Genomic DNA, 57671 nt, shown 5'->3' with positions numbered 1-57671 from the left:
GTATAGATGATGGCCCTGTCGACCGACGAGCCACCGAAGAGATGCGCTGTCTCCCCGACCTCGAAATCCGTGATATAGTCGCGTCCGTCGACGTAGAAGGTATCCCGGCCCGATCCGCCTGTCAGTTTGTCCTGAATCTGCCTTTGGGACGTGACGGCGATGAGGGTGTCATTGCCAGCGCCACCGTCAAGCCAGTTGACGGAGTCGTCGGGCGAGACGAAGAAGAACCGCGCATCGCCGGCATAGAGGGTATCGTCCCCGCCCGCTCCCGACAGACGGTCCTCGCCGAAGCCGCCATAGATCATCTCCCCCAGATCCCCTCCGGTGATGGTGTCGTTGCCGATGCCACCGTCGAAGGCCGCGTAGGCGTATCCGATCTCGATCGCCTTGGCGCGCGAGGGAAGAACGACCGTGTCATCCCCCGTAAAGGCATGGTCGCCGAGCCCGAGGGCGGCGTCGGCCGTCGTGAACGTGTTGAAATCGACGGTGTCGGAGGCGGAGGTGAACAGAGGGGCGACGAACTTGTTGAGGTACTCATAGGTGTGAAAGCGGGCCCTTCCCTCTCTGCCTACGAAATCGTCAAGTACCGAGATTTCCTCGTATTGCTGCGCCCTGCTTTCGAGATCGAAAGGGGAGGCTGCATCAAGCGTCACGATCTCGAGGCGTCCATGCCGAACGGGCACACGCAGGCCCTGAGTGGTGAACCCGTAGACTTGGCTTTCCGCATCAACAAGCTCCCAGATACCGATATCGGCACTTGAATCCACCAAATTGACGGTTGTGAGCCTCTCTGAGACGAAAGACCGAATTTGGTTCAGGACGTCGTCACCCAACCCCGTCGCGTTGAGAGTGTCGATGAGGCGTGTCGTGGGTTCCTCGAAGATATAGGTGCCGCCAACAAGGGGAACTTCGGCGATCGTATACGAGAACCGGATGCCGACATAATGCACGTTCCTCGCCATTCCGCGTTCCCTCTTGATTGCCGCGCACACCTTCCAGAAGGCGTCATGGACAGGTGCATTGACCGGCGATCATACAGCGGCATGCAGGAGCGGCATCCTCCAAACGGGTTACGAGCGCCGGCGAAACCCGCGCCGATCCTCTTCCTCGATTGTGGACATCCGCCCTTTACCTTGCGGGAGCCTCCTCTAGTTTGCCTCAGGGAACGCCGTCATGCGCTCAGGCCGGCGCGCGGATCGTGACACGAGGGGCAAGATCATGGGGCAGGACGTGCCGGCGCGGGCGTGCTACGGCGAGGCGCTTTTCGTCTTCAACACGCATTCCATATGTTGATCCTGCCCATGAAACCCTCCCTCGACGCGCGGATCGCCCCCTGGCTCTACGCCCTCCTCGCCGCGCTCACCGCCGGCGCGTTTTCCGCCGACTTGATGCTGCCGCTCGGGACCGCGGTCTGGCTCGCCTATATTCTCGCCATCTCGCTCTCCTTCTTCACGAGCCGCCCGCTGCTGCCGCCGGCGCTTGCCGCGCTGTCGACCGTGCTGATCGTTGTCGGCTACCTCGCGGCGCCCGAAAGCGCGATCGCCGGCCTCGCGCAGCTCAACCGTACGCTTTGCATCCTGATCGCCTGGATCCTGGCCGGCTGCGGCTATGTCTTCATCGTCGTGCGCGAGCGGATGAAGGCCGAGGAATGGCTGAAGGCGGCCGAGCTTGGCCTCGGCGCGGCGATGGCCGGGGAACAGACGCCCTCCGAGCTCGCCGCCCGCATCCTCGACAGGATGCGCGAGGCGCTTCAGGCCGAGAGTGCGGCGCTTTTCGTCCGCGACGAGAGCGTGTTCCGCCGCCAGGCCGCCTACGGCATTCCCGCCGATGCGCCGGTGCCGGCGACGGTGACGGCGGGCGACGGGCTCCTCGGCCAGGCGGCCCGCGACGGCAGCGTCATCGAGCTCTCCGACGTGCCGGAGAACTACATCTATGTCGGCTCGGCGCTCGGCCGGGCGATCCCGCGCCACCTGACCATCGCCGCCGCCTCGGCCGATGGCGTCGTCGAGGCGGTGATGGAGCTCGGCTTCCTGAAGAGCCCGCCAGCGCGCCGGCGCGCCGCGCTCGCCCGCTTCGCGCCGATGATCGCGGTGGCGCTGCGCTCGGCCCAGTACCGCGCCACGCTCGCCCGCCTGCTCGAGGAGACGCGCCAGCAGGCCGACGAACTCTCCGCCCAGGGCGACGAGCTGCGCGCCGCCAATGACGAGCTCGAGGCACAGGCGCGCGCGCTGCAGGATTCGCAGGCGCGGCTCGAACACCAGCAGGCCGAGCTCGAGCAGAACAATGCCGAGCTCGAGGCCCAGACGCAGGAGCTCGCCGCCCAGCGCGACGAACTCGCCCGCGCCCAGACGACGCTTCTCGACCAGACGCGCGAGCTGGAGCAGTCGAGCCGCTACAAGTCCGAATTCCTCTCCAACATGTCGCACGAGCTGCGCACGCCGCTGAACTCGCTGCTGATCCTCGCCCAGCTGCTCGCCGAGAACCGCAGCGGCAACCTGACCGAGGAGCAGGTGAAGTTCGCCCGCACCATCGGCTCGTCGGGCAATGACCTGCTGACGCTGATCAACGACATCCTCGACATCTCGAAGATCGAGGCGGGCCAGGTCGAGATCGCGGTGCGGCCGGTCGCCCTTGCCGAGATCGCGGCGAAGATGCAGGCGACCTTCGAGCCGACCGCGGCGAACCGCGGGCTGACCCTTGCCGTCGAGCGCGCGCCCGACCTGCCGGACACGATCGTCACCGATCCGCTGCGGCTCGAACAGGTGCTGAAGAATTTCCTGTCGAACGCGCTGAAATTCACCCACAAGGGCGGCGTGACGCTGTCGCTCGCCCGCGACGGCGCCGACATCGCCTTCGTCGTCACCGATACCGGCATCGGCATTCCCCAGGAGCAGCAGAAGGCGATCTTCGAACCCTTCCGCCAGGCGGACGGCACGATCAGCCGCAGATATGGCGGAACGGGCCTCGGCCTGTCGATCTCGCGCGAGCTTGCCGCCCTTCTCGGCGGCCGCATCGCGGTCAGCAGCCGGGAAGGCGAGGGCAGCGCCTTCTCCGTCATCCTGCCGCAGCGCTACGAGGCGGAGAACGCGCCCGGCCGGGCGGTGGCCTCGGGAAGGACCGTGACGGTGACGCGCGCCGAGGAACCGGTCCGCCCGCCGGCGCCGGCCGTTCCCGCGCTCCCGCCCGTCGCGGCCTCGGGACCAATCGAGGACGACCGCGCGGCGATCGTGGCCGGCGAGCGGGTGATGCTCGCCGTCGAGGACGACGCGGCCTTCGCCGGCATCCTCTACGACCTTGCCCGCGAGCTCGGCTTCCGCTGCGTCGTCGCCGGCACGGCGGACGAGGGCGTGACGCTCGCGCACCGGTTCCTGCCCCAGGCGATCATCCTCGACATCGGCCTGCCGGACCATACCGGCCTCTTCGTGCTCGACCGGCTGAAGCACGACCTGCGCACCCGCCATATCCCGGTCCATGTCGTCTCCGGCGCCGATTACATGCTGAAGGCCCGCGCGCTCGGCGCCGCCGGCTACACGCTGAAGCCGGTGAAGCGGGAGGAGCTCGTCGAGGCGCTGAGGGGCGTCGAGGGCAACCTCGTCGAGCCGCTGCGCCGCGTGCTCGTCGTCGAGGACGACCAGACCCAGCTCGAAAGCGTGCAGCGGCTGATCGGCTCGCTGAACGTCGAGACGGTCGGCGCCAAGACGGCGGCCGAATGCGTCGAGCGGCTCGCCGAGCAGGCCTTCGACTGCGTCGTGCTCGACCTGACGCTGCCGGACGCGACCGGCCTCGACGTCGTCGACCGGCTGCGGCAGAACCCTTCGGTGACGCTGCCGCCGGTGATCGTCTATACCGGCCGCGATCTCTCCGCCGACGACGAGATGCGGTTGAGGCGCAGCGCCCAGTCGATCATCATCAAGGGGGCGAAATCGCCCGAGCGCCTGCTCGACGAGGTGACGCTGTTCCTCCACCAGGTGGTCTCCGCCCTGCCGAATCGGCAGCAGGAGATGCTGGCGAAATCGCTCAACCGCGACGAGGCGGTTGAGGGCCGCGACATCCTCGTCGTCGAGGACGACGTGCGCAACGTCTATGCGCTGACTAGCATCTTCGAGGCGCATGGCGCCCGCGTCACCATCGCCCGCAACGGGCGCGAGGCGCTCGCCGCCATCGACGCGCGGATGGAGGCGGGCGCGGGCGTGCCCTTCGACCTCGTGCTGATGGACGTGATGATGCCGGAGATGGACGGTCTGACGGCGACGCGCGAGATCCGCGCGCGCAAGCGGCTGAACGCCCTGCCGGTGATCATGCTGACGGCGAAGGCGATGCCGCAGGACCAGGCGCTCTGCCTGGAGGCCGGCGCCAACGACTACCTCGCCAAGCCGCTCGACGTCGACAAGCTCCTGTCGCTGGTGCGCGTGTGGATGCCGCGATGAGCCTGCCGGTGCTTCCCGTACGGCCCGTCGGCGAGATCGAGCTCGACCTCCTGCTCGAGGCGATCTACCGGATGAGCCATTACGACTTCCGCGGCTATGCCCGCGCCTCGCTCGCCCGGCGGCTGGAGCAGGCGCGCCAGCATTTTTCCTGCGACAGCCTGTCGATGCTGCAGCACCGCGTGCTGCACGATCCGGCGGTCTTCCACGGCCTCCTCAACTTCCTCACCGTGCAGGTGAGCGAGCTCTTCCGCGATCCCGTCTACTACCTCGCGATCCGCCGCGAGGTGATCCCGCATCTGCGCACCTATCCCTCGCTGAAGGTCTGGGTCGCGGGCTGCAGCGACGGCGAGGAGCTCTATTCGCTCGCCATCCTGTTTCGCGAGGAGGGGCTGTTCGACCGGACCGTCTTCTATGCCACCGACATCAATCCCGAGGCGCTGGCCAAGGCCCAGGCCGGCATCTACGCCATCGACCGCCTGCCGCTCTTCATCGAGAACCACCGCGCCTCGGGCGCCGCGACACCGCTCTCCGACCACTACACCGCCGCCTATGGCGCGGCCGCCTTCGACCGGACGCTGCGGGCCCGGACGGTTTTTTCCGAGCACAGCCTCGTCTCCGATGCGGTTTTCGCCGAGGTGCATCTTGTCTCCTGCCGGAATGTTCTGATCTACTTCGACAGGGCGCTGCAGGACCGCGTCTTCGGGCTTTTCGCCGAATCCCTGGTGCGCGGCGGCTTCCTCGGCCTCGGCCTGCAGGAGACCCTCGGCTTCTCGCCGGTGAACCGGCAGTTCGACGCCTTCAGCGTCCGGGAGAAGATCTATCGCAAGAAACCCGTCCAGCCGGGCGAGGGGGGAGAGCGCCATGGCGCCGTTTGAGCCGGCCACGTCGACGATGCCCGTGAAGTTTCTCCTGGTCGACGACCTCGAGGAGAACCTCGTGGCGATGGAGGCGCTGCTCGCGCGCGACGGGCTGGAGCTGATCCGCGCCCGCTCGGGCGCCGAGGCGCTGGAGCTTCTCCTGAAGCACGAGGTCGGTCTGGCGCTGCTCGACGTGCAGATGCCGGAGATGGACGGCTTCGAGCTGGCCGAGCTGATGCGCGGCACGGAGCGCACGCGCCACATCCCGATCATCTTCGTCACGGCGCTTCCCGCCGACGAGCGGCGCCGCTTCCGCGGCTACGAGATGGGCGCGGTCGACTACCTGCAGAAGCCGATCGATCCGCAGGTGATCGCCAGCAAGACCCATGTGTTCTTCGAGCTCGCCCGCCAGCGCCGCGAGCTCGCCGCCAAGGCCGAGGCGCTGACCGCGGCGCTCGGCGAACTCGAGGCCCATACCGACAATTCGCCGCTCGCCTTCGTCCGCTTCTCCGCCGACCTTGCGATCGCCGGCTGGTCGGAAGGCGCGATCCGCCTGTTCGGCTGGAGCGCCCGCGAGGCGATCGGGCGCCGGCCCGAAGATCTCGGCTGGCTCGACGCGGAGGCGGCCGCGCTGTTTGCCGCCGCCGCGTCGGGCCTCGTCGCCGGCCAGGCGGCGGCACGGCGGACGGTGCTGTCGCTCGACGCCCGCGACAAGGCCGGCGGCAGGGTCGCCGGCGAATGGTATCTCTCCGTCCTGCCCGGACGGGACGGGCGCGCGCCCTTCTCCGCGCAGATCCTCGACGTGACCGAGCGCCACCGCGCCGAGGAGACGCAGCGCCTGCTGATCGGCGAGCTCAACCACCGCGTCAAGAACACGCTGGCGACGGTGCAGGCGATCGCCACCCAGACCTTCCGCCACACACGCGGTCCCGAAACCTTCAACCGCACCTTCACCGGGCGGCTGCAGGCGCTGTCGAAGGCGCATTCGCTGCTGTCGGCCCGCACCTGGGAGGGCGCGTGCCTTGCCGAGCTGGTGCGCGAGCAGCTCTCGCTCGGCGCGCTCGACCCCGCCCGTGTCGCCGTCGCCGGCCCCGAGGTCAAGCTCAAGCCGCAGCAGGCGCTGCAATGGGCGATGATCCTGCACGAGCTTGCGACCAACGCGGTGAAATACGGCGCCCATTCCGTCCCCTCCGGCCGGCTTTCGGTCACCTGGCGGGTGGCGGACGGGCTGCTGTCGATCGAATGGCGCGAGCGCGGCGGGCCGCCGCCCGAGGCGGGCGGACGGCGCGGCTTCGGCACGACGCTGATCGAGACGAGCGCGCGCACGGAAGGCGGCGAGGCGGTGCTGGAAACGATGGCGGACGGGCTTGTCTGGCGGATCTCGATGGCGGTTCCGGACGATGCGCTCGTCGCCTTCGACCGCGCCGTGGAGGCGGAGACGGCAGCCGTCGCGCCGCAGGCGGAGCCCGCGCCGCCAGCGCGCAAGCGCATCCTGATCATCGAGGACGAGCCGCTGGTGGCGCTCGACCTTGAGGCGACGCTGGCCGAGCGCGGCTACGAAATCAGCGCCACGGCGACGAGCGTCAAGGAGGCGCTGGAGGCGATGCAGGACGCGGCGATCGATCTGGCGCTTCTCGACGGCAACCTGCGCGGCGATCCGGTCGACGGCGTCGCCGGCGCGCTTGCCGACCGCGCCATTCCCTTCGTTTTCGTCAGCGGCTACGGGCGGGAGAACCTGCCGGTCGATTTCGACGACATCCCGATCATCGAGAAGCCGTTCAATCCGGACGAATTGCTGCGCCGCGTCGACAGCATGATCGGCCGCGCCGTCTGAGGCTTGCGGGTCAGGCCTTGGCGGCCTTCTTGCGCGCCGCGCGGGAAGGCGGAGCGGCAATGGAGGGCGCTTCGGCCTCGCGCGCCTCGCGCAGCTTGCGCAGGCTTTCCGTCTTGCGCACGCGCTCGGCGGCTTCCGCCAGCACGATCTGCCGCGCCGCCGTGTCGGTCGACGAGGCTTTCTGCTCGGCCGACGATTTGGCGGGCTTGAAGATGTTGTCCTTGGTAACGGCCATCATGGCCTCCTTTCGGGAGGGGCAACTCGGGAGGAGCGACCGGGGGAACGCGCGGCGCGCCTTGCGCGGGGTGCAGGCGCGGCAGGCCGGGACCCGGAGGAGCACGCCGGAGGGCGCGCCCGAAACGACAAAAGGCCGGGCAATCGCCCGACCTCTCACGGTCATCCGCGCCGCGCTGCCAGTACATCCGTGGTCAGCGGGGCGAACGAAAACTTAGGCCGCGCGCAGATTGTCGGCGGAATTCTTGCCGGACTTGCGGTCCCGCACGATCTCGTAGCCGATCTTCTGGCCATCGGCGAGCGAGCGCATGCCGGCGCGTTCGACGGCGGAGATGTGGACGAACACGTCCGTGCCGCCATCGTCAGGCTGGATGAAGCCGAAGCCCTTGGTGGCGTTGAACCATTTGACGGTACCCGTATTCATGGCATTGTCCTTTCAAAACAAAGGTAGGGGTTCCCGCGATACCCTGCGGGATTTGGATCGAGTATTTGAGAGGAAATCCGACGGGAGCGCGATGCTCTGGACCGATGTCACAAGCAATGGTCGATGACCTATATTTAGGCGCATCGTGGCATAATAGCAACCGCAATCCGGATTTTAATCGGATTTTCCGGGAAAATACGCGCCATGCCGATGAAATCGCTTGGAAATTCATACGGTCCCCGCGGATGCCGTCTTTTTCGCCCCCGTCGCCGCGCCTTCTGGCAAAGCGCCACATTCGTCCGCCAGAGATCGGGCCGGTACGGGTGGGCAGGAGGGGACGAGAATTGAAACGGCATGTCATCGGGGCGCTGGCCTCGGCCGCGCTCGCGGCGATCGCGACACCCGGCGGCGCGGCGGCGGAGCCCTGCGCCCGCGAGGCCTTCGAGGGCGGGCGCCATGTCGTCTGCACGCTCGGCGCCCATGACCTCGCGCGGCTCGGGCTCTACTGGCGCGATGCGGACGGAAAGCCGTTTCGCGGCTTCTCGCGCCTCGACAGGGCCGTGCGGGAAAAGGGCGGCTCGCTCGTCTTTGCCGTCAATGCCGGCATGTATCTCTCCGATTACACGCCGATGGGCCTCTATGTCGCCGAGGGAAGCGAGGAGCGGCCGGTGAACACCGAGGCTGCGGCGCCCGGCATCCGTCCCGTGCCGAACTTCTTCAAGGAGCCGAACGGCGTCTTCTTCGTCGGGGCGGCCGGGGCGGGCGTGGCGACGACGCGGGACTTCGTCGCGCGCCGCCCGCAGGTGCGGCTTGCCACCCAGTCCGGGCCGATGCTGGTCATGAAGGGCAGGCTGAACCCGATCTTCATCGTCGGCTCTAAGGACCGGACGCGGCGCAGCGGCGTCGGCGTCTGCGAGGGCGGCGCGGTCAAGATCGCCGTCAGCGAGGGCGACGTCAATTTCCACGATTTCGCCCGCCTCTTCCGCGACCGTCTCGGCTGCCCCGACGCGCTCTTCCTCGACGGCGGCAACGGCGTCGGCCTCTTCAGCCCAGCCTTGCGCGTCAACGACTGGTCCTGGCACGGCGGCTTCGGGCCGATGCTCGGCTTCGTCGGAGAGGCAAGGTAGCGGATCGCAGGCCGCAAAGCGCCCCCCTCCTGTCTCGGACGCCGCGGCAGAAGGGCGGCGCATCTGCGCGGAAGCAGCGTTTGTCCGACCGGCTGAAAGGCTGTTTCGCGGGCCTGTGGTCGCGGTTTTGCACAGAAGACATGCGTAGACGACGGGCTTAAGCGCATGAGCGGGTGTGGAAGGTCGCGACACGCCTTGCGAGAGTTTCCGGTGATCACGCGATCGCCCGGACATGGTTCAAGTCCCCGGCTGTGCCGCAGTGTCCCCTGCGGGCGCGACCCCGATCCGGCCGGACATGCGCCCTCTCGCTGTTTCGACGCAGTGTCCGACGCCAGGGCGATCCCGCTTCGGCTGAACATGCTTTGAACGTGTCTCGCAAAGGTGTGCAGCAGCTTTGCGAAAAGACACGCGTAAAAACAAAGACCTAAAGTGTAGGAGCGAATCTGAAAGATCGCGATACGCTTTAGCGGCCGAGCAGTGCCTTCGCGGTGCGCTCGTCGGTGATGAGGCCGGTCAGGCGGTTGGCGTGCAGAACGGCGCGGATCGCCTCGGTCTTCTTCGGGCCGCCGGCGATCGCCACGACGCGGTCGCCGCCGGTCTCGAGGAAGGGGGCGGCGAGCGTGCGGGCGGTGACCGGCGTCGAGAGCACCCGGCCCTTGATGTCGAAGAAATGGCCGAGCATCTCGCCGACGCCGCCGAGCGCGGCGATCTCGCCGATCTCGCGGTCCTCCAGCATGCCGGAGGTGAGAAGATGGGCGTCGCGGTCGACCGTGCCGATGCCGACGAGCTTCAGGTCGGCATGGGCCGCGAGATGGAAGACCTCGCTCACCCCCTTCTGCGCCAGCAGCACCTCGCGGTCCTCCTCGGTGTTGGCGAAGAAGGGCACGGGCATGACATAGGCGCGCACGCCGGCCTTCTCGGCGAGCACATGGATGACGTCGAAGGGGTTGGCGGTGTAGTTGCGCGTCAGCCCGCCGAGCAGCGAGACGAAGGTGACGTCGCCGGCGGCGACCTTCGGCAGGTTGCGGACGGCGGCGAAGAGCGTGCGGCCGTGGCCGACGCCGATGACGCGCGCCTCGCCGCGCTCGATCTCGCGGCGCAGATAGTCCGCCCCCGCGGCGCCGAGCGTCGACAGCGCCAGCCCCTCCTCACCGATGTCGGGCGCCACCTCGCAGGTGGAAAGCCCGTAGACGCGGCAGAGCTCGACCTCGAGCGCGGCGCATTCGGCAATCGTGCCGTCGATCGAGACCTTGACCACGCCGTCGGCGACGGCGCGGGCGATCAGCCGGTGCGCCTTGACCGAGGGAATGCCGAGCCTGCGGGCGACATCGGCCTGGGTGAAGCCGCCGATATAGTGCAGCCATGCGGCGCGGATCGCGAGCGACTGGTCCTGATCCGACATGATGGCTTCCTGCTATCCTATGCAAGCGGCGTGGCGGCAATGCGAATTAGCTCTACTGCAGATTTTCATGTGTGAACATGGGTTTGAAAGCAGTAGGGACTTGTATTTCGCATGCCGATAATTGAAGTGAAGAACTCAATCGAGCGGCCTTGATCTGCGCCTGTGTTAATTTTATATAATAAAGCGCCGACAAAAATTACTTATGTATTTCAATGCATTTTGAATGAGGAGGAATTTTTATTGTGAAAAAAAAGAAGTATGGAAAATTATTTAAAGCGGTAACAGCTTTATCTATCGTTCTTTTGTTTATGTTGTTTACAATGTCAGTATGGTCACTGGCGACAGATAACGCTTTAAAATCAGCTTATAACGATATTATTTCACGTGAAAATTTAGCAATCGATACAAGAAAAATAGATGAAGAGTGCTCTAAACGAAAAATTATCGATATTGTAACATGTGTGAACGAGAAAATACTCTCCTCGATAGATTATAAAAATAGTGAACGCGACCTGCGAGCCCAAGAAGGCATGGAATTCTGGGCGAAGGGGATGTTTCTTTTATCAGTAGCCAGCTTAATTTTAACCGGCGCTGGTTTGTATTATATCAAAAAAACGTTCAACGCAACTCGGGAAGCCGCCAGAAGTAGCGAAGCTCATGCGAATGATGCAATACGTACTTCTAAGCAAGCCGAGCGCGCTTTTGTTTCCTACTCAAATCATCAGACAATTGCAAATAATAACCTTAACGACGATGCAGAAACCCTTTTGTTTGTGACCGTCAAAAATACAGGAAGAAGCGTTGCTAGCGGGTTGCACGTTACTTTGTGCTGCAGAGTGATTGAAGTGGCTAAATATCCTCAATCCCTTGTGCTTTTTAATCATGACTGGAGTCATTCCACAATACTTTGCCCTAATGCCGAGTGTGAGTCTCCGGTTTATCCATTTAAGAATTCTACTATAAAGAGCATAATGAGCGGAGAACATTACGGAGTTGCCGCTATAAAAATAAAATATAAAGATAATTTTAGTGGCGAAACGCATCTTATTGAGCAAAAATTTCGAATTTCGTTTTTAAAAACGTCGATTAATAAAAATAACATTTATGATAAGACTTACTTTCAGCCGCTAGGAGAAAGCAAAATAGATATATACAACGAAGAAGAGCGCTACAGAGAATTGGCGGGAGAATATTAATTTATTTGATTGAGTTATTAACTTGAATTTTCCTTCACATGTTTTTCAGGCATCTTAATTTCTTAAATCTCACAAATACGGCGTGCGGGAACAACCTCAACCGATGTTGAGGTCGCCAACACCCGTGTCGATATGCGGCGCCCAGAAGGCGATGCTTTCGGCGATCTGGGGGATGACCTGGCGGTCGTTCGGCTCGCGTTCCTTGAAGGAAAGCTCAAGACAGATCTCGTTGTCGGCGGCCCCGCCCTCGGCGAAGGCGGCAAGAAGCGGCTCGGGCTGGATCCGGCCTTTCGCGTTGAACTCGGCGGTGAACGGCCGGTGGCCGCCCTTGTCCATCAGGCTCTGCTTAATGTGGATGATCGGCGACACTTTCGGCACGGCGCGGGCCCAGGCATAGGGGTCGAAATCGTCCGGGTTCGCGGACGTCACGTCGCCATGGTCGATGTCGGCCATCATCCACATCGGCACGGCCATGCCTGCGGCCGTCAGCCGCTGCTGCAGCGTCATGCATTCCGCGATGGTCTCGCCGAATTCGCGGCCGATCGACATCGGCTCCCAGAAGAGATAGGAGAGCCCCGCCGCCTTCGCGTGCTCCGCGACCTCGGCCCAGCAGTCGATGGCGATCTTCACCAGGTCCTCGCGCCGGGCCGGATCGTCATAATCCCTGTAGGTGAAGATGGCGAACTGGGTGCCGACCGAGGTGCCGCCGAGATCGGCGGTGATGTCGGCGAAGATGCGGAACCAGTCGACATAATAGCGGCGCACCTCGGCGTCGGGATGGCCGAAATGGTTGAGGCGGCCATAGGGGCCGGTCATGCCGGAGGTGACGCGCACGCCGGTGCGGGAAAGCGCCGCCTGCATCTGCCGCGTCAGCCGGCGGATGGTCGCCGACGACCAGCCCGGATTGATGAATTCGTGGGTCAGCTGCAGGTCGCGGATTTTGAGGTCCCGCGCCACCGTGTCGATCAGGTCGTCGGGATCGGCGAAGCGGTTGACCAGCGGATTGGTGTTCAGCGAGAGCGTCAGCGTCATGATGGCATCCGTTTGTCTCAGATTGCCTGTCCGGCGGTGGCCGGGCAGGCGTCATTCCCGTGATCGATTAGCCTCAGGCGGCGAGCCGCTCGCCGGCGAACCAGTCGGCAAACGCTTCGCGTTCGGCGTCGGTCAGGTGCAGGTAGTGTTTCGTCCGGCGGTAGAGGATGTCGTTGGCTTCGAGCGCCCATTCGCGGGCGACGAGGTAGCGCACTTCCGCCTCGTAGAGGTTGCCGCCAAAGTGCCGGCCGAGATCGGCGAGGCTTTTCGCAGCCCCGATCACGTCCTTCGTCCGCGCGCCGTAGAGGCGGCCGTAATGGTGGACGAGCTTGCGCGATGCCCAAGGGTAAGCGTCGCGCAGCGTGTTGGCGAAGCTCTCGTAATCGGCATTGGGGATCTCGCCGCCGGGCAGCGTCGCGTGTTCCGTCCAGTTGCCGCCCATGTTGGGGAAGACGTGGGCGAGGCGCTGCATGCCGCGCTCGGCGAGTTCCCGGAAGGTGGTGATCTTGCCGCCGAAGACGTTGAGGAGCGGCGCGCCGCCGGTCTCGTCGAGGTCGAAGACGTAGTCGCGGGTCACCGCCGAGGGGTTGCCCTTGCCGTCGTCGAACAGCGGGCGCACGCCGGAAAACGAGGTGATGACGTCGGACCGGCGCAGTTTTTCCTTAAAGTAGCGGTTGACGGCGGCGAGCAGGTAATCGATTTCCTTCTCTTCCGCCGCCACGTCCTCGGCCCGGCCTTCCCACGGAATGTCGGTGGTGCCGATCAGCGCCTTGTCGCCCTCGTAGGGGTTGATGAAGATGACGCGCTTGTCGGTGTTCTGCACGAGGTAGGCGTTCGAACCCGCCCAGAATTTCGGCACGATGATGTGGCTGCCCTTGACGAGGCGGACATTGCGCGACGAGTTCGAGCCGGCGACGCGGTTGATGATGTCGGACACCCAGGGACCGGCGCAGTTGGCGATGCATTTCGCCCGGAAGCTGCGGGTCTCGCCGGTGATGCTGTTGCGCGTCGTGATCGTCCAGAGGCCATTCTCGCGCCGCGCGGAGACGGCGGGCGAGCGGGTCAGCACGGTGGCGCCCTTCTCGGCGGCGCCGACGGCATTCAGCGCCACGAGGCGGGCATCGTCGACCCAACAGTCGGAATATTCGAAGCCGCGCGTATACTGGTCGAGGATCGGCGTGCCCTCGGGGTCGCGCAGCAGATTGAGCGTGCGCGTGCCGGGAAGCTTCCTGCGGCCGCCGAGATGGTCGTAGAGGAAGAGGCCGAGGCGCACCAGCCAGGCCGGCCGGTCGCTCGGCGAATGGGGCAGGACGAAGCGCATCGGCCAGATGATGTGAGGTGCGGATTTCAACAGCACCTCGCGCTCGATCAGCGCCTCGCGCACCAGGCGGAATTCGTAATATTCGAGGTAGCGCAAGCCGCCATGGACGAGCTTGCCCGAGCGCGACGAGGTGCCCTCGGCAAGGTCGCCCTTCTCGCAGAGCACCACCTTCAGGCCGCGCCCTGCGGCGTCGCGGGCGATGCCGGCGCCGTTGATGCCGCCGCCGATGACGAAAAGATCGCAGGTCTCAGTCTCGCTCATGATGTCCTCCTTGGTCTCCGCTTCGAGAGGGTTGCGCCGGCCCTGCCGCGCCCCTCCGACGGTTGTCTTCATCTACGCATCAGCGCGCCGAGAGGATGTCCCATGTCGGCGCCACCGCGCGGCGAATGTCGCGATAGGCGGTGTAGAGCGCCAGGAGGCGCTCGGCCGCGGCCGCGTCCGGGGCTTCCGGCCGGCCGAGATGGGGCGTGACCCAGTCGGCGATGCAGGCGTCCATCGTGGCATAGGCGCCGATGCCGACCGCCGCCATCATCGAGGCGCCGGCCGCCCCCGCCTCCTCGCGCGAGGAGACGGAGACCGGGGCGCCGACGGCGGCCGCGATCGTGCCGCGCAGCGCCGCCGAACGCGCCGCGCCGCCGGAGACGCGCAGCGACGCCGGCATCTCGCCCATCGCGGCGTAGCAGTCGCGGGTCGCCATGCCGAGGCCCTCGACGACGGCGCGCACCAGGTCGGGAAAGCGGTGGCGGCTCGACAGCCCGCTGAAGCCCGCCCGGGCGCGGGCGTCGACGAAGGGGCCGCGCTCGCCGGCCTCGGAAATATAGGGATGATAGACGATCGCGCCCGGCCGGCTCGCCGCGAACCAGCCGTCGACGCGGGCGATCAGCGCGGGCAGGGCGACGTCGAGGCCGAAATCCGTCATCAGGTCGCGGGCGACGTCGAGCAGCCAGTCGAGATTGATCGTCGCGCCCATGTTGGTCTGCACCTGGGCGACGATGCCGGGGATCGGCAGCGTGATGACATAGCCGGTGCGCTCGGCATTGAGCACCACGTCGTCGACCGGCTTGGCGCGCAGATGCACGCCGGTGGAGCCGATCGCCGAGCAGGCGGCATTCTCGCGCCCCGACCGGATGCCGGCGCCGAGCGCGGTCATCACCATGTCGACATAGCCGAGGCAGACGGGCGTGCCGGCGAGAAGGCCGGTCGCCGCCGCGGCCTCGGGCGACAGCGGATGCTGCACCTGCGTGCCGTCGATCACCTCGGGCAGGAGCCGGCGACGATGGGTGAGGCCGAGCGCGTCGAGCACGTCGTCGTCATAGGCGCGGCTGCGGAAATTGCCGAAGGTGAAGCTCACCTCGGACGGGTCGGTCGCGCGCACGCCGGTGAGCTTCAGGTAGAGCCAGTCCTTGCAGTGCAGGGCGACCTCGGCGCGGTCGAGGAGGTCGGGCGCGTGCGCCTCCATATGCGCCATCTGCGTGCCCTGCTGGCAGGTGTTGAGGCCGGTGCCGGTCGCCTCGAAGCGGGCGCGGTCGGTCGGAAGCGCTGCGAGCCGTTCGACCGTCGGCGCGGCGCGGGCGTCGAGCCAGAGCCAGGCATCGGCGACGGGCGCGTCGTTGCGGCCGACGAGCCAGGTGCCGTCGCCCTGCGCCGTGACCGCGATCGCGGCGACGCGGGGGCCGAGGCCCTCGACGCGCTCGCCGAGGCCCTTCAGCGCCGCGACGCAGTCGGAAAAGGTGCGGGAAAGCGACTGGGTGACGGCGCCGCCCTCGCCGGTGGCATAGGTGTTGCGCACCGAGGCGCTGGCGATCTGCGTGCCCGAAAGCGTGAAGGCGATCGCCTTCATCACCGAGGTGCCGGCGTCGATGCCGATGATCAGGTCGCGCGTCTCAGCCACGGAGCGTCCTCGCAGCGCCCGGGCCGGCGGCCGGGCGCCGGCAAAAGCGGATGATCCTCATGCCATTCCTCCCCGCCTGCCGGGGCAGGCCTGTCCTCGTCCCGTCTGGAAAGACACCGGGCCGGGCCTCGCGGCCCTCCCGTCATGGCGGGACGCCGTCGTCTCCGAAGGCGCGACCATGCCGCGCCGCCTTTCACAGAGAGATCTCACAAAGCCGAAAGGAAAATAACATAAAAATATCACTTGGCGAGAAATATCTTTCCAATTCTGTATTTTTTTTCAGCATCGAAACAGTGTCTCGGCTGTTCACGAAGCGGAGGGCACGCGTCCGCTGCTGCGACCATGGGCGGAAATGGGGAGTGGATCCCCTGTCTTTTCAGGATGGAAAGGCCCATATTCATGCCCTTTCGGCCTGATTTCCCGAGGCGTTCGTGCGGTTCCTCTCATCGGCCGCCGAAGGCCCGCCCTCCTGCGCCGTCCGTTGCCTGTGCGGATATCGTACGCCGCTCACGGGACCGTGAGGCCGGGAAAGGCGGTTTGCCCATTTTCCTTGCAGCAAGCCTGTTGACAGGCCGCGATAAAATATCATAGAAAATGCGACATATAACATATCGCTATCGCGCTTCACGGCGGCTTCGGCCCGTAGGCGCGCCCACGGGCAGGGGAGGAGCTTTGCCCGTTTTAGAGGGGGAGGACACCGTCATGACCGTTTCCAGCGCCCGCGCGGCTCCCCGCTCAGCCTCCGGCTAGGGCCGGGTCCGGCCCTAGTGTCCGGCGGCCCGCGCCGCCCTCGCGCCCGGCCTTTTTCCGCCCGCCCTCCGCAGACCCCCGTCATTATCCTCAAGGTCCACCCCCATGACTGACATCCGCACCCGAACCGCATCGAAACCGTCGCGATCCTGGCAGTGGGCGGGGATCGCCGGCGCCGTCCTGCTCGTCGGCGCGATGGCGCTCGACACGACGGTGGTGACGATCGGCTCGGACAGGGACGTGCGCGAGGCGAAGTTCTCGCCGGAGACGTTCGGTGCGGAAACCTTCCCGCGCGTCAGGGAAAGCGTCGAGAGCCGCGCGGTCGACGCGGTCGAACTCGCCAGCGCGATTGCCGCCGACAAGGCGGCGGCCGGCGCGAAATACGGCATTCCCGCCGCCGTCGGCCCGGTCGTCCCGGTGAAATTCACCGGCGTCGTCGGCGAGAGGAAGTCGAACTACAACATCGTCGCGGTGACGGGCGTGCCGGCGGAACTGACCATCCGCGTCCAGACCGGGCCGGCGCTGAACGGCACGGACCTGCGCGATTCCACCGGCGACATCGAATTCGGCCAGTTCACCAATCAGATCGAATACCAGGATGCCGGCTCCGCGATCAACAACGAGGTGAAGAAGACCGTGCTCGACGGCCTCGACCCGGCGGCGCTCACCGGCAAGACCGTCAGCGTCACCGGCGTCTTCAAGCTGGTCAACCCGAAGAGCTGGATCGTCACCCCGGTCCGGATCGACGTCCAGTGAGCGGCGCCATGTCCAGGGATGTCCTCTCCAACGGCGGTCCGGCCCCGGCCGCCCGGTTCTCGGGCGCGCAGGGCGAGGTCGTGCTCGCCGCCCGCAACGTCGCGAAGGCCTATGGCAGCGTCCATGCGCTGAAGGGCGTCAATTTCGAAATCCGCCGTGGCGAGGTCACCACCCTCTTCGGCGAGAACGGCGCCGGCAAGTCGACGCTGATGAAGATCCTTTCCGGCGTCATCGAGCCGACGTCCGGCGAAATCCTCCTGGATGGAAAGCCCGTTACCTTCGCGTCGTCCTCCCAAGCACGCGACCTGGGCATCTCGATCATCCACCAGGAGCTCAGTCTCGCGCCCAACATGAATGTTCGCGACAACATCTTCATGGGGCGCGAGATCCTCACCCCGACGGGCGTCGACTTCGCCGAGGAGGAGCGCCAGGCGCGCGCCCTGATGCTGGAGCTGGAGGAGGACATCGATCCCCTCACGCCCGTCGAGGAGCTTCGCCTCGGCCAGCAGCAGATCGTCGAGATCGCGCGGGCCCTTTCCGTCAACTCGCGCATCCTGATCATGGACGAGCCGACCTCGGCGCTCTCGGCCTCGGAGGTCGAGGTGCTGTTCAAGGTGATCCGGGACCTGACGGCACGCGGCGTCGCCATCGTCTACATCTCCCATCACCTGGAAGAGGCGCTGGTCATCACGAACCATGCCGTGGTGCTGCGCGACGGGGCGATGACGGCCTATGCCGAGCGCAAGGACATCGATCTCGAATGGATCGTGCGCCATATGGTCGGCGAGAATTTCGACCTCGGCGCGCCGCCGACCGGCTACGATTTCGGCGAGACGGCGCTTTCCGTCGACGGGCTCGTCGTGCCCGATCCCGCCGGCAGCGGCTACAACGTCGTCGACGGCATGTCGCTCGAGGTGCGCGCCGGCGAGATCGTCTGCATCTACGGCCTGATGGGCGCCGGCCGGACGGAGCTCCTCGAGACGGTCGCCGGCCGCTTCCGCCCGGCCTCGGGCACGGTCCGGCTGCACGGGCGCGACATCACCGGCCAGTCGATCGCCGAGTGCATCCGCGACGGGCTCGTGCTCGTGCCGGAGGACCGGCAGCGCGACGGCCTGGTGCAGACGATGACGGTCGGGCGCAACCTGTCGCTCGCCAATATCCGCGCCTTCACGAAGGGCCTCTTCACCTCGTTCACCCGCGAGATGCAGCTCGTCAGCGACGCGATCGCGAAGGTCCACATCAAGACGGACGGCGGCGGCGCGATGATCGGCTCGCTGTCGGGCGGCAACCAGCAGAAGGTCGTCATCGGCAAGATGCTGGCGACCGACCCCCAGGTCATCCTGCTCGACGAGCCGAGCCGCGGCATCGACATCGGCGCCAAGGCCGAGGTGTTCAAGCTGCTCGCCGAGAAGGCGCGCCAGGGGCTCGCCGTCGTCTACACCACGTCGGAGGTCGGCGAGTGCCTGTCGATCGCCCACCGTATCATCGTCATGCGGCGCGGCAGGATCTCGGCCGAGTTCGGCTCCGACGTCTCCAAGGAACACATCATGGCTGCCTCGGGCGAGTCGCTGGTCGCGCACTGAAGCCGGGAAGGAAGGATCACATGTCAGTCACGACCGCCATCGACACCGCCGGGAAACCGGCCGCCGGCCGCCGGAAGAAGAGCATCGTCGAGCTTCTGTTCGAGGGCCGCGCCTTCTTCGCGCTGATCGCCATCATCGTCGTCTTCTCGTCGCTGTCGCCGAACTATTTCACCGTCAGCAATTTCCTGATCATGGCGTCCCATGTCGCCATCTTCGGCCTGCTCGCCATCGGCATGCTGCTCGTCATCCTCAATGGCGGCATCGACCTGTCGGTCGGCTCGACGCTGGGGCTTGCCGGCTGCATCGCCGGCTTCCTGATGAAGGGCGTGCATCTCGAGGCGCTCGGCGTCATCCTCTATCCGGCCGTCTGGGTCGTGGTGGTGCTGACGCTCGCCGTCGGCGCCGCCGTCGGCGCGGTCAACGGGCTCTTGATCGCCTATCTGCGCGTGCCGGCCTTCGTCGCCTCGCTCGGCGTGCTCTATGTCGCGCGCGGCATCGCGCTGCTGATGACCAATGGTCTTACGTACAACAATCTCGGCGGCCGTCCCGAGCTCGGCAATACCGGCTTCGACTGGCTCGGCTTCAACCGGCTGTTCGGCGTGCCGATCGGCGTCATCGTGCTCGCCGTCGTGGCGCTCGTCTGCGCCGTGCTGCTGACGCGCACCGCCTTCGGCCGCTGGCTCTATGCCTCCGGCGGCAACGAGCGCGCGGCGGAGCTTTCCGGCGTGCCGGTCAAGCGGGTCAAGGTGCTGGTCTACGTCATTTCCGGCGTCTGCGCGGCGCTTGCCGGCCTCGTCCTCTCCTCGCAGCTCACCTCCGCCGGCCCGACCGCGGGCACGACCTACGAGCTGACGGCGATCGCCGCCGTCGTCATCGGCGGCGCGGCGCTGACCGGCGGGCGCGGCACGGTGATCGGCACCATGCTCGGCGCCTTCGTCATCGGCTTCCTGTCGGACGGCCTCGTCATCATCGGCGTCTCGGCCTACTGGCAGACCGTCTTCACCGGCGCGGTCATCGTCCTCGCCGTCCTGCTGAACAGCATCAAGTACGGCCGCCGGTAGATCCGGCGTCCCGACGATCTTCTCCGGGTCCGGCCGTTCCAACGAAGAACCGGCGGCCGGTCCCGGGCAAGCGATACCGGCATCCGGCCGTCGTCCGGAACCGGGCAACCTCAACTCATGAAAGGGAGTGAGATCATGTTCAAGAGAGGCATTCGCGTATTCCTCGCCGCCGCCGCCATCGCGCCGCTGCTCGCCAGCGCCGCCTGGGCCGAAGGCCTGATCACGGTCATCGTCAACGATCCGTCGAACCCCTACTGGTACACGGAAGGCGAGGTCGCCAAGGCGACGGCCGAAAAGCTCGGCTACACCGCGACCGTCAGCGCCCACAAGGGCGACACCAACACGGAAAGCAACCTGATCGACACCGCGATCACCAACAAGGCGGTCGCGATCATCCTCGATCCGGCCAATGCCGACGGCTCGATCGGCGCGGTGAAGAAGGCGGTCGCCGCCAACATCCCGGTCATCCTCGTCAATGCCGAGATCAACCAGGAAGGCCTCGCCAAGGCGCAGCTCGTCTCGAACAACGCGCAAGGCGCCGCCCTCGGCGCGCAGCAGTGGGTCGAGGCGATCGGCGAGACCGGCAATTATGTCGAGCTCTTCGGCAACCCGGCCGACAACAACGCCGCCACCCGCTCGAACGGCTACGAGACCGTGCTGACCCAGTATCCGGACCTCGTCAAGGCCGGCCGCGAAGTCGCCAACTGGGACCGCACCCAGGGCCATGCCAAGATGCAGTCGCTGCTCCAGGCCAACCCGGACATCATCGGCGTCATCTCCGGCAATGACGAGATGGCCCTCGGCGCCGTCGCCGCGCTGAAGGAAGCCGGCAAGCTGTCACAGGTCAAGGTCGGCGGTTTCGACGGCTCGCCGGACGCAGTCGCCGCCATCAAGGCGGGCGAGCTGCAGTACACCGTGCTCCAGCCGGTCGCCGTCTTCTCGGAAGAAGCCGTCAAGCAGGCCGACAACGTCATCAAGACCGGCTCGACGGGTGCCGCCACCGAGAAGCAGCTCTTCGATTGCCTGCTGATCACCAAGGACAATGTCGACAAGTACAGCGCTCCGTTCGTCCTGTCGGAGTAAGGCCTGCGGCGGCGGCGGGGCCTCGCTCCGCCGCCGTTTTCCGTTTCGCCCGTTTGTCTTGCCCGGCGAACCGGTATACGGGATGAAGCCGGGGAAAAGCACGGAGGATGCATTGAACCGGAAAGTCGACGTACGGGAGATGCTGTCGGAGGAGGTGCCGAGCGACAGCCGGCAGGCGCGCCAGATCGTCCGGCGCCAGCTGATCGCCGAGACCGTGATCGCCGAGGGCCAGATCCGCATCGAGGACCTGACCGAACGCTTCGGCATCAGCCTGATGACCGCCCACCGCGATGTCGACGAACTGGTCAGCCGCGGCATCTTCACCAAGACGCGCGGCATCGTCTCCGCCGCCCCCACCAATCTCATCGAATCGAGCGACGTCTACCGCGCCACCCGCCAGGCGAAGGAGAAGCGCGCCATCGCCGCGACGGCGATGCGCTATGTCGAGCCGGGCCAGGCGATCTTCCTCGACGATTCCACCACCGTCCAGCAGATGGTGCCGCTCATCCCCTCCAAGGTGCCGCTGACGGCGATCACCAATTCGCTGGTGCTGATGAACGAGCTGAAGGGCATCCGCGACCTGACGGTGCTCGGCCTCGGCGGCCGGCTCCACAACTGGTGCAACGCCTTCATGGGTCCGACGACGACGGCCGAGATCCGCCAGCTCCGGGCCGACACCGCCTTCATCTCCATGTCGGCGATCACCGACGACATCGTCTTCCACCAGTCGCCCGAGATGGTCGAGACCAAGCGGGCGATGGTCGAGAGCGCCGCCCGGCGCATCCTGCTGATGGACCACACCAAGTTCGGCCGCCGCGCGCTGCACCGCTTCGCCGCCCTTTCCGAATTCGACGTCGTCATCGTCGACGAGGACACCGACATCGCCGACCTGTCGCGCCTGCGCGCCGCCGGCGTCACGGTGGTCGTAGCCGACGGCCGGCCCGACTAGCGCTTTTCCAGCCGAGGCCGGATCGCTCAAGCGCCGGTGAATGCGGCAAAGACACGAAGGAGAGAGCAGGTTCGGTGAACCGGGGTTCACCAGACATGCTTCGGCGCCGGATCGCGCTGAAAAGACACTGCAGAGAGGGAGAGAGACCTTGCCCAGCCTCATCGGCATCGACAGCGGCCTGACCGTCACCAAGGCCGTCGTCTTCGACACGGACGGAACCGTGCTCGCCGTCGCGCGCCGCCGCGTGCCCCAGCTGATCCCGGCGCCGCGCCGGATCGAGCGCGACATGGACGGGCTCTGGAGCGCGACGGCGCAGGCGATCCGCGAGGCGCTCGACGCGTCCGGCCGGGCACCCTCCGACGTGCTGGCGATCGCCGCCACGGCCCATGGCGACGGCATCTACCTGACCGATGCCGACCGCCGGCCCCTCGGAAACGCCATCGTCTCGCTCGACACCCGCGCGACCGATCTCGTCGAGGCGTGGAACGCCGGCGCGGTCGGCGCGCGGGCGCTCGCGCTCACCGGCCAGCGCCCGCATGCCTCCGCGCCCTCGGCGGTGCTTGCCTGGATCCGCGACAACGAGCCGGAGCGCTATCGGCGGATCGGCCATTTCCTCGCCGCCAAGGACTGGCTGACCTATTGCCTCTCCGGCGTCATCGGCACGGACCGGACCGAGGCGAGCACCTCGTTCACCGATGTCGCGACGCAGGATTATGCCGACGCGGCCTTTGCCGTCTTCGGCCTTGAGGCCATCGCGGCGAAGCGCCCGCCGATGGCGCCGTCGACCGAAATCGTCGGCCGCGTCACGGCCGATGCGGCCCGCGCCACCGGACTTGCCGAGGGCACGCCGGTCGTTGCCGGCCTGCACGACGTCACGGCCTCTGCGCTCGGCATCGGCGGCTATCGCGACGGCATCGTCGCCGTCGTCGCCGGCACCTATTCGATCAACGAGACCCTGTCGCGGGCGCCGAAGGTCGACGAGCGCTGGTTCTGCCGCAACGGCATCCTGCCCGGCGAATGGAACAGCATGTCGATCTCGCCGGCCTCCACCGCCAATTACGACTGGTTCATCGACCAGCTCTGCGCCACCGATGCCAAAAACGCCGAGGCCGACGGCGGCAGCATCCACACGGCGCTCGCCGCCGAATTCGACGCTGCGCGGGAACGGCCGTCTGGCGTGTTTTTCCACCCCTACCTCTTCGGCTCGCCCTATGGCGGTGCCTCGAGTGCCGGCTTTTTCGGCCTCAACGCCTGGCACACCCGCGCCGACATGGTGCGCGCCGTGCTGGAGGGCATCGCCTTCAACCACCGCATCCATGTCGAGGCGCTGGTCGACGGCTTTGCCGCGAAAACCGCGCGGCTGACCGGCGGCATCTCGCGCAACCCGGCGATCGCGGGCCTCTTCGCCGACATCCTCGACATGCCCGTCGCCGCCACCCGCACGGAGGAGGCGGCCGCCTGGGGGGCGGCGCTCTGCGCCGGCGTCGGCGCCGGCGTGTTCCGCGACCCGACCGACGACCCGCGCGACCTCTCCGCCATCGAGACGGTCTACACGCCCGACCCGGCCCGCGCGGCGGCCTACGAGGAGACGTACCGGGTGTTCCTGGCGCTCGCCGAGGCGATGAAGCCGGTCTGGCCGCGGCTTTCGGCGCTCGGCAAGGCGGCGGAGTGAATTTTTAAGGCGGCACGGGCCAGCGAGGCTTGCGCTCGCGCCGCGAAGAGAGTTGAACAAAAGAAATTTGCACAGAATAAATGTGCAGAGTTCGATGGAGAGAGATGCGATGACGGATGCGGTGGCGGATTACGACGTGGTGATCCTCGGCGCGGGCGTGAACGGGGCGGGGCTGTTCCGCGAACTGACCCTGCAGGGGCTCGCCTGCCTGATCGTCGACAAGGGCGATTACGGTTCGGGCACCAGCGCGGCACCCTCGCGCCTCATCCATGGCGGCATCAAATATCTGGAGACGGGCGAGTTCCGCCTGGTGGCGCAGTCGACGCTGGAGCGCAACCTGCTGCTGCGCAACGCGCCGCATTGCGTCGAGCCGCTGGCGACCTTCATCCCCTCCTTTTCGCTGATGAAGGGGGTGACGGCCTCGCTGCGCACGCTGTTCGGCTCGACGACGGCGCCGAGGAGTCGCGGCGCCATCCTGATCAAGATCGGCCTCGCGCTCTATGATTTCTACGGGTCGCGCCAGCGCGTGATGCCGAAGCACCGCTTCTTCTTCCGCCGGCAGGCAATGAAGGAGATCCCGGTGATCACGCCGAAGATCGTCGCCGGCGGCATCTATTACGACGCGAAGATCTGCCGGCCGGAGCGCCTCGTCTACGAACTCGTCGCCGACGGAATTGCCGCCGAGCCGCGTTCGAAGGCGCTGAACAACGCGACGCTGGAGCACCGCGACGGCGGGGTGCTGACCTTCCGCGCGGCGGATGGCGGCCTGCACCGCGCCCGGCCGACGGTCGTCGTCAACGGCGCCGGTCCGTGGATCGACCAGGCCAATGCCGCGCTCGGCGTCGAGACCCGGCTGATCGGCGGCACCAAGGGCTCGCACATCGTCATCGACCATCCCGAACTGATCAAGGCGCTCGATGGGCGGATGATCTATTTCGAGGCCGACGACGGCCGCATCTGCCTCGTCTACGACCATCTCGGCCTGGCACTGGTCGGCTCGACCGACATCAAGGCGGCCAATCCCGACAGCGTCAGGATCGAGGACGACGAGATCGACTATTTCATCGGCGCGCTGGCGGCGCTTCTGCCCGGCCTCTCCTTCAGCCGCGACAGCATCGTCTATGCCTATTCCGGTATCCGGCCGCTGCCAGCCTCTGATGCGGCCAATCCCGGCCTGATCAGCCGCGACCATTCCGCCCCGGTGATCGAGCCCTCGGGCGACCGGCCCTTCCCGATCCTGTCGCTGGTCGGCGGCAAATGGACGACGTTCCGGGGCTTCGCAGAGGAGGTCTGCGACACGCTGCTTACCCGGCTCGGCAGGGCGCGGCGCCTCTCGACGCGCGACCTCGCCATCGGCGGCGGCCGCGCCTACCCGGCGGAGGGGGAGGCGAAGCGCCGCTGGATCGCGGAGCGGGCAAGGGCGAGCGGGCTCGCCGAGGCGAAGGTCGCCGATCTCCTCTTCCGCTTCGGCACGACGGCCGACCGGGTGATCGCCCACATCGCCGCGACCGGCGGCGACCGGCCGCTGGCGCATGTGAGGGGCGTCTCGGCCGGCGAGATCGACTACATCGCCCGCAACGAGCAGGTGGTGCACCTCGCCGACATCGTGCTGCGCCGCACGACGCTGGCGATCGAAGGCCTTTTGACCACCGAGGGCCTCGCCGAACTCGCCGACATCGCCGCCGGCGCGCTGAACTGGAGTGCCGAGCGCCGCGCCGAGGAACTCGCCGCGGTCACGGCGCGGTTGACGACGGTCAACCGGATGCGGCTCTAGGACCAAGCTGCGACGCTGTCCATTCTTGAGCGCCTGATCTACAACGCATGATTGTCGCGCTGTCATATTGCGGCGTTCGAAAATTCATGTACGGTGCGCTACGGCGACGGCCTTACCCGACATGTCCCTCCTCCAGAAATTGTATCCATTTTGTATCGTCGGCATTAGCGACCCAGATATTTATAAGGGGCCATCCATGTCTTCCATTCCCGGCAACACCTCCACGACTGCCGTCATCCAAACAGGCGAAACAATCCGAAACAGTCTGACATTCGGCGGCGACACCGACTGGTACAGGGTTGAGCTGGTGTCCGGGTTGGACTATCGGTTCCAGCTTTCCGGCGACGGGAGCAGCACGGGGCTCGTCGGTCCAGAGCTGCGGCTTTATAATGATCTTGGAATCGAGATAGAACGCGTTGAGGACGGGAACATTACGACGATCATTGAGCTGAATTTCTCGGCCATATCGTCCGGTACGTTTTACGTTGAAGCTGCGGCGGACCGTTACTCTACCGGAAACTACGTTCTGAACTGGAGCAGCGATGACACGATCATACGCAATATCACGACAGGCGCGACCCTGGCCGCCGGTCAGTCCATTCGCAGCAAGATGGATGCCTCCTATGATTCTGATTGGTTCAAGATCGAACTCAAGGCAGGTTTAACCTATGGCTTCACGATGTCGGGCGACGGAAGCGCGGACACGATAGTTGCCCCGTCCCTGGCGATCCGTGACAAGGTAGGCACTGTCCTTCGACAGGAGTCTGCGTACAATACGGAAACGTCAATATCCGTCACGTTTACAGCCGTCGAAACGGGCACATATTTTCTCGATGCGACTGCCGAAAAGTACAGAGGCAACTACATCGTCAAGTCGATCGCAACGGACACGGTGTTGAATAACACGAGCACCAAGGTCTCCTTGAAGGACGGCGGTTCCATCGTCGGAAAAATCGATGTCGAGCAAGATAGTGACTGGTATGTCCTTTCCGTCAAGAAGGGCATTACTTACCAGATCTCGACATCCGCGATCAAAGGCGTTGATTTCCTCGACAATTTCGATGCTCACCTGCGCGACAACAATGGCAATATCAAATCGAGCGCAGACGCTGGACAGCCCACCATCGAATGGACAGCGGATTTCACGGGCAGGGCCTATTTCAGTATCGAAGCGGGTTACCATTTCGGCTACGACACCGGGAGATACGAGATCTCGGTGATCTCCACCGCTCCGCTTCTGAAGGGAACGGCCAAGAATGACACGATCCGGGGTGGGGATACCGCAACGACGCTCTACGGATATGCCGGAAAGGATGTGCTCTACGGCAATGGCGGCAACGACAAGCTGATCGGTGGCCTCGGCGCCGACAAGCTCTACGGCGGCGACGGCAGGGACCTCTTTGTCTTCAAGACGATCCGGGATTCCACGGTTGCGGCCTCGGGGCGTGACAAGATCTTCGATTTCAGCGTCGACGACCGTGACCGGATCGATCTGAGGACGATCGACGCCGATACCACGGCGCGCGGCAACAACAAATTCACCTTCATCGGCAGTGACATGTTTTCAAAGGAGGCGGGCGAGCTTCGGGCGGCGAAGGTCGGAGGGAACACGCTCGTCTCCGGTGACGTCGACGGCGACGGCAAGAGCGACTTTTCCATCTTTCTCGTTGGAAACGTCGTGCTGGACAATGGATCCTTCCTGCTGTGAGGCCGCCGCAACGGCGGGCTGTACCGGCGCGCCCGGGCATCCGAGAGCCATTGTCTGAACCTTGCGAGGGCCGTCGCGGTCATTTCCTCGCATCCCTGCAACTGCTCCCGGCTAGAGCGCGGAACGCCGCATCCGGTTGACGGTCAACCGGATGCGGCTCTGAGGCGATCGCGCGCGGCGGACAGCAAACCGACAGCTTGCGGCCCCTATTCCTTGCCCGTCGCCCGAACAAAGGGCATCCGCGCAAAGGAAGTAAAGCCATGCATCCGAAACTGATCGCCGTCCTCGCCATGACCATCGCGCTGCCCGGGCTTGCCCATGCCAGCCCCGACTGCACCAAGGAGCCGAAGTCGAAGTGGATGTCGGAAAGCGCCATGAAGGCGAAGATCGACGCGCTCGGCTACAAGGTGAAGACCTTCGAGGTCACCGGAAGCTGCTACGAGATCTACGGCAAGGACAAGAAGGGCGAGCGCGCCGAGGTCTATTTCAACCCCGTCTCCGGCGACATCGTCCAGGAAGGCGACTGAGCCATGGCGGCGCTCCGCGCAGGCGAGGACGCCGCTCCGGTCACCGGCCCCGGCTCCGTCCGGGTCTGGGACCCGGTCGTCCGGCTGTTCCACTGGACCGTGGTGACGGGCTGCCTCCTCAACCTCTTCATCCTCGAGGAGGGGCGGTCCCTTCACCGCTTCACCGGCTATGTCGTCGCCGGCGCGCTCGCCGTCAGGATCGTCTGGGGCTTCGTCGGCACGCGCCACGCCCGCTTCTCCGATTTCCTGCCGACGCCCGCCCGCGTGGCGGGCCAGGTCCGGGCCATTCTCTCCGGCACCGAGCCGCGCAGCCTCGGCCACACGCCGCTTGCCGCCGTCATGATGCTGACCCTGATGGCGCTGCTTGCCGCCACCGCGCTCACCGGCTGGATGACAGGGCTCGACGCCTTCTGGGGGGAGAAATGGCTGGAGGAGTTGCACGGCCTTCTCGCCAACGGCATCATGGTGCTCGCCCTCGTCCATGCGGCGGCGGCGCTCATTGAAAGCGTCCGGCATCGGGAAAACCTGGTCTGGTCCATGGTCACGGGTCGCAAACGGCTATGAGGATCCTTCTCGTCGAGGACAGCGTGCGGCTGAGGGAGCTGCTGCTCGAGGCGGTGCGCGACGCCGGCTACCGCATCGATGCCTTCGGCACCGCGGGGGAGGCGCGCGCCGCCCTTCAGGAGATCGACTACGATCTCCTGCTGCTCGATCTCGGCCTGCCGGACGAGGACGGCCTCACCGTGCTGAAGGCGCTCCGGCGCGAGAAGCGGTCGATCCCGGTGCTGGTGCTGACCGCGCGCGGCGCGGTCGACGAGCGCATCGCCGGGCTCGATGCCGGCGCCGACGACTATCTGGCGAAACCCTTCAACAATGGCGAGCTGATCGCCCGCATCCGCGCGCTGATGCGCCGCGCGCCGGTCGCGGTGATGCCCGTGCTCGACTATGCCGGCCTCAGCCTCGACGTCGCCACGCGCCGGCTCACCTCGGACGGCGCGGAGATCGCGCTGGCGCCGTCGGAAAAATCCCTGCTCGAACTCCTGATGCGCCACGGCGGCACGGTGGTGGCCAAGCGCAAGCTGGAACATGCCTTTTCCGAATTCGGCGACGAGCGCAGCAGCAATGCCGTCGAGCTCGCCGTTTCGCGGCTGCGCCGCAAGCTGGAGACGGGGGCGCCGCGGGCCGCGATCGAGACCGTGCGCGGCGTCGGCTACATGCTGCGCGAGGCGCGCCGATGAGCGTGCCCCGGCCGGGGTTGATGGCGATCCTGACGCGGCGCATCGCCTTCTTCGCGCTGCTCGCCATGCTGGTGCAGCTCGCCGTCGTCTTTTCCGACTATTACGGCAATGCGGGCGAGCTCGCCCGGCTCTATGTCGAAGAGGAGACGGAACGGCTGGCGGAGGGCGTCGGCCCGCCGGGCACGGCCTATGCGCTGCCGGCCTCCCTCGACGCCCGCTACGGCGCAGCGCCCGCGACCGGCTATGTCGCGCGCGTGCGCGACGACGCGGGCAAGACGCTGTTCCAGTCCTGCGATACGGCCTGCGAGGCGCATTTCCTGCCGGCGGCGGTCAATCCGCCGGATTTCTGGCTGCGCAGCCTCAGCCCCGGCCTGCCGCTGACGCTGGTCGGCGGGCGGGCGCTGGAGGCGGGCGGTCGGCGCGTCACCGTCGACGTCGCGGTGATCGGCGACCCGGACGACCTCGTCTCGGGCGTGCTGTGGAACGAGGTGCTCGACCACATGATCGTGCCGATGGGCATCCTGCTCGTCCTCGTCCTCGGCGCGACGCTGCTCTCGGTGCGCCGGGCGGTGCGGCCGGTCGAGGCGGCGGCGGAGGCCGCCGACCGGCTCGACCCGATGGATTCGCGCTCCGAGCTGCCGACGGCCGGCATGCCGCGCGAGATCGCCCATCTGACGGAGGCGGTCAACCGCGCCTTCGTGCGCGTCGGCGCGCTGATGGCCTCGCAGCGCCTGCTCACCTCCGGCATCGCCCACGAGATCCGCACGCCGCTCGCCGCGCTGAAGCTTGAGCTCGGCCGCATCGACCATCCGCGCGCCCGCAAGGCCGAGGCCGACCTCGACGCGCTGGTGCGCTTCGTCGGCGACATGACGGCGCTGGCGCGGCTCGACGGCTTCGACCACGCCATGTTCGTCCCGGTCGACCTGGTGGCGCTCGGTCGCGACGTCGTCGAGGATCTCGCGCCCTTCGTCTACGACCACGACCACACGCTTGAATTCTCCGCGACGGCGGCGCAGGCGCCGCTGCTGGCGATCCCGGCGCTGCTGAAGGACGCGGCGCGCAACCTCGTCGAGAACGCCGTGCGCCATACGCGGCCCGGCACGCGCATCATCGTCGAGGTCGGCGCCGGCGGGATCGCCGTCGAGGACATCGCGTCCGAGGGCGGGGCCGTCGCGCCGGCGCCCACGGGCGACGGGCTCGGCATCGGCCTGAAGATCGTCGGCCGCATCGCCGAGCTGCATGGCGGCACGCTCGGCGCGACCGTCTCCGCCACGGGCCGCCGCTTCGCGCTCGACCTCCCCGCCCGCGTCAGACCGCCGGCCTCTTGACCTTCGCCGCCGGAAAGGCCATGTCTTTCCCTGCGCGGGACGACCCGCGCCCCCGGACACCGGGGCCGAAAGACCCGGGACGGCCCGGCCCCTTGTCAAGGAGGCCCGCCATGGCCTGGATCGCCCTCTTCATCGCCGGACTGCTCGAAATCGCCTGGGCCTATGCGATGAAGCGCTCGGACGGCTTCACCCTTCCCGTGCCCACCCTTCTCACCCTCGTGCTGATGATCGCGAGCTTCGGCCTGCTGTCGCTCGCCATGCGCACGCTGCCGCTCGGAACGGCCTATACGGTCTGGACCGGCATCGGCGCCGTCGGCGCCTTCGTCGTCGGCATTCTCGTGCTCGGAGAGGCGGCGACGCCGATGCGGCTCGCCGCCGGCGCGCTGATCGTCGCCGGCATCGTCATGATGAAGCTGTCGAGCGCGTCCTGAGCGGTTGCCGCAGGCGCCTCGGGCGGAGGTCGAAGAGCCGGACCGGACCTCTCTCGATCTAAAGCGTGCCGCGATCTGCCGGATCGCTCCTGCGCGTCATGTCTCCGCTTTTACGCATGCCTATTCGTCAAACCGCTGCACGCTGTCGCGAGACGGGCTCTGAAGCGTGTCTCGCAAAGATGTGCAGCGGTTTTGCGAAAAGACACGCGTAAAAACAAAGATCTAAAGCGTACGAGCGATCCGACAGATCGCGACACGTTTCAGGGTGCCGCGTTGAAGACCGCCTCGACAGCCTGTCCCTCCGGGTCGTTTACGAAAGCGGCGTAACAGTTGGGTCCGCCATCGTCCCGGCCGCCGTGGTCGAGCGCGGCCCGATGGACGCGGGCGACGGCCGCGCGATCCGGAGCGGCAAAGGCGAGGTGAAAGCCTGGCCCGGGCGGGCGCGGTCGGTCCTCAGCGCGATGGCAAGCTTGTCGCCGCCGCCCGGCGGGCCGTCGCCGATCGCCTGGTCCGCCGCGCCGGGCCGGAGATCCTCCCGGACCCGGCCTATCCGGGGGCTCCCGGAGCCGCGTCGTGGAATGCGGCGGCGCGCGCGATGTCGGAAACGCCGAGCGAAGCATGATGCGGCATGGGTTTTCCCGTTTGTGAATGCCGCCGGCTCCGCTTCGGCCGGTTCAGTCTTCCCCGGCCGGCCTCTCCTCGTCGAGATCCCTGACGGCATAGTAGAGATTGCCCTGCCGGCGCGAAAGGGCCGCCCAGGCCTCCGCCGTCGCGGGGTCGGGCAGGACTTCCTCGGCAAGCCGCGACATGGCGTCGGCGGCGTCGCGGAAACCCGGATACCAGCCGGCGCCGACGGCGGCCGACATGCCGGCACCGAGCGCGGAGGCCTCGTTCGACAGGCTGCGGATGACGGGAAGGCCGCTCGCATCCGCCACCATCTGCCGCCAGAGCGGGCTGCCGGCGCCGCCGCCGATGACGAAGATGCGCTCGGCCGCCACGCCCATGCGGCGCATCTCGGCAAGAGACCGGACGAATTCCAGCGTGATCGCTTCCAGCCCGGCGCGGTACATGTGGCCCATGCCGGTCTCGGGCCCCAGCCCGACGAAGCCGGCGCGGGCATGCTCGTCCCAGTGCGGGTCCATGTTGCCCATGAGGTAGGAGAGCGCGGTGACGCCGCCGGCGCCGACGCCAAGCCCCGTCGCCTCCGCCTCCAGCCGCTCGAAGATCTTCGGGTCGGCGCGGCCGCCGGCAAAGGTGTCGATCAGCCAGTTGACGAAATAGGCGCCGCCACGCTGGCAGCTTTCGAGCAGATAGCCTTCGCCGCTCGGCGAGACCAGCGTGCGCCAATACCGGCTGAGTTCCGGCGTCGCCGACCAGCAGCCGCCGACGACGGCGGTGCCGAGATTGAGGTAGACGGTGCCGGGGCGGATGGCGTTGACGCCGAGGCCGGCGCAGTTGCCGTCGCCGCCGCCGGCAAAGACGGGGGTGCCCGCCAGAAGCCCGGTGAGCGCCGCCGCGTCCGCCGAGATCTTGCCGATGCGGGTGCCGGGACGGTTGAGCGGCGGCAGCTTCGACAGGGGAATGCCGAGATGGTCGAGGATTTCGCGCGACCAGACCTTCGCCTCGATGTCGAGGATGCCGAAGGGATCGCCGCTGGTCCAAGACGCCTGCGCCGTGCCGGTCAGCTTCAGCGTGAGGAAATCATGGACGCTGAGGATCTGCGCCGCGCGGTCGAGCAGTTCCGGCTGGTGCTCGCGGTAATATTTCAGCCGGTAGACGCAGGGGATGACGTCGACGGGCTTGCCGGAGATCGCGTGCAGCCGCGCGCGGCCGAGCTCTTCCGCGAGCAGCGGAACGACGTCCTGGGCGCGGCGGTCGAGCCAGAGGGTGGCAGGCGCCAGCGGCGTCCCGTCCCCGTCGAGCAGCACCATCGTCTCGCGCTGGTTGGAAATGGCGATGCCGTCGACGGCGGCCGGGTCGATCTGCGTCAGCAGCGCGGAGAGTGCCGCGCAGGCGGCGGTCCACCAGTCCTCGGCATTCTGCTCGGCATGCAGCGGATGGGGCGTGGCGATCACATGCGGCGCGCGGCCCTCGGCGCGCGGGGTGCCGTCGGCCGTCCAGGCCACCGCCTTGACCGATTGCGTCGATGAATCCATGCCGATGACGTAGCGCTCAGTCATGCCGTCTTTCCTCCTCGGCCGGTCTCCCGGCCCTCGCATCCCTGCCGGCGGACGCGCATCCGATCGCGCGCCCTCGAAAAATCCTAAAGGTCGAGCAGCGCCTCTCCCGTGGCGATGTCGGTGACGAAATGGGTGGCGTAGCCGGCCTGGAGCGTCGCGACGATCGCGCCGATCTTCAGCGGGCCGCCGGCGACGCAGATGCGGCTCGGCACCTGGCGCAGCTCGTCGAGCGTGATGCCGACCATGCGGTCGTCATGGTCGCCGCCGACCGCCCCGCCCCTCGCATCGATGAAGCGGCCGATGATGACGGCGACGGCGCCGCGCGCGACGTAGTCGTCGATCTCGGCCTGGCTGGCGATACCGGAGACGCGCACGGTGCTGCGGTGGCCGAGATCGCCGACGCCGAAGAGGATGCGGTTCGTCGAATGCACCAGCGCCATCTGCTTCCGCAGCACCGGCTCGGCAAGCAGCGCCGCCTTCAGCTCCCGCGTCGACAGAACGGCGGGGGCGAGCAGGTTGACGCAGCGCGCATGGATCCGGTTCGACAGCAGCGAGGTGCAGAGCTCGGGCGAGAATTCCGGCTCGCCGGTGGAACTGCCCGAGACCTGCACGACGGTGAGATTGGCGACGGGACGGGGGAGGGCGATCTGGTCGGCGGCGGCGAGCACGGTGCGGCCCCAGGCGACGCCGATGACGTCGCCATCCTCGATCTGGTCGGCAAGCACCCGGGCGCCGGCATCGCCCAGGCGCTCGGACAGGGTCTCGTCGGCGCCGTTCGGGATGACGAAGACGCCGGCAAGCGCGAACTTCTCCATCAGCGCCCGGGCGACGCTGGTGCGCCCGCCGGCCTTGGGGTTGATCACGACCGAGACGATGCCGCGCTCGCGGGCTTCCTGGAGATAGTTGACGATGGTGGCGCGCGAGACGTTCAGCCGCTTGGCGATCTCGCTCTGGGTCATCTGGTCGGCGTAATAGAGCCAGGCGGCCCAGATGACGGCGTCGTCGAACTCCGTGGGCACGGATGCCCCCGTCTCCTCGCCGTTCCGCCCCGATGCCTTCTCCCGCGCCATGCTTTTTCGTCCTCTTGCCGCCTATCTGGCAGAGGGCGATGGCATTTGTCAATCTTTGCTGTCATGTGTCTTGACAAATGACAGGAAGTGTTGTCAATTGTTCGCAACCGCACAAAAGCGGGGCCGCCCGAGGATCGACAGGACGCGGCCGCACAAGGATTGAGGGAGGACTGAGATGGCCGGCACTGCGCCCGAGGGCGGCTGGACTGCGCTGATCGACGACATCGTCGCCGGTAACTGGACCAACCCGGAAACGGGCAAGCGCGCCACCGTTCCCTACGAGACCATCGTCATCGAGGAGAGCCTCGAAGGCCGCGAGGCCGAGCTGATCGCCGGGCTGAAACTCGGCGAGCGCTACACCGTCGTCGCCGACCAGGGCACGTGGGACGCGATGGGCGCGCGCGTCGAGAAGGCGCTCGCGACGCTCGGTCCCGTCGACACCGTCATCCTCGACCATCCCCATGCCGACATGGCCGCCGTCGCCGATCTGACGGAAAAGCTCAAGGACGCCGAGGCCGTCGTCGCCGTCGGTTCCGGCACGATCAACGACCTCTGCAAGTTCGTCACCGGCCGCACCAACCGGCGCTACGCCGTGTTCGGCACGGCCGCCTCGATGAACGGCTACACCTCGACCACCGCCTCGATCACGCTGGAAAACGGCCTGAAAGTGTCGCTGCCGTCCCATGCGCCGTCCGGCTTCTTCATCGATCTCGGCGTGACGGCGCGCGCGCCGACCTATCTCTCGGCCGCGGGCTTTGCCGACTGCCTGGTGCGTTCGGTCGCCCAGGTCGACTGGTGGATGTCGCACCGGCTGATCGGCAGCCTCTATTCGACCGTGCCCTACATCATCCAGGACGCCGACGAGCGCGAACTGAACGCCCGCGCCAAGGGTATTTCCGAGGGCGACATCGCCGCCAACGGCTACCTGCACCGCGTGCTGACGCTCTGCGGCCTCGGCGTGTCGTTCACCGGCATGTCGAACCACGGCTCGATGGGCGAGCATCAGGTGTCGCACTACATCGACTGCTTCGCCGGCGACAGGCATCCGGGCACCTTGCACGGCCAGCAGGTCGGCGTCGCGACCCTGTCGATGGCCCGGCTGCAGCGCCTCTTCCTCGACAGCGACACGCCGCCCGTCATCAAGCCGACGAAGATCGACCCGGCCGACATGGCGAAGCGCATGGGCGCTGACATCGCGGCGCAGTGCTGGAGCGAAATCCAGCCGAAGGTCTTCGACGAGCGCGGCGCTGCCGAGATGAACGAAAAATTCGCCGAGCTGTGGCCGACGCTGCGCGCCGAGCTCAACGCCTTCGCCCTGCCGGTCGCCGAGATGGAGCAGCTGCTCGCCGACACCGGCGGTCCGATGACGGCGGCCGATCTCGGCCTGCCGGTGGAGATCTATCGTGAGGCGCTGATCCACAGCCGCGAGATGCGCAACCGCTACGCCTTCCTCGACATCGCGGCGGACGCCGGCATCCTGGAAGACTTCGCCGCCGGGGAGAAATAAGCCATGCGCCCCGTTGCCGAGATGCCGATCGACGTCGCGGGCGCCGTCCGCGTCCTCTTCGCCGATATCGACGACACGCTGACCAACGAGGGCCGGCTGCCGGCCGTGGCCTATGACGCGCTGGAACGCCTGAGCGCCGCCGGCATCGCAGTGGCGCCGATCACCGGCCGTCCCGCCGGCTGGTGCGACATGATCGCCCGCATGTGGCCGGTCGCCGGCGTCGTCGGCGAGAACGGCGCCTTCTATTTCTCCTATGACGAGGAAGCGCGGCGCATGCGCCGGTCCTTCGCCATCGACGACGCCACGCGCGCCGCCGACCGGGAGAGGCTGAAAGCCGTGCGGGCGCGCATCCTCGCCGAAGTGCCGGGCGCGGCGATCTCCGCCGACCAGCTCTACCGCGAGGCCGACCTCGCCATCGATTTCTGCGAGGACGTGGCCCCGCTGCCGGACAGCGAGGTCGACCGGATCAAGCATATTTTCGAGGAGGAGGGCGCGGTCGCGAAAGTCTCGTCCATCCATGTCAATGGCTGGTACGGTGCCTATGACAAGCTGACGATGAGCCGGCGCTTTGCATCGGACATCCTCGGCGTCGACCTCGACGCGGAGAAGGACCGGATCGTCTTCGTCGGCGACAGCCCGAACGACGCGCCGATGTTCGGCTTCTTCCCGAATGCCTGCGGCGTGGCCAACGTCCTCGATTTCGTCGGCCGCATCGATGCGGAACCCGCCTATGTCGCGTCCAAAAAGGGCGGCCACGGCTTCGTCGAGGTGGCGAACCGCATCCTGGAGGCCCGGTCGGCATGAGCGGCGCGGTCTACGATATCGCCATCATCGGCGGCGGCATCAACGGCGCGGGGATTGCCCGTGACGCGACCGGCCGCGGGCTGAAGGTGCTCATCGCCGAGCAGAACGACCTCGGCTCCGGCACCTCCTCGGCCTCGACCAAGCTGATCCATGGCGGTCTTCGCTATCTCGAACATTATGAGTTCAAGCTGGTGCGCCATGCGCTGGAGGAACGCGAACGGCTCTGGGCGATCGCGCCGCACATCATCTGGCCGCTGCGCTTCGTGCTGCCGCACCGCAAGGGGCTGCGACCGGCCTGGCTCTTGCGCCTCGGCCTCTTCCTCTACGACCATCTCGGCGGCCGCAAGCGCCTGCCCGCGACGAAGACGCTGCTGCTAAAGCGCGACCCGGTCGGGGCGCCGCTTCGCGATGTCTCGTCGATCGGCTTCGAATATTCCGACTGCTGGGTGCAGGACAACCGCCTCGTCGTGCTCAATGTCCGCGACGCCGCCGACCACGGCGCCGATGTGCGCGTGCGCACCCGCTGCGTCTCCGCGCGGCGCGAGGGCGATCTCTGGCGCGTGACGCTCGAGGATGTCGAGACCGGCGCGCGCAGCGAGGTGCGGGCGAAGGCGCTGGTCAATGCCGCCGGCCCCTGGGTCGGCAACGTGATTTCCGGCGTCGCCGGGCTTAATTCCGCCGATCGCGCCCGCCTCGTGCAGGGCAGCCACATCGTCGTGAAGAAGCTCTACGACCACGACCGCTGCTATATCTTCCAGAACCCGGACGGGCGCATCTTCTTCGCCATTCCCTACGAGGAGGATTTCACCCTCATCGGCACGACGGACCGCGACTACACGGCCGCGCCCGAGGCGGTGAAGGCCTCGCCGGAGGAGATCGACTACCTGACGAAGGCCGCCTCCTCCTATTTCAAGACGCGGCTGACGCCGGACGACGTCGTCTGGAGCTATTCCGGCGTGCGCGCGCTCTACGACAACGGCGCGGCGAACGCACAGGAGACGACGCGCGACTACGTGCTGCAACTGGACAGCAGCGCCGGTTCCGCGCCGATTCTCTCGGTCTTCGGCGGCAAGATCACCACCTATCGCTGCCTCGCCGAGGACGCCATGGAGAAGCTTGCGACCGTCTTCCCCGCCTGGGGCCGGGACAAGGGCTGGACGGCGAAGCGGCCGCTTCCGGGCGGGGGCTTCCCGGTCGGCACGGCGGGCGCGCTCGCCGAGGCGATCCGCCGCGAGCACCCCTATCTTTCCGAGCGCGAGGCGCGCCGGCTGGTGCGCCATTACGGGCTGGACGCGCGCGCCATCCTCGGCAAGGCGCGCAACCGCGCCGATCTGGGGCGCGATTTCGGCGGCTTCGTCACCGGCGCGGAAGTGGCGCATCTGATGGCGCGCGAATATGCCCGCACCGCCGCCGACGTCGTCTGGCGCCGGACGAAATCCGGCCTCAGGATGACGCAGGCCGAAATCGAGGCGCTCGACCGCTACATGGCGGAACGGCGCGCGGCGGACGGGGCGACCCGCGCGGCCGGCTGAGACACGACGTCCTGCCCAAGGAGAGGGCGGGGCGCTGAGGAATGGAGGCGGGGCCTGCCGGCCCGGCGCCTTCGAGGGAAGAGAGGAGGACGGGGTGCGACCGGCGCGAGATGACGCGCGCGTGCCGCCGTTTTCGGGAGGAGCGAGACCATGTCCGTCGCACAGGTGAAACGCATCGCGATCTCGGATTCGCCGTGGCCGTGGCTCTTGCCGCTGATCGCGCTGCTCGTGGTCTTCACCATCTATCCGCTGATCTACAACATCTGGCTGAGTTTCCACGAATTCGTGCCGAAGAGCCGCGGGCTGAAATTCGTCGGCTTCGCCAACTGGGTGCAGCTCTGGAACGACACGCGCTTCTGGAGCGCGCTCGGCGTCACCTTCGCCTATTTCGCCATCGCGCTGACGATCGAGATCGCGCTCGGAATGGCGATCGCGCTGCTGCTCGACGCGGAACTGCCCGGCTTCGGGGCGCTGCGCGCCATCCTGTCGATGACGCTGGTCATCCCGCCGGCGATCGCCGGCATGATGTTCCTGCTGATGCAGGACCCGCAATTCGGCGTGCTGCCCTATATCCTCGACCAGCTCGGCATCCTCTCCAAGGGAACGCCGATCCTCGCCACCTCGTCGCTGGCGCTGATCGGCGTACTCGTCGCCGAGATCTGGCAGTGGACGCCCTTTATGGTGCTGATCTTCATGGCGGGGCTGCGCGCGCTGCCGGTCGAGCCCTACGAGGCCGCCAGCATCGACGGCGCCTCCGCCTTCCAGATGTTCCGCCGGCTGACGCTGCCGATGATGTCGAAGGTGATCGCGGTCGCGGTGCTCCTGCGCGGCATCGACCTCTTCCGCGTCTTCGACTACGTCTTCGTCATGACCTCGGGCGGACCCGGAACGGCGACCTATACGGTCAGCCTCTATGCCTGGCAGCAGACCTTCTCGTTCCTGAAATGGGGATACGGCGCGACGCTGAGCCTGACGAGCCTCGTCATCATCATGGTCATGGCCAACCTCTTCATCCGCGTCGCCAAGGTAAGGTGGTAACATGCAACAGAGCAGATCCGCCCGCACGCTGCGCACCATCGCCGGATGGGTCGTCGTCGCGATCTTCTTCTTCCCGATCTATTTCTGGACCTCGGTCGCCTTCCGCGACGCCAAGGACATCTTCAACTGGCCGCCGATCTTCTTCGACTTCCCGCCGACGGTGAAGAATTTCGAGCAGGTCTTCGGCATCTCGCTCGGCTTCTCCTTCGGCCAGCAGGAGACGGTGACGCCCGGCGGCGGCAATTTCTACATGGGGCCGCGGCTCTGGGATTCGATCGTCGTCGCCTCGATGTCGACGGTGCTCGCCATCACCGTCGCGACGCTCGCCGCCTACTGCCTGTCGCGCATGCAGTTTCGCGGACGGCACGAATTCGTCAACTGGGTGCTGTCGACCCGCATGATGCCGCCGGTCGCCGTCGCGATCCCGATGTTCTTCATCTTCAAGCAGTTCAGCCTGCTCGACACCTATCTCGGCGTCATCCTGATCCACGGGCTGATGAACCTGCCGCTCGCCGTGCTGCTGCTCAAAAGCTTCTTTGACGACATCCCGGCCGAGATCGACGAGAGCGCGCTGCTCGACGGCGCCTCGCGCTGGACGATCTTCCGCCGCATCGTGCTGCCGATGGCGAAGGGCGGGATCGCGGCGAGCGCCGTGCTCTGCTTCATCTTCTCGTGGACGGAGTTCCTGTTCGTGCTGACGCTGACGCAGACGAGCCTCAAGACCGTGCCGGTCGTCTCGTCGACCTTCGTCACCTCGATCGGCACCGCCTGGGGCAACATGGCGGCGCTGGGGGCCGCCGCGATCGTGCCCGCCTTCATCGTCATCCTGCTCGTCCAGCGCCATCTCGTGCGCGGCCTGACCATGGGATCGCTGAAGCAGTAGCCTGGCGGGCCGTCATGCCGGCCCGTCCGTGAAGTTCAAGGAGATATCCCGGCGCCAAGCCCGGTTCCGGATATGTAGGAGGAGAAGACATGAACGAACGTGACAGAAAATCCTATCTCGCCTCGGTGACGGACCGCTTCGTCCGGGGCGGCATGGACCGCCGCGATTTCCTGCGCACGGCGGCCAAGCTCGGCCTCGGCGCCACCGCGCTCGGCATGGGCTTCGGCAACCGGCCCTTCATGCTGAACCGGGCCGTCGCCCAGGACGCGATGCAGCCCTCGCCGGAGGTCATGGCCTGGCTCAAGGACGTCGCCAAGCCGTTCGCCGGCACGACGCTGAAGCTCGCGACGGAATCGACCCCGCCGTCGAACGCGATCAACTCGCAGCTGAAGAAGTATTTCGAGGAAGCGACCGGCATCAAGGTCGAGATCGAGGTTCTGCCGCTCGAGCAGGTGCTGCAGAAGCTCACCCTCGACGTCGCCTCCTCGCTCGGCACCTACGACCTCTACTACATCGACCAGAGCTGGGCCGCGTCCTTCAGCCAGGACGTCTTCGATCCGCGCGAGCAGATCTCGGAGAAGCCCGACCTCGCCATGCCGAACTACAACATCGACGACTTCCTGCCCGCGCTCGTCGACGGCATCGCCAAGTACGAGGACCGCTGGGTCGGCGTTCCCTACGACATCCCGATCTTCATCATGATCTACCGCAAGGACATCTACGAGAAGCTCGGCCTCAAGGCGCCCACCACCTTCGACGAGCTCTACACCAACTCCGCCGCCATCACCAAGGAGATGGGTCCGAACACCTTCGGCTATGCCGGCCAGATGAAGTCCGGCCACTATGCGCTCGAATGCGAATGGACCTCGATGCTGTGGGGCCATGGCGGCTCGATCTTCAATGCCGACAAGAAGTTCGTCGGCAATGACGAGCAGGGCATCGCCGCGCTCGACTACTACACCAAGCTGAAGGCGATCATGCCCCCGGGCGTCGACCAGTGGACCTGGGACGGCCAGGGCCAGGCGGTCGCGCAAGGGGTCGCCGCCTCGATGCTCTCCTGGGGCGAGTTCTTCCCCTATTTCGACGATGCCAGCCAGACCAAGGTCTCCGGGCTTTGCGAGGCGGTCATCCCGCCGCAGCCGATCGCGCTGCGCAAGCCCTCGGAATGCGGCTTCGGCGAAATCCCCGGCGTCGGCCACCAGGGCGGCTCCTCGCTCGCCGTGTCGAAATATTCGAAGAGCCCCGACGCTGCCTGGATCTTCATGCAGTGGGCGACCTGCGCCGACACGCAGGCCCTCATCACCGTGCTTGGCGGCGGCACCGGCCCGACGCGCACCTCGGTCTATGACGATCCGCGCGTCAAGGCCAATGCCCGCGTCGGCGCCGGCACGACCCGCCACCTGCCGGTCGTGCGCGAGACGATCGACAAGTTCATGGGCTCGGAGCCGGACCTGCCGGAATGGGCGCAGCTCTCCTCCGACACGATCCCCGTCGGCCTCGGCAAGTATTTCGCCGGCAGCTACGGCTCGTCGAAGGAAGCGATGGACGACATCGCCTCGCAGGTCGAGGCCGTGCTGAAGGGCTGATCTGCAACCAAGGCAAGGGGCGCCGTCCGGCGCCCCTTGCCGGAATGAGGGACAAAGGGAGGAGACAAGATGGCAGACAGAAAACCGCTGGTGGCGATCACCGGCGCCAGTTCCGGCATCGGCGAGGCCGTCGCCCGCGCCTTCTCGGCCGCCGGCCATCCGCTGCTGCTGATGGCGCGCCGGCTCGACCGGCTGGAGGCGCTCGGCCTTCCGGACGCGGTGCTGAAGAAGGTCGACGTGCGCGACCGCGATGCGCTCGCCGCCGCCGTCAGGGAGGCGGAGGACGCCTACGGTCCCGTCGACATGATGTTCGCCAATGCCGGCGTCGCCCGCCTCGGCGACATCGCCGCCCAGCCGCCGGAGGACTGGGACGAGATGATCGACATCAACACCAAGGGCGTGATGAACAGCGTCCACGCGGTGATGAACGGCATGATCGCGCGCAAGCACGGCACGCTCGTCATGATGAGCTCGATCGCCGGCCGCAAGGTCTATCCCGACCACACGGTCTATTGCGGCACGAAATTCTTCGTCCACGCGGTGTCGGAGAGCCTGCGCGAATATCTGGCGCCGCACGACGTGCGCGTCATCGTCGTCTCGCCCGGCATCATCGACACCGAGGTGCTCGACGGGGTGAAGGATGAGACGACGCTCGCCAACTACCGGGCGAACAAGGCGGCGATCGGCGGCGGGATTTCGGCCGACATCGTCGCCGAGCTGATCATCGATGCCTATGACAAGCCGCAGCGGGCGATCGTCCAGGAAATCGTCATCACGCCGACACGGCAGAAATACTAACCGTTGCAGCGGCCTTCGCCCGTCGAAGGCCGGCTCTCCCCAAGACATGGAGCAAAGCCTATGGCGACCGTGGACTATCAGCGCATCGGCAAATCCTTCGGCGCCGTCACGATCATGCGCGACATCTCGTTCAGGATCGAGGACCATGAATTCGTCGTCCTGCTCGGGCCGTCGGGCTGCGGCAAGACCACGCTCCTGCGCATGACCGCGGGCCTGGAGACCGTCAGCGAGGGCGACCTCAAGATCGGCGGCAAGCGCGTCAACGACGTGCATCCGCGCGACCGCTCGATCGCGATGGTGTTCCAGAACTACGCGCTCTACCCGACGATGAAGGTCTACGACAACATCGCCTTCTCGCTGGAAGTGGCCAAGGTGCCGCCGGCCGAGATCAGGAAGAAGGTCGAATGGGCGGCGGCGACGCTGAACCTCACCGACTATCTCGGCCGCTACCCGAAGGAGCTTTCCGGCGGCCAGCGCCAGCGCGTCGCCATGGGCCGCGCCATGGTGCGCGAGGCGGAGGTCTTCCTCTTCGACGAGCCGCTGTCGAACCTCGACGCCAAGCTGCGCGCCCATATGCGCACCGAGATCCGGCAATTGCACAACCGGCTGAAGACGACGACGATCTACGTCACCCACGACCAGATCGAGGCGATGACCATGGCGGACAAGATCGTCGTCATGCGCGCCGGCAAGATCGAGCAGATCGGCACGCCCGACGACGTCTACGACCGGCCGGCGAGCAAGTATGTCGCCGACTTCATCGGCTCCTCGGCGATCAATTTCCTCCCCGGGACGGTGGTCTCGGCCGATGGCGCGCCTGCCGTCGACACGGCGACCGGCCGGGTGCCGATCGAGGCCGCGACGACGGCCAAGCCGGGGCAGAAGGTCATCGTCGGCCTGCGTCCGACCGACGTCGTCGTCGAGGCCGGCGGCCCGCTTGCGGCGAAATCCGTGCTGCTCGAACGGCTCGGCCACGACGCGCAGCTCTTCTGCGACGGGCCGGACGGCCGTTTCGTCGCCGTCGTCGACAAGGCGGCGCGCTTCCCGGAAGGCGCCGAGGTGCGCTTCACGGTGCCCACCTCCAAGGTCCACGTCTTCGACGCGACAACCGAAGTCCGCATCTGAGCGTGCGGGCCTGATCCAACCATTTGACACGCTGTGCCGGGCCGCAGATGCCGGGTGCCCAGGAAAGGAATGTTCATGAAATCGCGCTGGTCGGACTCCGAGTTCAACACCGTCGTCGACGCCTATGTCGCCAAGGGCATCAACCGCGACCTCGCCATCCGCACCTACACGACCCGCATCCTCGGCGTCGACCCCGAACTGGTGCTGCATGGCGGCGGCAACACCTCGGTGAAGACCGTGTTCACCGAGATGGACGGTTCCGAAGTCGAGGTGCTCTGCGTCAAGGGCAGCGGCTGGGACATGGGCACGATCGAGCCGCAGGGGCTTCCCGCCGTGCGCCTCGAACCGCTGAAGGCCATGGTCAATTTCGAGACGCTGTCGGATGATGACATGGTCATGCTGCAGCGCCGGCTGCTGATCGATCCGTCCGCGCCGAACCCGTCGGTCGAGGCGATCCTGCACGCGCTGCTGCCGTTCAAGCATATCGACCACACCCATGCCAACGCCATCGTGTCGCTGACCAACCAGCCGAACGGCGAGGCGATCGTGCGCGAACTCTTCCCCGACGCGATCATCGTCCCCTACGTCATGCCCGGCTTCGATCTCGCCAAGGCCTGCGACGCCGCCTTCAAGGCGAACCCCAAGGGCGACGGCATGATCCTGCTGAAGCACGGCATCTTCACCTGGTCGGAGGATCCGCGCACGTCCTATGAGGACATGATCGAGAAGATCGACCGCGCCGAAAAGCGCATCGCCAGGGGCAATCCGAAACCGTTCAAGAGCATCGCCGTTCCGGGCGGCCTCGCATCCGCCGCCGAGATCGCGCCGATCCTGCGCGGCGCGCTCGCCATCGATTCGGGCACCGAGGGCGCGCCGAAGCGCTTCGTCCTTGAACACCGCAGCAGCGACCGGATCCTCGACTTCTGCAACGCGGAAACCGTCGGCAGCCTCGTGCGTCGCGGCAATGCGACGCCCGAGCATGTCATCCACATCAAGCGCTACGGCGTGGCGCTCCCCGCCCCGGAAGCCGGCAAGCTCGATGAATGGAAGGCGATCGTCGCCAAGGCCGTCGCCGACTACGAGGCCGACTACAAGGCCTATTTCGAGCGCAACAATGCCCGCGCCGGCGGCATCAAGCGCATGCTCGACCCGAAGCCCCGCGTCTTCTACGTCGCCGGCGTCGGCCTGTTTGCCGCCGGTGCCGCCCGCAAGAACGCGATCGTCGGCGCCGACGTCGCGGAAGCGACCATCGAGGTGATCAGCAACGCGGAAGGCATCGACGCCTTCGAGGCGCTGTCGGAGGAGGATCTCTTCGACATCGAATACTGGTCGCTCGAACAGGTGAAGCTGACCAAGGTGCAGGAAAAGCCGCTGACCCGGCAGGTGGCGATCGTCACCGGTGCGGCGAGCGGCCTCGGCCTCGCGGTCGCCGAAGCGCTGAAGGCGGAAGGCGCGGAACTGGCGCTCTTCGACATCTCCGAAGAGCCGCTGAAGGCGGCGGCGAAGAAGCTCGGCGGCCTGCCCGTCGTCTGCGACGTCACCGATCCGGCCGCCGTCGACGCGGCGGTGGCGAAGGTCGCGCAGCATTTCGGCGGCGTCGACATCCTGATCTCCAATGCCGGTGCCGCCTTCCAGGGCAGCCTCCTGAAGGTGGACGAGGCGACGTTCCGGAAAGCCTTCGACCTCAACTTCTGGAGCCATCACTATGTCGCCCGCGCCGTCGTGCGCGTGATGGAGACGCAGAAGACCGGCGGCGCGCTCGTCTTCAACGTCTCGAAGCAGGCGGTCAATCCGGGCGCCGATTTCGGCCCCTACGGCACGTCGAAGGCGGCGCTGATGGCGCTGATGCGGCAATATGCGGTGGAGCACGGCGCCTCGGGCATCACCTCCAACGCCGTCAATGCCGACCGCATCCGCACCGGGCTGATGACCGACCAGATGGTCGCCGACCGCTCCAAGGCGCGCGGGCTGACGCCTGAGGACTACATGCGCGGCAACATGCTGAAGCGCGAGGTGACCGGCGCCGACGTCGCCGCCGCCTTCGTCCATCTCGCCAAGGCCCGCACCTCGACCGGCGCCGTCATCACCGTCGACGGCGGCAATGTCGCGGCGATGATGCGCTAGGCGATTGTCCCGCCGAAGCGATCACGCTTCGGCGTCGGACGAGGCGGCAAAGGCAAGGACATGCTCCGGCGGCAGGGCGCGCAGGCGTCCGCCACGGGTCTGCGAAAGGGCAGGCGGGACACCTAAGGCCTCGAGCCGCGGATCCGCCCGATCGCGACAGGTATGCGCGGCACCTTCGGCCGGAGCGGGATCGCTCCGGCGGGAGATGTTTCGAAAACAACGGGAGCATGTCTGCCGATCCCCGTGTCCCGGAACGGGCCTTGCGAAGGAAGGGGGCGTCACCCCCTCCCGTACCCCCGAAACGCGCCGCCGGCATCCCGTCTTGGCCGGCGGCGGCGAACCCTGTAGAAGACGCGGGCGCATGGCCGGGCGGGACGGGAACCGCCGCCATGCGGCGCGTAAAAAAATCTGGCGAAGGACATATCCCCGATGGCAACGATCCTCATCCTCGGCGCGGGCGTCATGGGCTCGGCGCTCGCGGTTCCCGCGAGCGACAATGGTCACACGGTGTTTCTTGCCGGCACGCCGGTCGACGCCCCGGTGATCGCGCGGCTGAAGGAAAAGGGCGGCATCCACCCGAAGCTCGACCGGCCGCTTGCCGACAGCGTCACCATCCTTGCCGACGACGAGGTGACGGCCGACCATGCGGCACGGGCCGACCTGATCATCGTCGGCGTCTCCAGCCCCGGCATCCCCTGGGCGGTGGAGCGGCTCAACGCGCTGCTCACCGTGAAGAAGCCGGTCGCCTTCGTCACCAAGGGGCTCGACCGCGACGGCGACCGCATCGTCACCTATGCCGAGACGCTGCCAGCCCGGATCGCCAACATGGCGGCCTTCATCGGCATCGGCGGGCCCTGCATCGCCAAGGAACTGTCGAACCGGTTTGCGACGCTCAGCGTCTATTCCTGCCGCGACATCGAGGCGGCGCGCGCCGCCGCCAGCCTGATGCGCGCGCCCTATTACCGCCTTGCGGTGACGCAGGACGCGACCGGCGTCGAGGCCTGCGCCGCGCTGAAGAATTTCTTCGCCATCGGCGTCAGCGCCATGCAGACGCGCTATCCGGACAGCACACGACCCGACGGCCAGTCGAAGAACCCGACGGCGGGCGCCTTCAACCAGGCGGCGCAGGAAATGGCGTCGCTCTGCGAGAGGATCGGCGGTACCCGCGCCACCGCCTTCGACCTCGCGGGCTTGGGCGACCTGCACGTGACCGTCGGCGGCGGCCGCAACAGCCGGCTCGGCCATGCGCTCGGCCGCGGCCGGACGATCCCCGACGTGATGTCCGCCGAGCTCGCCGGCGAGACGGTGGAAGGCATCGACACGGCGAAGGTCGTCGTCTCGCTGCTCGGCCAGATCGAGGGCTCCGCCACGGCGTTTCCGCTGGCGACCGCGATCACCGATGCGGTGACAGGCGACGGAAAACTCGAGTTCGACTTCGGCCGGCTGTTTTCCTGGTGAGCGGCGGACGGCCTATCCCGTATATTCCATGATGCTGAGCCCGGCATTGAAATCCGTCGCGTAGACGATGCCGTTGCGGTCGACGGAGACGTCGGCGGAATGGAGCACGCGGGCGCGGTTCGGGCGGGGATCGATCATCGTCGCGGGGGCCGGCGGCACGCAGGCGCCGACTTCTTCCGGGCGGAACGGATCGCTTATGTCGTAGGCGCGCACGCCGGCATTCTGGTAGGTGACGAAGATCAGCTCCTCGCTGACGAAGGTGCCGGGGCGGTTCTCATGGATGTTGTGCGGGCCGAAATGGCCGCCGACGGCGTGGTAGTCGCGATCCTTGGGCGCGGGGCAGGTGGAAATGCTGATCGGGTTGCCCTTCACCTGGTTGTCGAAGATCCAGACCGGCTTGAACCCGTCCTCGCCATGGTCGAGCACCGTCTCGTCGACGACGACGAGCAGGTTGCGGTTGACGAGGGGCAGGGCATTGTGCGTGCCGCCGCCGAAGGGCGGCGACCAGACTTTTCGCGCGATCAGTTTCGGGGCGTGCCGGTCCGAGACGTCGACGATGGCGAGGCAGGCGTCGCGCCAGCTGCAATAGGCGATGTCGCCGTCGACGATCGGGTGGTGCAGGCCGAAGCGCCCCGACGGCAGCGGCCAGTCCGGCACCTCGCCGGCAGCCGCGTTCATGCCGGGCAGCCAGAATGTTCCGGCGAGCAGCGGCTTCTCGGGATCGGCCATGTCGATGGTGATCAGCATATAGTCGGTGAAGCCGTCGAGCAGCGCGGAGGCATAGGCCCAGCGCCCGCCGGTGTACCAGATGCGGTGAAGGCCGGCGCCTTCGACCGGCATGAAGCCGATCCGGCGGGGCCGGTCCGGTACCGAAATATCGTAGACCGCCATGCCGGCCGACCAGTCGCGCCCTGCGGGCTTCGCCGCCGCATGGGACGAGACCGTGCCCTTGTAATAGGCTTTCTCGTCGGCCATCTCGGCCTGCGCGAACATGTCCTTGTTGTGGATGACGAGGAGCAGGTCCTCATGGGTCTGCAGGTGCAGCGTCCAGGTGTTCGGTGGCGCGGGTACGAAGCCGGCCGGTCGCGGACGGCGCGGATCGCGGACGTCGACGATGCTGAAGCCCTTGGAAAAAATGTGGCCGACATAGGCATAGCCGCGATGCACCATCAGCTGGACCCCGTCCGGCCGGCCCCCCTGATCGGAATGGCCGATGAGGCGCATGTTGCGCTGATGGGTCGGCACGGGCAGGTCGTCGGTCATTGGGGTTCCTCATCGACATCGAATGGGCTGCGGGATATCGCCTTGGCATGCAAATCGCTCAGAGTCCCGGCGTGCCGCTGATCCTTTCAAGCGTCCCTCGTCGGCAATCTCGCCATCTATGACCGCGTCGAGAAACGCAGCGTTCTCGACGTCCTCCTTGCCGATGAACCAGGAGACGTAGACGTTGCCGTCCTCGAAGACGCGGATCTCGATACGGGCACCTACGATCGTCGCAGTGACGTCAACGCGCTCCCCGATGTGGCGTTCGAGGAAGCCACGGATCTGCTCATCGTCACGCCGCGTCAGGATTCGAAACAAGGCGCGTGACGCGAAACCGGGCTCGGGCCCATGGAAACGGTCACTTCCGATGCCGGACCTCGCCGGCTTCGGGATGGAATGTCTCCCGATCCGCGAGAGGCGGAAAACCCCTCCCCGTCCGAGGCCAGACGGACGGGGAGGGGCGGCGCGGTTCAGATGGCGGTTTCCGCCACATGCGCCGGGTGGAACAGGCGGGTGCGGCCGGCGGCCTTCGCCTCGTTGTCGAAGACGGTGCCCTTCGGCGCCGAGACGACTTCGAGCTGGAGCCCCCAGGGCGCCATGAAATAGCACCAGGTGAGTCCGAGATTCGGGCCTTCGGTATAGGCGGTCGGCTCGCCGAGCACCTTCACGCCGTTCTCCTTGAGGAAGGCGATCGCCGCGTCCATGTCGTCGACATAGAAGGCGAGGTGGTGGCCGCCGATGTCGCTGTTCTTCAGCGGCACCTTCACCTGGTCCGGGGCGTCATATTCGAACACCTCCAGATTGGTGCCGTTGCCGAGGCGCACATAGCGGAATTCCTTGATGACGCAGCGCGGATCGACGTTCAGATGCACCTTCATCCAGTCGTCGGAAGCGCCGAAATTCTTCGCCGCCGTGTAGAGCACCTCCGCGCCGAGGATGTTGACGAAGAAGTCGCAGGCCTCGTTGATGTCGGGCACGGTGAAGCCGATGTGCTCCATGCCGCGCATACCGGGGATTGGCATAGTCTGTCTCCTCTCTTTGCTGTTGCGAAGACCCGGCCGGCTCCTCCTGAACCGGCGCGGGTCCCGTCATGGCTTACTGGTATTTCTGCGAGAATTCGCTGAGCGCGGCATACTGGCCGGATTTCGCGATCGCCTCGTAGATGCCGCGATAGATGTCGTGCTGCTCGCCGTAGAGGGTCTGCAGCTTCGGGTTCGGCTCGAAGGTGCTTTCGACCTGCACCATGGCGTCGACCGCCTCGTGGATGCTCGAAAACGCGCCGGACCCATAGGCGCCGAGGATGGCGGCGCCGAGCGCCGTGCATTCCCGCTCCTTCGTCACCGTGCTCGGCACGCCGATCACGTCGGTCATGATCTGGGCGAAGCCGGCCGACTTGGTGCCGCCGCCGGTGAGCCGGAAGTCGGTGATGCCGCCCTCGACATCCGACTGGAAGCTGTCGAACACCATCTTCATCTCATGGGCGCAGCCTTCGAGCAGCGCCCGGATCAGGTCGTGGCGCTCGTGATAGAGGCCAAGCCCGAGGAAGGCGCCGCGGGCGACCGCGTCGTAATAGGGCGTGACCTGGCTCGCCATGAAGGAGTGGAACATCGCGCCGTTGGCGCCGGGCTTCGAGCGCGCCGCCTGCTCGACCATCACCGCATAGGGGCTGGTGCCGCGCTGGCTGCTCTCGTCGGTCTCGTTGCGGCCGAGCTTGTCGCGCCACCAGCGCAACGACGCGCCGAGCGCGAAGGCGCCGCCCTCGATGTCCCAGGCGCCGGGCACGCCATGCCCGCCCCACCAGAGCTTGTTGCCCTTGATCTTCGAGACGTCGTCGAGATGGGCGACCATGACGCCGGACGTGCCGACGGTGAATTCGGCCATGCCCTGCTTGATGACGCCGGCGCCGATCGCAGCGCATTGCTGGTCGCCGGCGCCGCGGCAGAGGATCAGGCCCTCCGGCAGGCCGGTCGCCTCCGCCGCCGCCTTCGACAGGCGGCCCGCCATGGTGGCGGGCGTGCCGACCGGCGGCAGCCGGTCGCGGCCGATGCCGCAGACGTCGAGGATGCGGTCGCTCCAGTCGAGCTGCGCGATGTCCATCATGCCGTTCAGCGTCAGCGAGGCGGGGTCCGTCGCCCAGTCCTCGGCGCCCATCCGCCACAGGAAGAATTCCTGGCCGTTGACGAACCAGCGCGTCTTCTCGAACAGGTCCTGCCGGTTTTCGCGCAGCCAGATGATCTTGGCGGCGGCCCAGAGCGGGCTGATCGCCATGCCGGTGTGCTTCTGGTGCTCTTCGGGCGTGAAGGCGGCGTGGATCGCCTCGACGCTCTTGAGCGCCCGGCCGCAGTTCCAGACGAGCGAATTCATCAGCGGCACGCGGTCCGCGTCGACGATGCCGAAGGTGCCGCGCTGGCTGGAGAGGCCGACCGAATGATAGGCCTCCTTCGGCAGGTCCGCCTTGGCGACCGCCTGCTTCGTCGCCGCGCAGATCCCCTCCCAGACCTCGTCGAGGCTCTGCTCGATCCAGCCCGGCTGCGGCGAGGAACATGTGTATTCCTGGTAGCCCTGGCCGACCGCATTGCCCTTCTCGTCGAAGATGATGACCATGCAGCCCGTCGTGCCGGCATCGATGCCGACGAAAACCCTGTTAACCCCCGACGCCATATGTCCTCCCGTCAGAATTTCCTCGAAGCGGGCCGGCGCGTTGCGCGCGGCATCCGCTGGTCCCGTCCTTCATGCACCCGGAGCGGGCTCCGGGCCATCCTTTTCCGCCTCCGCCAGCCATCGCGTGAACAGCGCGAGGAAGGTGAGCCGCCGCTGCGTCATCGCCTCGGAAAATCCGGCGAGCTTTTCCGCCTTGACGGCGAGCACGTCCTCGTCCTCGGCGCGCACCGTGACGGTCGCGATCGCCTGGCGCGTGTCGCCGTCGCCGGCCCAGTCCTCGTCGACGGTAAAGCCGAGGCGGGACATCGGGCGCGGAAAGGTCGCGTCGAGCCGCTGCGGCCCGTCCGGTCCCTGAAGGCGCACCCGGCAGTGCAGGTCGATGACGCCCGCCTCGCGGATCATCGCCTTCAACGCGTCCGGCATCGAGCCCGCGACCGGCATGCCGGCGGCGAAATCGCCCTCCACCAGTTCGATGACGGCGTCGTGCCCCATCCTGCGCAGGAGATCGCGCAGGATCAGGTGCTTGGCCGTGCAGGCGCCCTCGTTGTTGACGAGCGCCGTCAGCGGCCGCCGGTCGGCGACCGAGCGATAGGGGATCGCCTGGACCGCGCGATAGGCCTCGACGAGCCCGGCCTTGCCGTCCGAGCGCACATGGCGCGCGCGGAAGGCGTCGAGGGCGGCGGTGTAGTCGCTCCCCTCGGAAACAGGCGCCTCAGAAATAGGCATGTCCGTCCTTGGCGTCGAAGACGTGCCACTTGCTGCGGTTGACCGTCAGGTAGCAGGTCTCGCCCGGCTTCCCGGAAAATTCCGGCGCGGTCTTCACCCGGACGCGGCAGTCGGCCAGCGAAACGTCGACCAGCATGTCGCCGCCGAGCAGCTCGTTGACGAAGATGTTGCCGGTGATCGACGGCTCGGCCGGCTTCTCCATGCTGATCGCCATGGCGTCCGGGCGCACGCCCATGCGCGCCGTGCCGCCCTTCGCGGAGCCGTTCAGCTGGCGCGCCTGGCCGGCGAGCAGCGGAATGTCGAAATTGCTGTGGCGCAGCGCCACCTCCTCGCCGCGCGCGACGATGTCGCAGGTGAGGAAGTTCATCGCCGGCTCGCCGACGAAGCCCGCCACCCAGGCATTGACCGGGTGGTTGAAGATCTCCGACGGCGTGCCCCACTGCTGTAGCTCGCCGTCATGCATGACGGCGATGTAGTCGGCCATCGACAGCGCCTCGAGCTGGTCGTGGGTGACGTAGATCATCGTCGTGCCGAGCGTGCGCTGCAGGTGCTTGATCTCGCCGCGCATATGGGCGCGCAGCTTCGCGTCGAGGTGGGCGATCGGCTCGTCGAACAGGAAGAGCTTCGGCTCGCGCACGATGGCGCGACCGATGGCGACGCGCTGCTTCTGGCCGCCGGAAAGCTCGTGCGGGCGGCGGTCGAGCAGGTGGGCGATCTCGAGCAGCTTCGCCGCGCCGTTGACCCGGTCCTTGATCGTGGCGTCGGAGGCCTTGCGCAGCCGGAGCGGGTTGGCGATGTTCTCGTAGACCGACTTGTGCGGGTAGAGCGCGTAGTTTTCGAACACCATGGCGACGTCGCGGTCCTTCGGCGCGAGGTCGTTGATGCGCTGGCTGTCGAAGTGGATGTCGCCGGCGCTGATATGTTCGAGACCGGCGATCATGCGCATCGTCGACGACTTGCCGCAGCCGGACGGCCCGAGGATCGAGACGAAGCTGCCGTCCGGGCAGGTGATGTTCAGGTTTTTCACCGCCGGCGTCTCGCCGTAATATTTCCAGACGTTCCTGATGGTGACGGATGCCATGTCATTCCTCCGAGATGTGGGACGGATCGCCCGCCCGCGCGGCCTTGCGCGCGGGGGTCGGGCGTCGCGGTCATTCCTTGACGGCGCCCATGGTGAGGCCGGTGACGAGATATTTGCGGATGACGAGGCCGAGCGCCATCATCGGCAGGGTGGTGACGACGCCGGCCGCCATGATCGCGCCCCACTGGATGTTCTGCGGCTGCACCAGCTCGCGGGTCGCGACGGGCAGCGTCTTGGCGCCGCCCGAGCCGATGATCGCGGCGAAGAGGAAGTCGTTCCAGGCAAAGAGGATGCAGAGCACGACGAAGGCGCCGATGCCGGGGGCGACGAGCGGCAGGATCGAGCGGAAGGCCTGGAAGCGCGTCGCGCCGTCGACCATCTGCGCCTCCTCGATGGCGAAGGGCACGTTGTCGAAGAAGCCCTTGAGGATCCAGATGGCAAAGGGCAGGTTGAAGGTGGTGTAGGCGAGGATCAGGCCCGGCAGCGTGCCGACGAGGTCGAGCGAGCGGAAGATCGAATAGAGCGGCACCATGACGGCGACGACCGGCGCCATGCGGGTGGAGATGATCCAGAAAAACAGGTCCGACTTGCCGCGGAAGTCGACGCGCGACAGCGAATAGGCGGCAAGCGAGCCGAAGATGACCGAGATGACGGCCGAGCCGCCGGCCGCGATCAGGCTGTTGGCGATGTAGGTGCCGAAATTGTTGTCGTAGAACAGGCTCTGGTAGTGCTTCAGCGTCGGGGTGAACTCGAAGAAGATGCCGATGTTCGACCAGTCGCCCACCGCCGGCAGCTTGAAGGCCTCCAGGAGATCCTTGAACGAGGAGACGAACATCACCAGGAAGGGCAGGAGCGTCCAGATGAGGTAGAGCGTGACGAAGGCGACGGCGAGGATGCGCGCGAGCTTCGTGAAGGGTGTTTCGTAGGAAACGACGTCGCGGGATGCCATGGTCGGTCAGCTCCTGCCGGCTTTGGGATTTTCGAAGACGCGGACAAGGATCTTGCCCAGGATGATGGTGACGAGGAGGAGCGTCAGCGCGATGGCCGCACCCCGGCCGAGCTTGAAGAACTTGAAGGCCACTTCGAAGAGGTAGACCGGCAGGATCTTGGTGGCGCTGCCCGGGCCGCCGCCGGTGAGCACCAGCAGGCTGTCGATGAAGCGGAAATTGTCCATGAAGCGCAGGAGCACGGCGATCAAGAGCACCGGATAGAGGTTCGGCAGGGTGATGGCGAAGAAGTTGCGCAGGGGCGAGGCGCCGTCGACCATGTTCGCCTCGAGCTGGTCGCGCGGCACCCGCTTCAGGCCGGCGAGCGCGATCAGCGTGATCAGCGGCGTCCACTGCCAGACGTCGACGATGATGACGGCGAAGAGGGCGGTGTCGGCGCGCGCCAGGATCGAGGCGCTGTCGAGGATGCCGACGCTCTGCATCAGCCAGTGATACCAGCCGAAGGTGCCGTTGTAGAGGAAGAGCCAGAGCAGGCCCGCGACGGCCGGCGCCATCATCATCGGCATCAGCAGCGCGGTGACGAGGAAGCGCTCGTATTTCGAGCTGTTGACGACGACGGCGAGCAGGACGCCGATGCCGAGCTGCAGCGCGAGGCAGATGACGCTGTATTTCAGCAGAAGGATCCAGCCGTTGATGAAGCGGGCGTCGCTGAACAGGCGGATATAGTTGTCGAGGCCGACCCATTCGCCGCCGCCGATGTCGACGTCCTGCAGCGACAGGAAGATCAGCCAGAAGAACGGATAGAGCGAGATGAAGGCGAGGATCGCGATCGCCGGCGCCATCAGGTAGAAATAGTAGCGCTTCGGCGCCGGCGGATTGAAGCTGCGCGGGGTTTCCGCCACCGCGCCGATCGGCCGGGCCTCGACCTCGACGGAATGGGACCTTGCCCGGAAAAGCTGTGCCGCGACATCCTGCGCGACGGGGGACATATGCGATGTGTCGGTCATGGAGGTTCGCTCTCGCCAGCGCCGTGTCTGCCTGTGGCCAGATATCAGCAATGCATGGGGCAGGGGCCGGCAGCGGCGCGAAGGCGGCTGCCGGCCGGGACGGGTCAGGCGCGCATCAGGCGCCGTTGAGCTCGTCGATCTGCGTCTTCAGCGACTGGGCCGTCTCCTGCGGCGACATCTCGCCGGTGAGCATGCGCTGGGTCTCCGACGCGATCAGCGAGTGGTACTCGTTGGCTTCCGGGATCTTCGGCCCGAGGACGAAGTTCGGGTCCTGGATGCCGACGCCGTAGGCCGCCTCGAAGGTCAGCGCATTCGGCATCTTGCTCGGACGCTTCTGCGCTTCCTTGACTTCCGGCATGTCGAGCACGGACTGGCGGGTCGGCGTGCCGCCGAGGCCCTTCAGAACGTCGAACTGCAGCTGCCGCGAGGTCGACCAGATGGCGAAGAGATAGGCCGCGCGCTGCAGGTCCTCGGAGGCGTTCTTGTTGATGCCGATGCCGCCGATGCCGCAGTTCGTGCCGTGGACGGCCTCGCCGCCGTTCTTGATCCAGCTCGCCTCGCCCTTCGGGCACAGCGCATAGGCCGTCTTGCCGCCGGCCGCGCGCGAGGTCTTCTCGTCTTCCACCGATGCGGCGAACTCGTGATACTGCACCTGCATGGCGATGTTGCCGGACTGGTAGACGGTGTTGAGCTCCAGCGTGCCGTTCGCCAGGTTGTCCGGATGGGACACGTCGGCGAGTGCCTTGAACTGCTCGAGCATCAGCACCGACTGCTCGTCGCCCCAGTTGCTCGGACCCGGCTCCTTCGAGCCCAGCTTGTCGTCGACGTTGAAGTCGGTCCAGCGGCCGTGCGAGAACATCAGGCGCTGAATGTCGAGCTGGGTCGTCCAGGCGAACGAGCCCTGGTGCTGGGCGTAGCCGTAGGGCACGTCCGCGCCGCCTTCCTTCAGCTTCTTGAAGAAGGTGGCGTAGTCGAGCACGTTCTTCCAGGTCGTGTCCGGCGTGAATTCGAGGCGGTAGCCGTATTCGGCCTCGAAGTCCTTCGAATGGGCCTCGAACAGGTCCTGGCGGTAGAAGGTGACCGGGATCGCCGCGTCATAGGGAAGCGCGATGACCTTGTCGGCGCTGTAGAAGCGGCCGCAGGCGTTGAGGAAGTTGGCGACCCAGGCATTGTCGCCATAGCCGTCCGGATCCTGCGGCAGCGTGTCGTCGCCGAAGAGCGGCGTCAGGTCGGCGTAGAAGTCGGCGAAGGGCGCGCCGATCGGCTTGTCCTGCACGTAGTTGAGGATGTAGTCCGACTTGCCCGAGCGCAGGTCGATGCCGGCCTTCTGCTGGACGACCGGCAGGTCGTCGGTCAGGACCTCGACCGTGATGCCGGTCAGGTCGTAGAAGGCCTTGATGTTGTCGCGGATGGCGAAGGAGGGGGGCGTGTTTTCCGACAGGAAGGTCAGCTTCGAGCCCGAATACTGCTTCCACTTGGCGTCGTCGGACGAGGCCGCCTGGACCCGCGTGCTCATGATCGTCGAATTCAGGCCGACGGCGAGCGAACCCATGCCGAGCGCGGTGGCCGCGGAGCCGCCCAGCTCCAGGAAACGCCGGCGGCTGATGGTGTTGTACAATGCATTCTTAGGCTTGTGGAACATCGATCTCTCTCCCTTGAGGCTGCGGCACGGCAGCCATCTCCACCTTTCGGCCCTGCTCGCGGCTCGCCCGACCGGCTCCTCTTCCGGCAACGCGCGACCCCTCTGGCAAGCAGAGCCAGACACTATCGTAGGTCGGGGCGATCTGTAAATTATTTTCTTCATGTGTTTGAAAGATTTTCCACCCTTGTGTTTGCCGGCGCTCACACGCATCCGGGGAAAACGATAGAAACTTCGCCTTTTCACAGGCTTGGGCGTGATTTGACCCTGTTTCCACGCAAAAAAAAGTTTTCATGAATATGCCGGTTCCGCAAGCAATGGCAGGGCATTGCCGCGCAATACTGGCAAACGCCAGTATATCGTGAAAATTTTTACATGAGCCCGTCGCGGCCGGCGCTCACGGCTGGCGCGTCAGCGCGGCGCCCGTCGCCTGAAGTGCCGCCGCGGTCGCCGCGCCCTTGCGGAACAGCGCGCCGACATAGAGGAGATCGACGAGAAAGAGCTGGCCGATGCGGCCGGAAAGCGCCGCGCCCTCGGCAAGCCCGCCGCCCGTGCCGGCGGTCGCCAGCACGATCGCCGCAGACTGCGCGATGGCGCTGCCGGCCCGGCCCGTCAGGGCGATCGTCGCCGCGCCCGAGATGCCGGCCAGCGCCAGCGCCTCGGCGACGCTGCCCGGTGCGCCCTCGTGCGACAGGCCGATCGCGACGTCGCCCTCGCCGAGCGTCGCGGCGACGATGGTCTGCGTGTAGCCGTCGCAGCAGGCCGAGGCGTCGAAGCCGGCCTTGACGAACATGTGGGCCGCCGCGTCGGCGATCGCCGCCGCCCCGCCGATGCCCATGAAGACGATGCGCCGCGCCGCGGCAAGCCGCGCGACCGCCGTCTCCAGGAGCTCCGTGTCGGCGCGCCGCCGCGTGTCGTCGATGCCGTCGACGAGCAGGCCCGCCAGCGCCGCGCCGGTGTCGACCAGCGATGCGTCCGCGTCGATCCCGTCGGCGGCGGCAGCCGGGCGCCGTTCGCCGGCGAGCGACAGCTTCATGTCGGGATAGCCGTCATAGCCGAGCGCGCGACTGACGCGGCTGATCGTCGCCTCGCTGACGCCGAGCGTGCGGCCGAGCTCGGTGATCGAGGAATCGAGCCGCCCGCCGGCCCTGTCGCGCAGGAAATCGGCCACCACCTTCTCCGAGCGCCGCAGCGTCGCGTAGCGCGCGGCGATCCGCCCCGCCAGGTCCCCGCCGCCGGAACCGGCCGCCCTCCATCGCTCGTTCGTCATCCCCGCGCCTTCCCGGCCGCGCGCCGCGCGGCCTCCCTCCCCGTCGCCGTACAGGAAAGAAATTTTCTAGTTTTTGCCGGACGTCAAGAAAAATGCGAAGGCGGGAGCGTCGATGCCCGGCGTGATCCGGCACCCGCAGGCGGGCAAGACCCCATTTCAATTTATAAAACAGGTCATTGAGACCGGATCGGCGACGAAAGTGCCGTCGCGGCGGATTGCCCGCCGCGCGCGCCGATCTGAAGGAAATTTTCTCGACAGGTTTCGAAGGCGATGGTACAGAGGTGACGAGACAAGAACGTGGCAATGACGGGAGAAAGTTTTGATGGCAGGAGAGACGAGGCATCCGAATGCGCCGTCGCGTGCGTTG

General features: G+C 66.6%; 48 protein-coding genes and 1 pseudogene (1 of these 49 running past the window's edge). 28 read left to right on the top strand and 21 right to left on the bottom strand.

What is annotated here, in order from left to right; all coding sequences use genetic code 11:
* Positions 1–962 carry the 5' end (the start) of a calcium-binding protein gene (locus ACEVQ6_RS17000; protein ID WP_374890222.1) on the bottom strand. 1318 nt of this gene lie to the left of the window's left edge, so only the first 962 of its 2280 coding nucleotides appear in the window; it begins with the start codon at positions 960–962; its stop codon lies beyond the left edge, outside the window.
* A 339-nt stretch (positions 963–1301) separates the two neighbouring features.
* On the opposite strand from ACEVQ6_RS17000, the gene ACEVQ6_RS16995 reads away from it, so the two are divergent.
* Genes ACEVQ6_RS16995 through ACEVQ6_RS16985 form a run of 3 tightly spaced genes read left to right on the top strand, consistent with a single transcriptional unit; the run spans position 1302 to position 7118 of the window.
* Positions 1302–4427: a response regulator gene (locus tag ACEVQ6_RS16995; RefSeq protein WP_374890221.1), complete on the top strand. Its 3126-nt coding sequence runs from the start codon at positions 1302–1304 to the stop codon at positions 4425–4427.
* Positions 4424–5302 carry a CheR family methyltransferase gene (locus ACEVQ6_RS16990; RefSeq protein ID WP_374890220.1) on the top strand — a complete coding sequence of 293 codons (879 nt, stop codon included), beginning with the start codon at positions 4424–4426 and terminating at the stop codon, positions 5300–5302. The genes ACEVQ6_RS16995 and ACEVQ6_RS16990 overlap by 4 nt, the downstream gene beginning before the upstream one ends.
* A complete protein-coding gene (locus ACEVQ6_RS16985) occupies positions 5289–7118 on the top strand; it encodes a response regulator (RefSeq protein ID WP_374890219.1) in 1830 nt (609 codons plus the stop codon). Before ACEVQ6_RS16990 ends, ACEVQ6_RS16985 begins: the two co-directional genes overlap by 14 nt.
* A 10-nt stretch (positions 7119–7128) precedes the next feature.
* Here ACEVQ6_RS16985 and ACEVQ6_RS16980 read toward each other — a convergent pair whose 3' ends face one another.
* A complete protein-coding gene (locus tag ACEVQ6_RS16980) occupies positions 7129–7353 on the bottom strand; it encodes a hypothetical protein (protein WP_374890218.1) in 225 nt (74 codons plus the stop codon).
* A 213-nt stretch (positions 7354–7566) separates the two neighbouring features.
* Positions 7567–7776: a cold-shock protein gene (locus ACEVQ6_RS16975; protein ID WP_374890217.1), complete on the bottom strand. Its 210-nt coding sequence runs from the start codon at positions 7774–7776 to the stop codon at positions 7567–7569.
* A 344-nt stretch (positions 7777–8120) separates the two neighbouring features.
* On the opposite strand from ACEVQ6_RS16975, the gene ACEVQ6_RS16970 reads away from it, so the two are divergent.
* Entirely contained in the window at positions 8121–8903 is a 783-nt protein-coding gene (locus tag ACEVQ6_RS16970; RefSeq protein ID WP_374890216.1) for a phosphodiester glycosidase family protein, read from the top strand.
* Between the two features lie 463 nt (positions 8904–9366).
* Here the strand turns inward: ACEVQ6_RS16970 and ACEVQ6_RS16965 are convergent, their stop codons facing one another.
* Positions 9367–10305, bottom strand: coding sequence for a sugar-binding transcriptional regulator (locus tag ACEVQ6_RS16965; protein ID WP_374890215.1), 939 nt, complete (start codon positions 10303–10305; stop codon positions 9367–9369).
* A 242-nt stretch (positions 10306–10547) separates the two neighbouring features.
* Here ACEVQ6_RS16965 and ACEVQ6_RS16960 point away from each other — a divergent pair, with 242 nt between their 5' ends.
* On the top strand, positions 10548–11501 hold the full coding sequence (locus ACEVQ6_RS16960; protein WP_374890214.1) for a hypothetical protein: 954 nt from the start codon (positions 10548–10550) through the stop codon (positions 11499–11501).
* A gap of 96 nt (positions 11502–11597) precedes the next feature.
* On the opposite strand, the gene ACEVQ6_RS16955 is transcribed toward ACEVQ6_RS16960, so the two are convergent.
* From ACEVQ6_RS16955 to ACEVQ6_RS16945, 3 genes are all read right to left on the bottom strand, one after another.
* Positions 11598–12533, bottom strand: coding sequence for a sugar phosphate isomerase/epimerase family protein (locus ACEVQ6_RS16955; protein WP_374890213.1), 936 nt, complete (start codon positions 12531–12533; stop codon positions 11598–11600).
* 73 nt (positions 12534–12606) lie between these two features.
* The gene (locus ACEVQ6_RS16950; protein WP_374890212.1) at positions 12607–14115 is read right to left on the bottom strand and encodes a glycerol-3-phosphate dehydrogenase; all 1509 of its coding nucleotides are present in this window, start codon (positions 14113–14115) and stop codon (positions 12607–12609) included.
* A 79-nt stretch (positions 14116–14194) separates the two neighbouring features.
* Complete coding sequence (locus tag ACEVQ6_RS16945; protein ID WP_374890211.1) at positions 14195–15745, bottom strand: FGGY family carbohydrate kinase; 1551 nt, start codon at positions 15743–15745, stop codon at positions 14195–14197.
* 855 nt (positions 15746–16600) lie between these two features.
* On the opposite strand from ACEVQ6_RS16945, the gene ACEVQ6_RS16940 reads away from it, so the two are divergent.
* From ACEVQ6_RS16940 to ACEVQ6_RS16880, 13 genes are all read left to right on the top strand, one after another.
* A complete protein-coding gene (locus ACEVQ6_RS16940) occupies positions 16601–17251 on the top strand; it encodes a DUF2291 family protein (protein WP_374890210.1) in 651 nt (216 codons plus the stop codon).
* 8 nt (positions 17252–17259) lie between these two features.
* The gene (locus ACEVQ6_RS16935; protein WP_374890209.1) at positions 17260–18834 is read left to right on the top strand and encodes a sugar ABC transporter ATP-binding protein; all 1575 of its coding nucleotides are present in this window, start codon (positions 17260–17262) and stop codon (positions 18832–18834) included.
* 20 nt (positions 18835–18854) lie between these two features.
* Positions 18855–19895, top strand: a complete 1041-nt coding sequence (locus ACEVQ6_RS16930; RefSeq protein ID WP_374890208.1) for an ABC transporter permease — start codon at positions 18855–18857, stop codon at positions 19893–19895.
* 135 nt (positions 19896–20030) lie between these two features.
* A complete protein-coding gene (locus tag ACEVQ6_RS16925) occupies positions 20031–20978 on the top strand; it encodes a D-ribose ABC transporter substrate-binding protein (protein ID WP_374890207.1) in 948 nt (315 codons plus the stop codon).
* A 139-nt stretch (positions 20979–21117) separates the two neighbouring features.
* Positions 21118–21927, top strand: coding sequence for a DeoR/GlpR family DNA-binding transcription regulator (locus ACEVQ6_RS16920; RefSeq protein WP_374890337.1), 810 nt, complete (start codon positions 21118–21120; stop codon positions 21925–21927).
* Between the two features lie 148 nt (positions 21928–22075).
* Positions 22076–23599 carry an FGGY-family carbohydrate kinase gene (locus ACEVQ6_RS16915; RefSeq protein ID WP_374890206.1) on the top strand — a complete coding sequence of 508 codons (1524 nt, stop codon included), beginning with the start codon at positions 22076–22078 and terminating at the stop codon, positions 23597–23599.
* Between the two features lie 109 nt (positions 23600–23708).
* Complete coding sequence (locus ACEVQ6_RS16910) at positions 23709–25373, top strand: glycerol-3-phosphate dehydrogenase/oxidase (RefSeq protein WP_374890205.1); 1665 nt, start codon at positions 23709–23711, stop codon at positions 25371–25373.
* A gap of 196 nt (positions 25374–25569) precedes the next feature.
* On the top strand, positions 25570–27081 hold the full coding sequence (locus ACEVQ6_RS16905; protein WP_374890204.1) for a pre-peptidase C-terminal domain-containing protein: 1512 nt from the start codon (positions 25570–25572) through the stop codon (positions 27079–27081).
* Positions 27082–27341: 260 nt separating this feature from the next.
* Complete coding sequence (locus ACEVQ6_RS16900; RefSeq protein WP_374890203.1) at positions 27342–27608, top strand: PepSY domain-containing protein; 267 nt, start codon at positions 27342–27344, stop codon at positions 27606–27608.
* A gap of 3 nt (positions 27609–27611) precedes the next feature.
* A complete protein-coding gene (locus ACEVQ6_RS16895; protein WP_374890202.1) occupies positions 27612–28172 on the top strand; it encodes a cytochrome b/b6 domain-containing protein in 561 nt (186 codons plus the stop codon).
* A complete protein-coding gene (locus tag ACEVQ6_RS16890; RefSeq protein ID WP_374890201.1) occupies positions 28169–28846 on the top strand; it encodes a response regulator in 678 nt (225 codons plus the stop codon). The genes ACEVQ6_RS16895 and ACEVQ6_RS16890 overlap by 4 nt, the downstream gene beginning before the upstream one ends.
* Positions 28843–30174 carry a sensor histidine kinase gene (locus tag ACEVQ6_RS16885; protein WP_374890200.1) on the top strand — a complete coding sequence of 444 codons (1332 nt, stop codon included), beginning with the start codon at positions 28843–28845 and terminating at the stop codon, positions 30172–30174. The genes ACEVQ6_RS16890 and ACEVQ6_RS16885 overlap by 4 nt, the downstream gene beginning before the upstream one ends.
* A gap of 110 nt (positions 30175–30284) precedes the next feature.
* Complete coding sequence (locus ACEVQ6_RS16880) at positions 30285–30605, top strand: DMT family transporter (RefSeq protein WP_374890199.1); 321 nt, start codon at positions 30285–30287, stop codon at positions 30603–30605.
* Between the two features lie 260 nt (positions 30606–30865).
* Here ACEVQ6_RS16880 and ACEVQ6_RS16875 read toward each other — a convergent pair.
* From ACEVQ6_RS16875 to ACEVQ6_RS16865, 3 genes and pseudogenes are all read right to left on the bottom strand, one after another.
* A pseudogene (locus ACEVQ6_RS16875) lies at positions 30866–31235 on the bottom strand (VOC family protein).
* A 44-nt stretch (positions 31236–31279) separates the two neighbouring features.
* On the bottom strand, positions 31280–32785 hold the full coding sequence (locus ACEVQ6_RS16870) for a xylulokinase (RefSeq protein WP_374890198.1): 1506 nt from the start codon (positions 32783–32785) through the stop codon (positions 31280–31282).
* Positions 32786–32868: 83 nt separating this feature from the next.
* The gene (locus ACEVQ6_RS16865; protein ID WP_374890197.1) at positions 32869–33855 is read right to left on the bottom strand and encodes a sugar-binding transcriptional regulator; all 987 of its coding nucleotides are present in this window, start codon (positions 33853–33855) and stop codon (positions 32869–32871) included.
* Between the two features lie 175 nt (positions 33856–34030).
* Here ACEVQ6_RS16865 and ACEVQ6_RS16860 point away from each other — a divergent pair, with 175 nt between their 5' ends.
* The 10 genes from ACEVQ6_RS16860 (at position 34031) to ACEVQ6_RS16815 (ending at position 46710) form a co-directional block, all read left to right on the top strand.
* Positions 34031–35362 (top strand): sn-glycerol-1-phosphate dehydrogenase, encoded by a 1332-nt coding sequence (locus tag ACEVQ6_RS16860; protein WP_374890196.1) that lies wholly within the window; start codon positions 34031–34033, stop codon positions 35360–35362.
* A gap of 3 nt (positions 35363–35365) precedes the next feature.
* Positions 35366–36166, top strand: coding sequence for an HAD-IIB family hydrolase (locus ACEVQ6_RS16855; RefSeq protein ID WP_374890195.1), 801 nt, complete (start codon positions 35366–35368; stop codon positions 36164–36166).
* Complete coding sequence (glpD, locus tag ACEVQ6_RS16850; RefSeq protein ID WP_374890194.1) at positions 36163–37698, top strand: glycerol-3-phosphate dehydrogenase; 1536 nt, start codon at positions 36163–36165, stop codon at positions 37696–37698. Before ACEVQ6_RS16855 ends, glpD begins: the two co-directional genes overlap by 4 nt.
* Before the next feature lie 150 nt (positions 37699–37848).
* Positions 37849–38736, top strand: coding sequence for a carbohydrate ABC transporter permease (locus ACEVQ6_RS16845; protein ID WP_374890193.1), 888 nt, complete (start codon positions 37849–37851; stop codon positions 38734–38736).
* Between the two features lies 1 nt (position 38737).
* Entirely contained in the window at positions 38738–39619 is an 882-nt protein-coding gene (locus ACEVQ6_RS16840; protein ID WP_374890192.1) for a carbohydrate ABC transporter permease, read from the top strand.
* Between the two features lie 89 nt (positions 39620–39708).
* Positions 39709–41205 carry an ABC transporter substrate-binding protein gene (locus tag ACEVQ6_RS16835; RefSeq protein ID WP_374890191.1) on the top strand — a complete coding sequence of 499 codons (1497 nt, stop codon included), beginning with the start codon at positions 39709–39711 and terminating at the stop codon, positions 41203–41205.
* A gap of 69 nt (positions 41206–41274) precedes the next feature.
* Positions 41275–42003 (top strand): SDR family oxidoreductase, encoded by a 729-nt coding sequence (locus ACEVQ6_RS16830; protein ID WP_374890190.1) that lies wholly within the window; start codon positions 41275–41277, stop codon positions 42001–42003.
* A gap of 60 nt (positions 42004–42063) precedes the next feature.
* Positions 42064–43128, top strand: a complete 1065-nt coding sequence (locus tag ACEVQ6_RS16825; RefSeq protein ID WP_374890189.1) for an ABC transporter ATP-binding protein — start codon at positions 42064–42066, stop codon at positions 43126–43128.
* Positions 43129–43203: 75 nt separating this feature from the next.
* Complete coding sequence (locus ACEVQ6_RS16820; protein ID WP_374890188.1) at positions 43204–45252, top strand: bifunctional aldolase/short-chain dehydrogenase; 2049 nt, start codon at positions 43204–43206, stop codon at positions 45250–45252.
* A 429-nt stretch (positions 45253–45681) separates the two neighbouring features.
* Entirely contained in the window at positions 45682–46710 is a 1029-nt protein-coding gene (locus ACEVQ6_RS16815; protein WP_374890187.1) for a glycerol-3-phosphate dehydrogenase, read from the top strand.
* A gap of 12 nt (positions 46711–46722) precedes the next feature.
* On the opposite strand, the gene ACEVQ6_RS16810 is transcribed toward ACEVQ6_RS16815, so the two are convergent.
* From ACEVQ6_RS16810 to ACEVQ6_RS16760, 11 genes are all read right to left on the bottom strand, one after another.
* A complete protein-coding gene (locus ACEVQ6_RS16810; RefSeq protein WP_374890186.1) occupies positions 46723–47973 on the bottom strand; it encodes an LVIVD repeat-containing protein in 1251 nt (416 codons plus the stop codon).
* A gap of 9 nt (positions 47974–47982) precedes the next feature.
* The gene (locus tag ACEVQ6_RS16805; protein WP_374890185.1) at positions 47983–48291 is read right to left on the bottom strand and encodes a hypothetical protein; all 309 of its coding nucleotides are present in this window, start codon (positions 48289–48291) and stop codon (positions 47983–47985) included.
* Between the two features lie 152 nt (positions 48292–48443).
* Positions 48444–48995, bottom strand: a complete 552-nt coding sequence (locus ACEVQ6_RS16800; RefSeq protein ID WP_374890184.1) for a VOC family protein — start codon at positions 48993–48995, stop codon at positions 48444–48446.
* 73 nt (positions 48996–49068) lie between these two features.
* Complete coding sequence (locus tag ACEVQ6_RS16795; RefSeq protein ID WP_374890183.1) at positions 49069–50634, bottom strand: FGGY-family carbohydrate kinase; 1566 nt, start codon at positions 50632–50634, stop codon at positions 49069–49071.
* A 69-nt stretch (positions 50635–50703) separates the two neighbouring features.
* Positions 50704–51360 carry a hypothetical protein gene (locus ACEVQ6_RS16790; protein WP_374890181.1) on the bottom strand — a complete coding sequence of 219 codons (657 nt, stop codon included), beginning with the start codon at positions 51358–51360 and terminating at the stop codon, positions 50704–50706.
* Positions 51347–52441 (bottom strand): ABC transporter ATP-binding protein, encoded by a 1095-nt coding sequence (locus ACEVQ6_RS16785; protein ID WP_374890180.1) that lies wholly within the window; start codon positions 52439–52441, stop codon positions 51347–51349. Before ACEVQ6_RS16785 ends, ACEVQ6_RS16790 begins: the two co-directional genes overlap by 14 nt.
* 70 nt (positions 52442–52511) lie before the next feature.
* The gene (locus ACEVQ6_RS16780; protein WP_374890179.1) at positions 52512–53390 is read right to left on the bottom strand and encodes a carbohydrate ABC transporter permease; all 879 of its coding nucleotides are present in this window, start codon (positions 53388–53390) and stop codon (positions 52512–52514) included.
* A gap of 6 nt (positions 53391–53396) precedes the next feature.
* The gene (locus ACEVQ6_RS16775; protein WP_374890178.1) at positions 53397–54395 is read right to left on the bottom strand and encodes a carbohydrate ABC transporter permease; all 999 of its coding nucleotides are present in this window, start codon (positions 54393–54395) and stop codon (positions 53397–53399) included.
* A gap of 115 nt (positions 54396–54510) precedes the next feature.
* Positions 54511–56037: an extracellular solute-binding protein gene (locus ACEVQ6_RS16770; RefSeq protein ID WP_374890177.1), complete on the bottom strand. Its 1527-nt coding sequence runs from the start codon at positions 56035–56037 to the stop codon at positions 54511–54513.
* A 394-nt stretch (positions 56038–56431) separates the two neighbouring features.
* Positions 56432–57304 (bottom strand): MurR/RpiR family transcriptional regulator, encoded by an 873-nt coding sequence (locus ACEVQ6_RS16765; protein ID WP_374890176.1) that lies wholly within the window; start codon positions 57302–57304, stop codon positions 56432–56434.
* Positions 57305–57477: 173 nt separating this feature from the next.
* Positions 57478–57671: hypothetical protein (locus ACEVQ6_RS16760; protein WP_374890175.1), on the bottom strand; the 194-nt coding region annotated here is incomplete at its 5' end.

The sequence above is a fragment of the Ensifer soli genome, from assembly GCF_041928815.1.
Taxonomy (GTDB): Bacteria; Pseudomonadota; Alphaproteobacteria; order Rhizobiales; family Rhizobiaceae; genus JBHFEI01.
The sequence above is the reverse complement of the archived record's forward strand: the minus strand, read 5'-3'. Positions and strand labels throughout refer to the sequence as shown.

Bases quoted from the DNA above. Each gene is read 5' to 3' on its own strand.
- ACEVQ6_RS16995 (WP_374890221.1), top strand. From the start codon at position 1,302: ATGAAACCCTCCCTCGACGCGCGGATCGCCCCCTGGCTCTACGCCCTC.
- ACEVQ6_RS16990 (WP_374890220.1), top strand. From the start codon at position 4,424: ATGAGCCTGCCGGTGCTTCCCGTACGGCCCGTCGGCGAGATCGAGCTC.
- ACEVQ6_RS16985 (WP_374890219.1), top strand. From the start codon at position 5,289: ATGGCGCCGTTTGAGCCGGCCACGTCGACGATGCCCGTGAAGTTTCTC.
- ACEVQ6_RS16980 (WP_374890218.1), bottom strand. From the start codon at position 7,353: ATGGCCGTTACCAAGGACAACATCTTCAAGCCCGCCAAATCGTCGGCC.
- ACEVQ6_RS16975 (WP_374890217.1), bottom strand. From the start codon at position 7,776: ATGAATACGGGTACCGTCAAATGGTTCAACGCCACCAAGGGCTTCGGC.
- ACEVQ6_RS16965 (WP_374890215.1), bottom strand. From the start codon at position 10,305: ATGTCGGATCAGGACCAGTCGCTCGCGATCCGCGCCGCATGGCTGCAC.
- ACEVQ6_RS16955 (WP_374890213.1), bottom strand. From the start codon at position 12,533: ATGACGCTGACGCTCTCGCTGAACACCAATCCGCTGGTCAACCGCTTC.
- ACEVQ6_RS16950 (WP_374890212.1), bottom strand. From the start codon at position 14,115: ATGAGCGAGACTGAGACCTGCGATCTTTTCGTCATCGGCGGCGGCATC.
- ACEVQ6_RS16940 (WP_374890210.1), top strand. From the start codon at position 16,601: ATGACTGACATCCGCACCCGAACCGCATCGAAACCGTCGCGATCCTGG.
- ACEVQ6_RS16935 (WP_374890209.1), top strand. From the start codon at position 17,260: ATGTCCAGGGATGTCCTCTCCAACGGCGGTCCGGCCCCGGCCGCCCGG.
- ACEVQ6_RS16930 (WP_374890208.1), top strand. From the start codon at position 18,855: ATGTCAGTCACGACCGCCATCGACACCGCCGGGAAACCGGCCGCCGGC.
- ACEVQ6_RS16925 (WP_374890207.1), top strand. From the start codon at position 20,031: ATGTTCAAGAGAGGCATTCGCGTATTCCTCGCCGCCGCCGCCATCGCG.
- ACEVQ6_RS16920 (WP_374890337.1), top strand. From the start codon at position 21,118: ATGCTGTCGGAGGAGGTGCCGAGCGACAGCCGGCAGGCGCGCCAGATC.
- ACEVQ6_RS16910 (WP_374890205.1), top strand. From the start codon at position 23,709: ATGACGGATGCGGTGGCGGATTACGACGTGGTGATCCTCGGCGCGGGC.
- ACEVQ6_RS16905 (WP_374890204.1), top strand. From the start codon at position 25,570: ATGTCTTCCATTCCCGGCAACACCTCCACGACTGCCGTCATCCAAACA.
- ACEVQ6_RS16900 (WP_374890203.1), top strand. From the start codon at position 27,342: ATGCATCCGAAACTGATCGCCGTCCTCGCCATGACCATCGCGCTGCCC.
- ACEVQ6_RS16895 (WP_374890202.1), top strand. From the start codon at position 27,612: ATGGCGGCGCTCCGCGCAGGCGAGGACGCCGCTCCGGTCACCGGCCCC.
- ACEVQ6_RS16890 (WP_374890201.1), top strand. From the start codon at position 28,169: ATGAGGATCCTTCTCGTCGAGGACAGCGTGCGGCTGAGGGAGCTGCTG.
- ACEVQ6_RS16885 (WP_374890200.1), top strand. From the start codon at position 28,843: ATGAGCGTGCCCCGGCCGGGGTTGATGGCGATCCTGACGCGGCGCATC.
- ACEVQ6_RS16880 (WP_374890199.1), top strand. From the start codon at position 30,285: ATGGCCTGGATCGCCCTCTTCATCGCCGGACTGCTCGAAATCGCCTGG.
- ACEVQ6_RS16870 (WP_374890198.1), bottom strand. From the start codon at position 32,785: ATGACTGAGCGCTACGTCATCGGCATGGATTCATCGACGCAATCGGTC.
- ACEVQ6_RS16865 (WP_374890197.1), bottom strand. From the start codon at position 33,855: ATGGCGCGGGAGAAGGCATCGGGGCGGAACGGCGAGGAGACGGGGGCA.
- ACEVQ6_RS16860 (WP_374890196.1), top strand. From the start codon at position 34,031: ATGGCCGGCACTGCGCCCGAGGGCGGCTGGACTGCGCTGATCGACGAC.
- ACEVQ6_RS16855 (WP_374890195.1), top strand. From the start codon at position 35,366: ATGCGCCCCGTTGCCGAGATGCCGATCGACGTCGCGGGCGCCGTCCGC.
- glpD (WP_374890194.1), top strand. From the start codon at position 36,163: ATGAGCGGCGCGGTCTACGATATCGCCATCATCGGCGGCGGCATCAAC.
- ACEVQ6_RS16845 (WP_374890193.1), top strand. From the start codon at position 37,849: ATGTCCGTCGCACAGGTGAAACGCATCGCGATCTCGGATTCGCCGTGG.
- ACEVQ6_RS16840 (WP_374890192.1), top strand. From the start codon at position 38,738: ATGCAACAGAGCAGATCCGCCCGCACGCTGCGCACCATCGCCGGATGG.
- ACEVQ6_RS16835 (WP_374890191.1), top strand. From the start codon at position 39,709: ATGAACGAACGTGACAGAAAATCCTATCTCGCCTCGGTGACGGACCGC.
- ACEVQ6_RS16830 (WP_374890190.1), top strand. From the start codon at position 41,275: ATGGCAGACAGAAAACCGCTGGTGGCGATCACCGGCGCCAGTTCCGGC.
- ACEVQ6_RS16825 (WP_374890189.1), top strand. From the start codon at position 42,064: ATGGCGACCGTGGACTATCAGCGCATCGGCAAATCCTTCGGCGCCGTC.
- ACEVQ6_RS16820 (WP_374890188.1), top strand. From the start codon at position 43,204: ATGAAATCGCGCTGGTCGGACTCCGAGTTCAACACCGTCGTCGACGCC.
- ACEVQ6_RS16815 (WP_374890187.1), top strand. From the start codon at position 45,682: ATGGCAACGATCCTCATCCTCGGCGCGGGCGTCATGGGCTCGGCGCTC.
- ACEVQ6_RS16810 (WP_374890186.1), bottom strand. From the start codon at position 47,973: ATGACCGACGACCTGCCCGTGCCGACCCATCAGCGCAACATGCGCCTC.
- ACEVQ6_RS16800 (WP_374890184.1), bottom strand. From the start codon at position 48,995: ATGCCAATCCCCGGTATGCGCGGCATGGAGCACATCGGCTTCACCGTG.
- ACEVQ6_RS16795 (WP_374890183.1), bottom strand. From the start codon at position 50,634: ATGGCGTCGGGGGTTAACAGGGTTTTCGTCGGCATCGATGCCGGCACG.
- ACEVQ6_RS16790 (WP_374890181.1), bottom strand. From the start codon at position 51,360: ATGCCTATTTCTGAGGCGCCTGTTTCCGAGGGGAGCGACTACACCGCC.
- ACEVQ6_RS16785 (WP_374890180.1), bottom strand. From the start codon at position 52,441: ATGGCATCCGTCACCATCAGGAACGTCTGGAAATATTACGGCGAGACG.
- ACEVQ6_RS16780 (WP_374890179.1), bottom strand. From the start codon at position 53,390: ATGGCATCCCGCGACGTCGTTTCCTACGAAACACCCTTCACGAAGCTC.
- ACEVQ6_RS16775 (WP_374890178.1), bottom strand. From the start codon at position 54,395: ATGACCGACACATCGCATATGTCCCCCGTCGCGCAGGATGTCGCGGCA.
- ACEVQ6_RS16770 (WP_374890177.1), bottom strand. From the start codon at position 56,037: ATGTTCCACAAGCCTAAGAATGCATTGTACAACACCATCAGCCGCCGG.
- ACEVQ6_RS16765 (WP_374890176.1), bottom strand. From the start codon at position 57,304: ATGACGAACGAGCGATGGAGGGCGGCCGGTTCCGGCGGCGGGGACCTG.